Raw genomic sequence first — 55225 nt, forward strand, 5'->3', positions numbered from 1 at the left:
CGGCTGGATCGGCTGGCAGTCCAACCCCTGGCTCGGACTGCTGTGCGGCATCGGCTTCGGTGTCCTCGGCGGCCTGGTGCACGCGGTCGCGACCATCACCTTCGGCGTCGACCACATCGTCTCCGGTGTCGCGGTCAACCTGCTCGCGCTGGGCACCACCCAGTACCTCGCCAAGATCTTCTTCTCGGAGGGCGCGGCGGCCGACGCGGGCGGCAACCCCAAGCAGTCACCGCCGGTGGACTCGCTGCCCACCATCGACGTGCCCGGTCTCTCGGACGGCCTGAAGTCCCTGGAGAACCACCACTGGTTCCTGGTCTCCGACATCGCGGGCATCCTCGGCGGCCTGGTCACCGACCTGTCCGTGGTGACGCTCTTCGCCATCCTGCTCTTCGTCGGCAGCTGGTGGCTGCTGTGGCGCACCGCGTTCGGCCTCCGGCTGCGCTCCTGCGGTGAGAACCCGACCGCCGCGGAGTCCCTCGGCGTCAACGTCTACACCTACAAGTACGCGGCGGTGGCCGTCTCCGGCGGCCTGGCCGGCCTCGGCGGCGCCTTCCTCGCGCTGGTCACCTCGCACACCTACCTGGAGAACCAGACCGGCGGGCGTGGCTACATCGGCCTCGCGGCCATGATCTTCGGCAACTGGCGCCCCGGCGGACTCGCCATGGGCGCGGGCCTGTTCGGCTACTCCGACGCGCTGCAGCTGCGCAACGGCGGCGAGACCGTCCACGCGCTGCTGCTCCTGCTGGTCGTGCTCCTCGTGGGGCTGGCCGGCTGGAAGCTGTACCGCAAGGCGCACTGGCAGGCCGGGATCAGCCTCTTCGTCGGCGCGCTCGTCCTGCTGTGGTACCTGTTCACCGACGAGGTGCCGAGCGACTTCGTGGGCGCCACCCCGTACGTGGTCACGCTGCTGGTGCTGTCGCTGTCGGCGCAGCGCCTGCGCATGCCCAAGGCGGACGGAATGCGGTACCGGAAGGGACAGGGCAAGTGACCGACGTCGACTGGGACCAGCTGCGTGCGGACGCCCGGTCCGCCATGGCGCGGGCCTACGCCCCGTACTCCGGCTACCCGGTCGGCGTGGCGGCCCTGGTCGACGACGGGCGTACGGTCACCGGCTGCAACGTCGAGAACGCCTCGTACGGTCTCGGCCTGTGCGCCGAGTGCGGGCTGGTCTCCCAGCTGCAGAACACGGGCGGCGGTCGCCTCACGCACTTCACCTGTGTGGACGGCCGGGGCGAGGTCCTGGTCCCGTGCGGCCGGTGCCGCCAACTGCTGTACGAGTTCGGCGGGCCCGGCCTGCTGCTGGAGACCCCGGCGGGCGTACTGCCGCTCTCCGAGATGCTGCCGCAGGCCTTCGGGCCGGACCATCTCGCCAAGTAACTCCCGTGCGGCCCCTCTGAGTTGCATCTCAGGGGGGCCGCGCACGTGAACGTCCGGAAGGAAAGCCATGACGCTGTTGTCGATGGATGTCATCTCGGTCATCCGCACCAAGCGGGACCGCGGTGAGCTCAGCGACGAGCAGATCGACTGGGTCATAGACGCGTACACCCGCGGGGTGGTCGCCGACGAGCAGATGTCCGCGCTCGCGATGGCCATCCTGCTCAACGGCATGAACCGCCGGGAGATCGCCCGCTGGACGGCCGCGATGATCGCCTCCGGTGAGCGCATGGACTTCTCGTCCCTGTCCCGTCCGACGGCCGACAAGCACTCCACGGGCGGCGTCGGCGACAAGATCACGCTGCCGCTGGCGCCCCTCGTCGCCGCGTGCGGCGCGGCGGTCCCGCAGCTGTCGGGCCGCGGCCTCGGCCACACCGGCGGCACCCTCGACAAGCTGGAGTCGATCCCGGGCTGGCGGGCACTGCTCTCCAACGAGGAGATGCTGTCCGTGCTGCACGGCTCGGGCGCGGTGATCTGCGCGGCCGGTGACGGTCTGGCCCCGGCGGACAAGAAGCTGTACGCGCTGCGGGACGTCACGGGAACGGTCGAGGCGATCCCCCTCATCGCCTCGTCGATCATGTCGAAGAAGATCGCCGAGGGGACGGGTTCGCTGGTCCTGGACGTGAAGGTCGGCACCGGCGCCTTCATGAAGACCATCGAGGACGCCCGCGAGCTGGCCTCGACGATGGTGGGCCTGGGCACCGACCACGGCGTGAAGACGGTCGCCCTGCTCACCGACATGTCGACCCCGCTCGGCCTCACCGCCGGCAACGCGCTGGAGGTCCGCGAGTCCGTGGAGGTCCTGGCGGGCGGCGGCCCGTCGGACGTGGTCGAGCTGACGCTGGCCCTGGCCCGCGAGATGCTGGACGCGGCCGGCCTGAAGGACGCCGACCCGGCGAAGGCCCTGGCCGACGGCTCCGCGATGGACGTGTGGCGCCGCATGATCGCGGCCCAGGGCGGCGACCCGGACGCGGAGCTGCCGGTGGCACGCGAACAGCACGTCATCAAGGCGGGTGCCTCCGGCGTCCTGACCCGCCTGGACGCCTACGGCATCGGCGTCGCCGCCTGGCGCCTGGGCGCGGGACGCGCCCGCAAGGAGGACGCGGTGCAGGCGGGCGCGGGCGTGGAACTCCACGCCAAGCCCGGCGACACGGTGACCGAGGGCCAGCCCCTGCTGACCCTGCACACCGACACCCCCGAGCGCTTCGAGTACGCCCTCCAGGCGGTCGAGGGTTCCTACGACGTCGCGGCCCCGGGGACGGCGTTCACGGCGTCGCCGGTGGTGCTGGAACGTATCGCCTGAGCTGCGGTTTCCTCGTACAGGTGAACGGGATCGGTGGACCGCCGCCGGTCCCGTTCGCCGTGGTGGGCTCTCCCCGCGCCCTTCGGCCTCGTCATCGACACCAGCGAGTTCCCCGGGAACTGACTCACCCGAGCAGCGTCGCCACCACCACCAGCACCGGCACCGCCAGCACCGTCGACACCAGGATCGAGTCCCGGGCCAACCGCTCGCCCACGCCGTAACGCGACGCGTACGTGTACAGGTTCTGCGCGGCCGGGAGGGCCGACGTCACCACGACGTCCAGGAGCAGGGCCCCGTGCAGACCGAACACCCCCGCCGCCAGCGCCCAGGCCACCGCCGGCTGGCCCACCGACTTCAACGCGACCGACAGCAGCACGAGGTGCCGGTCGGGGCCCCGGCCCGGCATCGTGCTCCCGCACAGGGAGATGCCGAAGGCGAGCAGGACCGCCGGGACGGACATGTTGCCGATCAGGGTCACCGGGTCCATGACGGCCGCCGGCACGCGCAGGCCGGACGCCGAGACCGCGACCCCGGCCAGCGAGCCCAGCGCGATCGGGTTGCGCAGAGGGGTGAGCAGCCGTTGCCACAGGGGACCCTCCTCGCCGTCCATGCCCGACAGGTCCAGGATCGTCAGGGCGACCGGGGTGACCAGCAGCAGCTGGAACAGCAGCACCGGCGCCACCAGTGAGGCGTCGCCCAGGACGTACACGGCGATCGGGATGCCGAGGTTGCCCGAGTTGACGTAACTGGAGCACAGCGCGCCGATCGTGGTGCGGCCCACACCCCAGCCGCGTACGACACCCGCCGCGACGAACAGCCCCGCCGCCGCTGCCGTGCTCAGCGCGGTCACCAGCAGCCGGCTGGAGAAGATCACCGACAGGTCGGCACGGGCGAGCGTGGTGAACAGCAGGGCCGGGGACGCCACATGGAAGGCCAGCTTGCTCAGTACCTCGCGGCCGTGCTCACCGAGGTGGCCGCCGCGCCCGATGACATAGCCGACGCCGATCACCACCGCGATGACCGCGAACCCGGTCAGCACCCCCTGCACGGGACCTCCGCGACCGGGAGGAGAGCGTGCGGTATCCAGGGCGGTGCTGATGTGTGGGACATACAGCTAACCATCCGGGGAAGGAGAGCCGCAGGTCAATGTGATCTCGGTCGGTGGGCAGCCCACTGCCGCGGCCGGGGTCGCGGGCCGCGATGAGTTACGCCCGCCTGCCCGGTCTACCGATCGTGGACGCCATGACACCCGCTGTACTCACGCTGGTCGGCCCCGTCGCCCGAGACGAGGTGACCGGCCTGTGCGACGACGTGCGCAGGCTGCTGGACACCACCGGCGCCCGGACGGTGGTGTGCGATGTCGCGGGGCTGGGACCACCGGGGCTGGGCGCCGTCGACCTGCTGGCCCGCCTGGATCTCACCGCCAGACGGGCCGGGGGCCGGATCCGGCTGCGCGACCCCACCCCCGCCCTACACGCTCTGCTCGACCTGGTCGGCCTCCGCTTCGAGGTGGAGGGGCAGCCCGAACAGCGGGAACCAGCGCTGGGTGTCGAGGAAGCAGTGGAACCCGGTGATCCGGCCGTCTGAGATCTCGAGGACCTGGACCGCCCACGGGGCGAAGCCGCCCTGGTCCGGGTCCGGCTTGTACTGGGCGAACCCGGGCAGGCCGTTGACCTGGACCGGCAGCAGGCGGGAGCCCGCGCAGGCCGCGCCGAGCGTCGTCATGAAGCCCGTGATGTCGTCGTGGCCGGTGAGCCACAGGTCGAACGGCGGCATCGTCATGATGGCGTCCTCGTGCAGCAGGGCCGTCAGCGCCGTCATGTCGTAGCCCTCGAACGCCGCCACATAGCGGTCCAGGAGCTTTTGCTGTTCCTCGTCCAGCGGGTCGGACACGGCCGCGTCGGCGCCGTGCTGCTCCCGTTCGGCGAGTGTCGCGCGGGCCCGCTGCAGCGCGCTGTTGACCGACGCGACGGACGTACCGAGCAGCTCCGCGACCTCGCTCGCCTTCCAGGCCAGCACCTCGCGCAGGATCAGCACCGCGCGCTGCTTGGGCGGCAGCTGCTGCAGGGCCGCCATGAAGGCGAGCCGCACGGACTCCTTGGCGACGGCCCGCTCCGCCGGGTCCTCGGTCGTCGGCAGCACCCGCCCGTCCGGCATGGGCTCCAGCCAGGTGTGGTCCGGGCGCGGGGAGAGGGCGGCCTGCGCGAGGGGCGTGGACTCCGTGAGGTCCATCGGCCGGGCGCGCTTGTTGCCGGCGGTCAACATGTCCAGGCAGACGTTGGTCGCGATGCGGTACAGCCACGAGCGGAGGCTGGAGCGGCCCTCGAACTTCTCGTAGCTGCGCCACGCCCGGACCATGGTGTCCTGCACCGCGTCCTCGGCCTCGAAGGAGGAGCCGAGCATGCGATAGCAGTACCCGGTCAGCTCGGTCCGGTGCTTCTCCAGTCTGACGTCGAGGTCCGTCGCCGTTGTGCCGCCCATCGTCCACCCACCCCTGTGGCCGTTCCATGCCGGGCGCCGCTTTGCGCCCAGCACTTGGAAGCTACCGCAGGGGTCTGACAACGGCCTGGCGAGTGGGGAAACGTGCAGGTCAGGGCCAAGTCGCGCGAGGGTCGGTGCCAGGGGAACGGGGACCCTACGCCGCCACCGGCTCCCGCCGCGCGGCGACCCGCGCCGCCCGGGTACCGAACACCGTGATCGTGACGACGCCCAGCACCGCCAGCAGACCGACGGTCACCGTCCCGGACCAGCCGCCCGCGTGGAAGGCCATGGCGCCCACCGAGCTGCCCACGCTGGAGCCGATGTAGTACGCCGACTGGTAGAGCGCCGACGCCTGCGCCCGCCCCCGGGTCGCGGTCTTGCTGACCGCCGAGGACGCGGCCGCGTGCCCCGCGAAGAAACCACCGGTGATCAGGACCAGGCCGACCAGGACCAGGGGGAGGGAGTCGGCCAGGGACAGCAGCAGACCTGTCGCCGTCGTACCGCCCGCCGCGTACAGCGCGCCCCGGCGGCCCAGGCGGCCCACCAGCCGGCCGGACGTCGACGCGGACACCGTGCCCACCAGGTAGACCAGGAAGATCGAGCCGACGATGCCCTGGGGGAGGCCGAAGGGCGCCTCGGTCAGGCGGTAGCCGATGACCGTGTACACGCCGCCGAACACCGTCATGAACAGCGCGCCGATCGCGTACAGGCGACGCAGCAGCGGGTTGGCCAGGTGGTCGCGGACCGTGCGGGCCAGCACCCGGGGCCGCAGTGAGCCCGTCGCGAAGTGCTTCGGCGCGGGCAGCAACGCCCGGAAGGCCACCGCGCAGGCCACGGCGATCGCACCGATCACCCCGACCGCGACCCGCCAGCCCCACTCCTGCGCGACCCAGCCGGTGATGACCCGGCCGCTCATCCCGCCGACGCTGTTGCCGGCGACGAACAGTCCGATCGCGGTGACCAGCGCCTTCGGTGTGACCTCCTCCGCGAGGTAGGCCGTCGCGGAGGCGGGCAGACCGGCCAGCGCCGCACCCTGCACGGCCCGCAGCACGACCAGCGCGGTCAGCGACGGCGCGAAGGGCACGAGCAGCCCGACGGTCACCGCGACCGCGAGCGAGGCCGTCATCACCGTACGGCGTCCGAAACGCTCCGACAGGGCGCTCATCGGCAGGACGAACAGCGCCAGCCCGCCGGTCGCGGCCGCCACGGTCCAGCTAGCCTCGCTGGCCGCCACCCCGAACTCGCCGGAGATCAGCGGCAGCAGCGCCTGAGTGGAGTAGAGGAGGGCGAACGTCGCGACACCGGCGAGGAAGAGGGCGAAGCTCATCCGGCGGTAGCCGGGGCCGCCCGGGGCCATCCGGGAGTCGACGACAGGAGCAGAGGGTGCGGCGGCCACGACGGTGGACGCCCCGGTACTGGCGGGAGACATGCTTCGAAACTACGGACGCTCCCGGTCATCCGTCCAATGCATGGAATCGTCATAATCGTTCCCATGGAGCATCAGCAGAGGTCACAGGGTCGCCTGTCACCGTCCAGTGACACAGAAGACACGGCGGACATGTCGAGGCTGCTCGCCCCCCGCCTCGCCCACTTCGCCGGTGTCGCCCGTACCGAACACGTCACCCGGGCCGCCCAGGAGATGCAGGTCCCTCAGTCGACCCTGTCCCGGGCCATGGTCCGGCTCGAGCAGGATCTGGGCGTCGACCTGTTCGCCCGTCACGGCCGCACCGTGTCCCTCACCCCGGCCGGCCGCACCTTCCTCACCTCCGTCGAGCGCGCCCTCGCCGAGATCGAGCGCGCCGCCGAGGAGGTCCGCGCCGACGCCGACCCGGCCACCGGCAAGGTCGCCTTCGGCTTCCTGCACACCATGGGCGCCGAGACCGTGCCGGGTCTCCTGCACGCCTTCCGCGCCGATCACCCGCGCGTCCGCTTCAGCCTCGTCCAGAACTACGGCGAGGCGATGATCGAGCGCCTGCGCGCGGGCGAACTGGACCTCTGTCTGACCTCCCCGGTCCCGGACGCCCCCGACCTGGTCGCCCGCCGGCTCGACGAACAGAAACTCCGCCTGGTCGTCCCGGCCGACCACCGCCTCGCCGCCCGCCGCCGGATCCGCCTCGCCGAGGCCGCCGAGGAAATGTTCGTCACCCTGGAACCTGGCTACGGCCTGCGCCGCATCACCGACGACCTGTGTCAGGAAGCCGGGTTCCGGCCCCGTGTGGCCTTCGAGGGCGAGGAGGCGGAAACCCTGCGGGGGCTGGTGGCGGCCGGTCTGGGCGTGGCCCTGCTGCCGCCCCCGGCCTTCCCGCGCCCCGGCGTCGTCGAGCTGACGGTCACCGCCCCGCGAGCGGTCCGCGAGATCGGCGTGGCGTGGCTCGACGGCCACCCGGACACACCCCCGGTGGCCGCCTTCAAGAGGTTCCTGCTCTCCCGACGCGGCAACCTGCTGCCGACCTGAGGGGGCGCGGGCCGCCGCCCCCCCTTGCGAACACGCCTGAGGCCTACCGCCTGCCGCGCCCGAATCCGGAGGCCAGCGGCATCCGCAACCCCAGCGGCGGCGGTGCGGCCAACGCGTCCCGCACCGGTCGCGACAACGCCCGCCCGAACAACGCCCCCATCACGAAGTCCGCGGCCAGCGCGTGCACTTCGTCCCGGTGCTGGTGCAACCCGTGTCCGTCGGAGTGCACTTCGAAGCGGCACACCTCCCGGTTCGCCTTCTTCGCCCGCTCCGCCAGCCGGAACGACAACTCCGGATCGGTGCGCTCGTCATTCGTGCCGTGCACGATCAGCACCCGCCGCCCGGCCAGCTGCCGCACCGGTTCGGGGGACGCGGCCACGTCCTCCTCCGGCAGCCAAGGGGCCAGTGCCACCACGGAGTTGACGGCCTCGTGCCCGGCCGCGTGCAGCGCCGCCCGGCCACCCATGTCGACCCCGGCGAGGCACACCGGGACATCGCCGTACCGTCGTACGGCCTCCTCGGTCGCCCAGGTCGCGTCCTGCGCCAGATGTGCCGCGCTGCCGTTCCAGCCGCGGTAGCGGTAGTGGACCACATGGGTCGCCAGCCCCGCGGCGCGGCCCGCGCCGGCGAGACGGCGGCCCAGGACGCGTACGGACGCGGCCGCCCACACCGGAGAGGGTCTGCGATGGGAGACCTCATCGCCTCCGGGGAGCAGCAGCACCACTCCACTCACCGCTGTCGGCTCCGGCCCCAGCGTCCGCCCCAGCCGGGGCGGGCGAACCGGTGTCGCTTGCTGTCCCATGACAGAACAGTGTCAGAAGCGCGGGTGTACGACACTGGTCCGTGCGGTCACCGTTACGTATCGACGAATTCGTAAACCAGACGATCTACGCGCGTAGGAGTTAGAGTGCGGAAATGACGAGCCAGACTGCCCGGATGGGGACCACCCCGAGCTCGGACCAGATCCGCCGAGCGCCCAAGGTGCTGCTGCACGACCACCTCGACGGCGGGCTGCGCCCCGGCACCGTCGTCGACCTCGCGCGGGACAGCGGGTACCCGCACCTCCCGGAGACCGACCCGGACAAGCTCGGCGTCTGGTTCCGCGAGGCCGCCGACTCCGGTTCCCTGGAGCGGTACTTGGAGACCTTCTCGCACACCGTCGGCGTGATGCAGACCCGTCAGGCGCTGGTCCGGGTCGCCGCCGAGTGCGCCGAGGACCTCGCCGAGGACGGGGTGGTGTACGCCGAGGTGCGCTACGCCCCCGAGCAGCACCTGGACGGCGGGCTCAGCCTCGAAGAGGTCGTCGAGGCCGTCAACGAGGGCTTCCGGGAAGGGGAGCGGCTCGCTCGCGCGAACGGCCACCGGATCCGGGTCGGCGCCCTGCTCACGGCGATGCGGCACGCGGCCCGCGCCCTGGAGATCGCCGAACTCGCCAACCGGTACCGCGACCTGGGCGTCGTCGGCTTCGACATCGCGGGCGCGGAGGCGGGGTACCCGCCCACCCGGCACCTCGACGCCTTCGAGTACCTCAAGCGCGAGAACAACCACTTCACCATCCACGCCGGAGAGGCCTTCGGGCTGCCGTCCATCTGGCAGGCCCTCCAGTGGTGCGGTGCCGACCGGCTCGGCCACGGCGTGCGGATCATCGACGACATCCAGGTCCACGAGGACGGCACGGTGAAGCTGGGCCGGCTGGCCTCGTACGTACGGGACAAGCGGATCCCGCTGGAGCTGTGCCCCAGCTCCAACCTCCAGACGGGCGCCGCGGCCTCCTACGCCGAGCACCCGATCGGGCTGCTGCGCCGGCTGCACTTCCGCGCCACCGTGAACACCGACAATCGCCTGATGTCCGGCACCAGCATGAGCCAGGAATTCGAGCACCTTGTCGAGGTGTTCGGCTACACACTCGATGACGTGCAATGGTTCTCCGTCAATGCGATGAAATCAAGTTTCATTCCTTTCGATGAACGACTCGCCATGATCAATGACGTCATCAAGCCCGGATATGCCGAGCTGAAGTCCGAATGGCTGTTCCAGCAGACCGCTTCCACCAGCGACTCCGTGGACACGGAGGGCTGATTCAACGAAAACGGAGGCGCGGAACCCGGACGGGCATTCGCCATTCGCCCGCGTTTCGATGTTTGCGGTGGGTACCTCGACATGTTTACGGTCATGGACGCTGACCTCCCCGCAACTCCATTTCGAGGATGCATTTCATGAAGCAGTCTGCTGTCAAGATCCTCGGTGTCGCCGCTCTCGGTGCCGCCTTCGCCGCCACCGCCGCGGGCGCCGCGAGCGCCGCGCCGGTCGCCCAGGACGCCACCCAGGCGCTGAACGGCGTCTCCCGGACGCTGCCGGCGGAGAACGTCGCCCACCAGCTGCCGGCCGCCGGTGAGGTGCTGGGCCAGGCGCAGTCGACGCTCCCCGCGGCGAAGCCGGTCACCCAGAAGGCGCTCGCCGACGACCCCACCGACCAGCTCACCTCCCTGGTCGGCGGTCTGACCTCCGGCAAGGGCCTGCCCGTCAAGGGCGGCCTGCCCGTCAAGGGCGGCCTGCCCGGCGTCCCGCTGGGCTGAGCAGCACCGCACACGAACGCGCCGGTGGGGCGCACCCTCGGACGGGGTGCGCCCCACCGGCGTATCCGCGTACGCGCGGTCACCAGGCCGTGCTGGTGGTCCTGTCCTCGGACGGGAAGAGGATCCACAGTGCGATGTAGAGCAGGAACTGCGGGCCCGGCAGCAGGCAGGAGAGTACGAAGATGACGCGCATCGTCGTCGCGGAGGTGCCGAAGCGCCGTGCCAGCGCGGCACACACTCCGCCGATCATGCGGCCGTTGGTGGGGCGGGCGAGGCGGGACATTGCGGCTCCTTCGTGAGCGTCTGTCGGAGGCTGTCCGGGTGACCGCCTCGTCTGACTTCAAAGCTACGCAGACGAAGGGGACGAAACATCGCTCTACGGTGCGATCCCGACCCTGGGAATCGTCGGGGTCAGACCCTGAGGGGGGTCCTCCTGCGGGACGGAGCGCGGGTGGGCGCGCTCGTCCCTGCGACGGAGCCGGGAGCGGGCCGCCGGCACCAGGAGCGCGTGCGCGAGAGCCACGCCCGCCGTGTTCAGGAGCAGCGAGTCGATGTCCACGCGCTGCCCGGGCACCCCGGTCTGCAGCAGCTCGATGCCCAGCGAGATCAGGGCGCCGGCAGCGGTCGTACGCAGCAGGGAGGCGAGCGGCGAGACGGTGATCCTGCCGTTGACCAGCGGGAACAGCACTCCCAGCGGGGCCAGTAGCCCGAGCCCGCCCAGGATGCGCCGGGTCGCCTCCTGCCAGCCCAGGGCCAGATCGGAGCGGATGCTGGCCAGCGGATGCAGATTGGCGGGCATCACCCAGGGGACATCCAGTGGACGCAGCGTGAGCCAGGCGACGAACGCGAGGTGTGCGACAAGGACGACACCCCCTGCCACACGGACGTTGATCGCGGCGCTGCCGCCGATGGAGCCTTCACGCTGCACGCATCCCAAGACGCGGCCTCCGGCACGATCGGTTCCGGGATACCCACGGGTACGTGGATGAGGCATGCGCCACAACCCCGTGACCCGGGACGCGCCCGCGTCAGCCTCCGGCCACCTCGCTCGACGGCGGCTCCGTGCTGCCGGGGCGGGAGCGGACCTTGTCCGTGCACTCGTAGCGGCGCAGCGGCTCGGAGGCCGGGCCGCCGAGGACGACCGAGCCGTCTCCCTCCGCCGCGGCCGAGTCGGAGAACGTGCAGACCACCTGGGCGAGGGCGTACGAGGTGAGGTCCCCGGGCCGGGTGCTCAGCCGGAGCGCGTCCGCCGGGTCCCGGGGCCCCGGGCCCCGCACCGTCATACCGCCGCGTACGTCGGTGGTGTACCCGGCCTCCTTCTCCGCGGCCGAGGGGGTCGCCGCGAGCTCGTCCAGCAGCCCCTGCGCCACCAGCACCCGGCGCTCGGTGTCCGCCGTACCGTCCGGGACGCGCACGGTCCGGTCGACCGCCACCAGCGACGAACCGCACAGCAGGAACGCCTGCACCGGCAGCCCGCGCGAGGCCTGCGTCGAGAGGTCCGGCTCGGAGAGCGAACACCGCACCCGGGACGGCGCGGGCCCGAACTCGGTCGGCACCTCGGTGGCCCGGATCCCGCACCCGGTGAGCAGCGCGGCCAGCACCGGGAGCGCCAGCACTCGGCCCACGCTCGTCAGGCGTACGTTCATCAGGCGTCCCCCTCGGCCTTCCCGCCGTCCCCGTCCTCGGCGTCGTCGGCGTCCTCGGTGAGCGGCGACGAGTCCTGCGGCAGCCGCAGCGTGAACACCGCGCCGCCCTCCGCGGAGTTGGCCGCGGTGATCTCACCGCCGTGGATGTGGGCGTTCTCCAGGGCGATCGACAGGCCCAGGCCGCTGCCCTCGGAGCGTGGCCGGGAGGCGCTCGCCTTGTAGAAACGGTCGAAGACGTGCGGCAGGACGTCCTCGGGGATGCCGGGCCCGTGGTCCCGGACCTCGATGACCACCGCGTCGGCGGTGTTCCGTACCGCGACCCGCACCGGCGAACCCCCGTGCTTGAGCGCGTTGCCGATGAGGTTGGCCATGATCACGTCCAGGCGGCGCGGGTCGAGCCGGGCGTGGATGCCGCGCTCGGCGTCCAGATCCACCGCGTCCAGCCAGGCCCTTGCGTCGATGCAGGCGGTGAGCTGGTCGACGACGTCCACGTCGTCCACCACCAGCCGCGCGGTGCCCGCGTCGAAGCGGGTGACCTCCATGAGGTTCTCGACGAGGTCGTTCAGCCGCCGCGTCTCGCTCACGACGAGCCGTACCGCGGGCTCGATCATCGGATCGACGCTGCCGGACCCCATCTCCAGCTCGTCCTCCAGCACCTCCGTCACGGCGGTGATGGCGGTCAGCGGCGTCCGCAGTTCATGGGACATGTCGGCCACGAACCGGCGGGAGGCGTCGTCACGCGCGGCCATCTCGGCCACCCGTTTCTCCAGCGCCTCGGCGGCGTTGTTGAACGTCCGGGAGAGATCGGCGAGTTCGTCCGTCCCCGACACCCGCAGCCGGGTGTCCAGCCTGCCCTCGCCGAGCCGGCGCGCGGCCACCCCGAGCCGCTGCACCGGCTTCAGCACGGTCGTCGCCGCGGCCTGCGCGAGCAGCGCGGAGCCGACCAGGCCGAGCCCGGTGGCGATCCCGAGCGACCAGGCCAGCGAGTTGAGGTCCTTCGCCTCCGGCTCCAGCGACTTGAGCATGTAGCCGGTCGGCCCGCCACCGATCACCTTCGTGCCGGCCACCAGACAGGGCGACCCGTGGATGGTCACCCGCTGCCAGTAGAGGTGGTACGGGTACTTGTTGGCGGCGGTGACCGGCTGCCGCCTGCTCACCGCCGCGCGCAGCGACGACGGCACGTCCTGCACCGTGAAGCCGTTCAGGGCACCGGAGTTGCCGTACACCGTCTTGCCGCTCGCGTCCTCGGCGACCAGCACCACACTGAAACGCTGGCTGCTGTTGGCCATCTGGCCCGCGGTGTGCTGCAGCTCGTCCTGTGAGGGGTTCGCGGGCAGCGCGCCCGCCCGGTTCTGCATCTCCTGCTCGAAGTCGCGCAGCACCGCGTCCTGGGTGCGGGTGAGCACCGCCTCCCGGTTGAGCCAGTACGCGATCCCGGACGCGGACACCGCGGCGGTCAGCGCCACCAGAGCGAACACGACCACGAGCCGCAGCCGCAGACTGGTGAGCCGCAGCCGCGACCACACTCCCTTGCGATCCGCGGTCCAACCGCGGATCCCCCCGTGCGCTTGGGTCACTGAGGACTGTCCAGCCGGTAGCCGACACCACGGACCGTACGGATCAGCGTCGGCGAGGACGGCACGTCCTCGACCTTGGCGCGCAGCCGCTGCACACAGGCGTCCACCAGCCGCGAGTCGCCCAGATAGTCGTGCTCCCACACCAGCCGCAGCAACTGCTGCCGGGACAGTGCCTGGCCCGGCCGCCGGCTCAGTTCGAGCAGCAGCCGCAGCTCGGTCGGGGTGAGCTGGAGGTCCTCGCCGTTCTTCGTCACGGTCATCGCCGCGCGGTCGATCACCAGCGAACCGAACGACGCCGCGTCGTTCGCCTCCCGCTCCCCGCGCCGCAGCACGGCCCGGATCCGGGCGTCCAGCACCCGCCCCTGCACCGGCTTGACCACATAGTCGTCGGCACCGGACTCCAGCCCGACGACCACGTCGATGTCGTCGCTGCGCGCGGTCAGCAGGATGATCGGCAGCTGGTCCGTGCGCCGGATGCGCCGGCACACCTCGAACCCGTCGATGCCCGGCAGCATCACATCCAGCACGATCAGGTCGGGCCGCTGCTCCCGCAGCAGCTTCAGGCCGTCCTCGCCGGTGGCAGCGGTGGCAACCCGGTGGCCCTGGCGCGTCAGGGACAGCTCCAGGGCCGTACGGATGGCGTCGTCGTCCTCGATCAGCAACAGGGAAGGCACGAGGCTCATTCTGGCCCATGGCGGGGTGGGGCTGCGACACCTGTCCCCGCACCGGCCGCCACCCGTATCCCTGCGTGCCCGTAGCGCTCCGGTCTGTGCGGATCCTGGGTGACACCTGGGAGCGACATCCGAGCAGGGCCCCTGTGACAGCTCTGTGACAGTCGGCGGACACGGCCATGAAGTGACCCCGGCAAGCTTCTCGGCACAGGCAAGGAAGCACGGCGAACACCGGAAGTCCACGACGGGGGGCGCGAGATGAACACGCTGTACGGCAACAGCACCAGCGCGGTGATCACGCGTCTGCACGACGTGAACGGGGGCCGGGGTTCGGAGAAGGCCGGTGCCGACGGGGGTCCCTCCCGCTCGAACGGGTTCGAGCGAGGGGGCGGGCGGAGTTTCGCCCGCGGCACCGGGCGTCAGCACACCACCTACATGTCGGTGGTTGACGCCCGCACGGGGGAAGCTCACGGGGGAGCCGCGTACGGGGAGGACTCGGGGGAGCGTCGTTCGCTGTCGGAGGTGGAGTTCACCGCCTACGTCCAGGAGCGCCGCGCCTCCCTGTACGCAACCGCCTACCACCTGACCGGTGACCGCTTCGAGGCCGAGGACCTGCTGCAGAGCGCGCTGTTCTCGACGTACCGGGCGTGGGACCGGATCAGTGACAAGGCGGCGGTCGGCGGATATCTCCGCCGCACCATGACCAACCTGCACATCAGCGCGTGGCGCCGCCGCAAGCTGAACGAGTACCCGACCGAGGAACTGCCGGAGACGCCCGGCGACACGGACGCGATGCGCGGCACCGAACTGCGCGCGGTCCTGTGGCAGGCGCTCGCCCGGCTCCCCGAACTCCAGCGCACGATGCTGGTCCTTCGTTACTACGAGGGCCGCACCGACCCGGAGATCGCGGAGATCCTCGACATCAGTGTCGGCACGGTGAAGTCCAGCATCTGGCGGTCGCTCCGCCGGCTGCGCGAGGACGAGGTCCTCAGCTTCGGCCGTGACGAGGAGAACGCCTTCGGGGAGCTCGTCGCCTGAGGGTTCGGGGGGAGCAAGTAACGGGGGAGCGGTAACAACGGGGGAGCGGTAACTGGGGGACCAACGGGGGAAGCACGGGGGTGCATCAGGAGCGGGGCTGGAGGGCCGGGGGGTCCGTCCAGTCCCGCTTTCCTGTCTCAGCCCGCCGCAGTGGCCGCCGGGCGGCGGCCGACCGCGGCGGCGGCGAGGCGGCCGAGGGCCTCGTCCCGGTCGCAGGCGTACGCGCCCAGTGCCGTCTGGCGGGCCACGATGGAGCGTTCGGCGCGCATCAGCCGCCAGCCGCGGCGCAGCAGGAACGGCACCGACTTGCGGCCCTCCCTCAGGTCCCGCAGGAAGCGCCGGCGGAAGGTCTTCACCGGGCCGCGGTTCAGGCACAACGCGTCGGCCAGCACGCCGAGTTCCCGGCAGCGCGTGATGATCTCGGCGGCGAAGATGCCCTCCGCTATGAACAGCGGGGTCCGCCCCACATCGACGGACTCCTCGCCGGTGCGGGCGCTCAGCGAGATGTCGTAGAGCGGGACCTTGGTACGGCCGGTGCGGCACAGGTCCAGGATCGCGGCGATCGCGGCGTCCGAGTCCCACGAGTCCGGGTGGTCCCAGTCGATGTCGGAGCTTCCGCTCACCAGGGGCAGCGTCGGGTCGTCGCCCTCTTTGTAGAAGTCGTCGAGACGCAGCACGGGAAGCCCGGAGCGGGCGCCGACCAGGGACTTGCCCGAGCCCGAGGGGCCGCAGAGCAGCACGACACGGGCGGATGACGGGGGAAGGATGCTCACGGGACACCAGTTTGACGCATCCCGTACGCCCTGCCGACCCCGCGGGCCGGCTTTGAAGCGCGCGTCACACATCAACTACCCTTCGTGGTGACCTAGTTACCCTGTGCTCCAGAAGGTGGCAGAACCGATGGCTCGACACGCGTCCTCGCAGAATCCGACCGCCCGGCGCGCCCTGGCCGCCCTCGCGACCGCGGGTGTGGCCCTGGGGGCGGGCGCGGCGACGGCGTCCGCGGCCACCGACATCACCCACTCCGAGCCCGCCTCGCTCGGTCACACCGACCCGCAGGCCGGCCTCCAGCCCCCCACCGGCACGGTCGGCCACGTCACCGGCCCGGTCGCCGGCCTCAAGCCCAACCCGCTCGCCGGCACCGGCGTCGACCCGCTCGACAACGGCGTGGGCACCCAGGTCGCCGACTTCAAGCCGCTCAGCTCGCGGGCGCTGACCGGGCCGGTGGCGCAGGCGGAGTCGGTCGACAGGCTGCCGGTGGCGGGGCAGGCGGTGGGGCTGCTGGGTCGCTGAGGAACGGGCGCACGGCGAAGAGCCGCTCCTTCCCCCTGACAGTGGGAAGGAGCGGCTGTTCGGCCGTGTCGGGTCTCAGTACGCCGAGCCGGACGCGCCCAGCGAACCCGTCGGGTGCCAGACCGTCTTGGTCTCCAGGAACGCCGTCATGCGGTCGATGCCGGGGGTCGCCGACCAGTCGGCATTGTCCACAGCGTGTGGACGCAGGACGCGCTTCAGGTTGTCGGCGGCCGCGATCTCCAGTTCCTTCGCCAGGCCGTCGTCGGCGGCGGCGCCCGCCAGGTCGATCGCGTTGACGTCCTGGTGCGCGGCCAGGGGCGCCGCGATCTCCGCCGTACGGCCGGAGAGGACGTTGACGACGCCGCCGGGCAGGTCGGAGGTGGCCAGTACCTCGCCCAGGGAGAGGGCGGGGAGCGGGGACCTCTCGGAAGCCACCACGACCGCGGTGTTGCCCGTCGCGATCACCGGGGCGACGACCGAGACCAGGCCGAGGAACGACGACTCCTGCGGGGCCAGGACGGCGACCACGCCCGTCGGCTCGGGGGACGACAGGTTGAAGTACGGGCCCGCCACCGGGTTGCCGCCGCCCACCACCTGGGCGATCTTGTCGGTCCAGCCCGCGTACCAGACCCAGCGGTCGATCGTCGCGTCCACCTGCTCGGCGGCCTTCGACTTCGACAGGCCCTCCGCGTCGGCCACCTCGTGGACGAACTGCGCCCTGCGGCCCTCCAGCATCTCCGCGACGCGGTAGAGGACCTGGCCCCTGTTGTACGCGGTCGCGCCGGACCAGCCCCCGAAGGCCTTGCGGGCGGCCACGACCGCGTCGCGGGCGTCCTTGCGGGAGGAGAGCGGCGCGTTCGCCAGCCACTTGCCCTTTGCGTCGGTCACCTCGTACACCCGGCCGCTCTCGGAACGCGGGAACTTCCCGCCGACGTACAGCTTGTAGGTCTTGAAGACGCTCAGACGCCGCGCGGCGGAGCCGCTGATCGATACGTGCTCAGACATCGAGGTACGCCTCCAGGCCGTGGCGACCGCCCTCGCGGCCGAAGCCCGACTCCTTGTAACCGCCGAACGGCGACGTCGGGTCGAACTTGTTGAACGTGTTGGACCAGATCACGCCCGCGCGGAGCTTGCTCGCCACCGCCAGGATGCGCGAGCCCTTCTCCGACCAGATGCCCGCCGACAGGCCGTACGGGGTGTTGTTGGCCTTGGCGACGGCCTCGTCCGGGGTACGGAAGGTGAGGACGGACAGCACCGGGCCGAAGATCTCGTCACGGGCGACGGTGTGCGCCTGGGTGACGTTCGTGAACAGGGTCGGGGCGAACCAGTAACCGGAGGAGGGGAGTTCACAGGCCGGCGACCAGCGCTCGGCGCCCTCCGCCTCGCCCTGCTCGACCAGCGTGGTGATCCGGGACAGCTGCTCCGCGGAGTTGATCGCGCCGATGTCGGTGTTCTTGTCCAGCGGGTCGCCCAGGCGCAGCGTGGACAGGCGGCGCTTGAGGGAGTCGAGGAGCTCGTCCTGGATGGACTCCTGGACCAGCAGCCGGCTGCCCGCGCAGCAGACCTGGCCCTGGTTGAAGAAGATGCCGTTCACGATGCCCTCGACGGCCTGGTCGATCGGCGCGTCGTCGAAGACGATGTTGGCGCCCTTGCCGCCGAGTTCGAGCGTGAGCTTCTTGCGGGTGCCCGCGACGGTGCGCGCGATCTGCTTGCCGACGGCGGTGGAGCCGGTGAAGGCGACCTTGTCGACGCCCGGGTGCGCGACCAGCGCGGCGCCCGTGTCGCCGTATCCCGGAAGGATGTTGACGACGCCCTTCGGGAGGCCGGCCTGGCGGCAGATGTCCGCGAAGAAGAGAGCGGACAGAGGGGTCGTCTCGGCGGGCTTCAGCACCACCGTGTTGCCGGTCGCGAGCGCCGGGGCGATCTTCCACGCCAGCATCAGGAGGGGGAAGTTCCAGGGGATGACCTGGCCCGCGACGCCGAGGGGCCGGGGGTTCGCGCCGAAGCCGGCGTGGTCGAGCTTGTCGGCCCAGCCCGCGTAGTAGAAGAAGTGCGCGGCGACCAGGGGGAGGTCGGCGTCGCGGGTCTCCTTGATGGGCTTGCCGTTGTCGAGGGTCTCCAGGACGGCGAGCTCGCGGCTGCGTTCCTGGATGATCCGGGCGATACGGAACAGGTACTTGGCCCGCTCGGAACCCGGCAGCGCCGACCACTTCTCGAAGGCCTTGCGGGCCGCCTCGACCGCGCGGTCGACGTCCTCGGCGCCCGCCTGGGCGACCTCGGCGAGGACCTCCTCGCTGGCGGGGCTGACCGTCTTGAAGACCTTGCCGTCTGCGGCCTCGGTGAACTCGCCGTTGATGAACAGGCCGTAGGAGGGCGCGATGTCGACGATCGCGCGGGACTCCGGCGCCGGGGCGTACTCGAACGCGGATGACCGCTTGCTCGTGGTGTCCGTGGTCTTGTCCGTGGTCATGGTGATCAGTCCACCGTCACGTAGTCGGGGCCGGAGTAGCGGCCGGTGGCCAGCTTCTGGCGCTGCATCAGCAGGTCGTTGAGGAGCGAGGAGGCGCCGAAGCGGAACCAGTGGTTGTCCAGCCAGTCGTCGCCCACGGTCTCGTTGACCAGGACGAGGAACTTGATCGCGTCCTTGGAGGTGCGGATCCCGCCGGCCGGCTTCACGCCCACCTGTACCCCAGTCTGCGCCCGGAAGTCGCGGACGGCCTCCAGCATGAGCAGGGTGTTCGCGGGGGTGGCGTTCACCGCGACCTTGCCGGTCGAGGTCTTGATGAAGTCCGCCCCGGCCAGCATGCCGAGCCAGCTCGCGCGGCGGATGTTGTCGTACGTCGACAGCTCGCCCGTCTCGAAGATGACCTTGAGGCGGGCGTCCGTCCCGCAGGCCTCCCGCACGGCGACGATCTGGTCGTACACCGTCAGGTAGTCGCCCGCGAGGAACGCGCCGCGGTCGATGACCATGTCGATCTCGTCGGCACCCGCCGCGACGGCCTCCCGGACGTCCGCGAGCTTCACGGCGATCGGGACGCGGCCCGCCGGGAAGGCGGTGGCCACCGAGGCGACCTTGACGCCGGAGCCGGCGACCGCCGCCTTGGCGGTGGCCACCATGTCGGGGTAGACGCAGACGGCCGCGACCGCGGGGGCCGTCCGGTCGGTCGGGTCGGGGCGGACCGCCTTGGCGCCGAGCGCCCGGACCTTGCCCGGGGTGTCCGCGCCTTCCAGCGTCGTCAGGTCGACCATCGAGATGGCGAGGTCGATGGCGTACGCCTTCGCGGTCGTCTTGATGGAACGGGTACCGAGCGAGGAGGCGCGCGCCTCCAGTCCGACCGCGTCGACGCCGGGCAGCCCATGGAGGAAGCGGCGCAGCGTGCTGTCGGACGCGGTGACGTCTGAGAGAGCGTGAGGTGCAGCAGTGGGCATGGTCACCAGACGAGCATATCTACGCGCGTAGCGGCTGTACAGCCGGGCGGGTGCACTCATCAGGTCGTCGGGGTGGGGTGTGGGGGGTGGGGTGTGGGTGGGTGGGGGCGGCTGCTTGTGGTGCGGGGGTTGGCAGGGCTTTGAGTGCGTCGGGCAGAATCGGGGCCATGACGACTCCGGACCCGCAGACATCGCCGAAGTACGAGGACCGGGTGCACCGGTCCGGCGGGGGCATCGCCGGTGGTGTCCTGCTGCTCGGCATCGCCTGCTGGCTCGGGATCGACGCGATCGTCGCCGGGGAGGGCAGCACACCCTGGCGGGCGCTCGCCGCCCTGCTGCTCGTGGTGCCGCTGATCATCGCCTTCACGCTGCGGCCCGCCGTCTACGTGGGTGACGACCGGCTGCGTGTCCGCAACCCGTTCCGGATCATCGTGCTCCCCTGGGGGCAGATCGAGGCGCTGCGCTCCGGCTACTCGAACGAGGTCTTCGTCAAGACCGGCGGCAAGTTCCAGCTGTGGGCGGTTCCCGTCTCGCTGCGGGCCCGCAACAAGGCGGCGCGGCGGGAGGCCCGGCGGACCGCGCAGGACGGCGGGCCGATGGGAACCGGGGGCGGCGGCCGGCTCGGCGGTGCTCTCGGCGGTGGGCTCGGTGGATCGCGTGGCTTGTCCGGGGGGCGCGGGGCGGGGTCGGACGGGCCCGTGCGGGCGGAGAGCGACCAGGTCATGGACGACCTGCGCGAGCTGCTGGAGCAGCGGGCGACGGTTCGGTCGGCGCAGGGTGAGGTGACCGTGCGGTGGGCCTACGAGGTCATGGGGCCGGCGGTGGCGGGGGCCGTGCTGCTGGTGATTCTGGTCGTGGTCGGCTGAGGCGGGGCGGGCGCGGGAGTTTGGTGGGGTGCCGCTAAGCACCCCGGGCACTCAGATGCCTGCCGCTGCGGACAGGTCTCGCTTGATCGTTGTCAGGAGGTCCGTCGCCCTTGCGTGGGCGGCGGGGAGGTCGGCGTGCGTCCCTACCGGGACGACCACCTCCAGGTAGCACTTCAGCTTCGGTTCCGTACCGCTGGGGCGGACGATCACCCGGGCGCCGTCGAGGATGTAGCGCAGGCCGTCGGTGGGCGGAAGTCGGTCGGTGCCCCGGGTGAGGTCGTCGGTGCGGGTGATCGGCAGGCCCGCCAGCTCCGTCGGGGGATGCTCGCGCAGGCGCCCCATCGCGTCGGCGATGAGGGAGAGGTCGTCGACGCGGACCGAGAGCTGGTCGGTGGCGTGCAGGCCGTGCTCGACCGCGATGTCGTCCAGGAGGTCGAGGAGGGTGCGGCCCTGCTCCTTGAGGACGGAGGCGAGCTCCGTGATCAGCAGGGCGGCCGTGATGCCGTCCTTGTCCCGTACGCCGTCGGGGTCCACGCAGTATCCGAGGGCCTCCTCGTAGCCGTACCGCAGGCCCTCCACGCGGGCGATCCACTTGAAGCCGGTGAGGGTCTCCTCGTAGGGGAGGCCCGCCTTCTGCGCGATCCGGCCCAGCAGGGAGGAGGACACGATGGACTCGGCGAAGGTGCCCTGGACTCCGCGGTGGACCAGGTGGGTGGCGAGCAGGGCGCCCACCTCGTCGCCTCGGAGCATGCGCCAGGTGTCGCTCTTGACGGCCACGGCGCAGCGGTCCGCGTCCGGGTCGTTGGCGATGATCAGGTCCGGGTCGGTCTCGCGGGCCTTCGCGAAGGCGAGGTCCATGGCGCCGGGCTCTTCCGGGTTGGGGAAGGCGACGGTGGGGAAGTCCGGGTCCGGATCGGCCTGTTCGGTGACGAGGTCGGGGGTCGGGAAGCCGGCGCGGGCGAAGGCGGCGAGGAGGGTATCCCTGCCTACGCCGTGCATCGCTGTGTACACCGTGCGGGCGGTGCGGGGGGAGTCGGCGGCCAGGACGGCGTCCGTGCGGGTGAGGTAGGCGTCGAGGACGGCGTCGTCGAGGGTGTCCCAGCCGGAGGTGGGGCGGGGGACCGTGGTGAGCGTGGTGACGGCGGCGATCTGGGCGGCGATCTCGGCGTCGGCCGGGGGGACGATCTGGGAGCCGTCGCCGAGGTAGACCTTGTAGCCGTTGTCGCGGGGCGGGTTGTGGCTGGCGGTGACCTCCACGCCGGCGACCGCGCCGAGGTGCCTTATGGCGAAGGCGAGGACGGGGGTCGGGAGGGGGCGGGGGAGTACTGCCGCGCGGAGGCCGGCGCCGGTCATGACGGCGGCGGTGTCCTGGGCGAAGTCCGCGGACTTGTGGCGGGCGTCGTAGCCGATGACGACGAGGCCGCCGGTGTGGCCCTTGGCGTTGAGGTACGCGGCGAGGCCGGCGGCGGCTCGGATGACGACCGAGCGGTTCATCCGCATCGGGCCCGCGCCGAGTTCGCCGCGTAGGCCCGCGGTGCCGAACTGGAGGGTGCCGGAGAAGCGTGCGGTGAGCTCTGTGACGTCCTCGGTGTCGATGAGCTTGGCGAGTTCGTCACGGGTTTCCGTGTCGGGGTCCTCGGCCAGCCATGCCTTGGCTCGTGCGATGAGATCGTCGTGCGGCACGTTCGGTCAACCTCTCGTTGTCGGTCGTACGGGGGGCATGCGGCGCCTGTGCGGGGTTGGGGGGGGGTGCGTGTGGCGCCTGCGGTTTGGGGGTGGGTCGGGGGGGGGGGGGGGGGGGGGGGGGGGGGGGGGGGGGGGGGGGGCGGGGGTGGGGGGGGGGGGGGGGGGGGGGGGGGGGCGCGGGGGTGTCCGTCCTCGGAACGTCGCGGAATCGGTTTGTTGGGGGGTGGGCGGTGTTGACGCGACAACCGCTGCGGGCGGACACCCCCGACCCGTCCCCTTCTCGCCGTGCGCGGGTGCGGACGCCCACGGACCGTCCCCTTCTCGCCGTGCGCGGGTGCGGGTCCCATCCTCTTTGTGTCGTACGCGGGGCCCGGCCCGTTGGGGGGGGCCTACAGGCGGTTCAGTAGCTGGGCCAGTAGGGAACCCATGCGGGTGGCGCTGTCTCGGCCGGCCTGGAGGACCTCCTCGTGGTTGAGGGGTTCGCCTGTCATGCCTGCGGCGAGGTTGGTCACCAGGGAGATGCCCAGTACCTCGGCACCTGCCTCGCGTGCGGCGATGGCCTCCAGGACCGTCGACATGCCGACCAGGTCCGCGCCGATGACGCGGGCCATGCGGATCTCGGCCGGGGTCTCGTAGTGCGGGCCGGGGAACTGGGCGTAGACGCCCTCCTCCAGTGTCGGGTCGACCTCCTTGCACAGGGCGCGCAGGCGGGGGGAGTAGAGGTCGGTGAGGTCGACGAAGTTGGCGCCGACGATGGGGCTGGTGGCCGTCAGGTTGATGTGGTCGCTGATCAGGACGGGCTGGCCGGGGCGCATGCCCTCGCGGAGGCCGCCGCAGCCGTTGGTCAGGATGATCGTCTTGCTGCCGGCGGCGACGGCGGTGCGGACGCCGTGCGCCACGGCGGCCACGCCCCTGCCCTCGTAGAAGTGCGTACGGCCCAGGAAGACCAGGGCGCGCTTGTCGCCGATCGTGTACGAGCGGATCTTGCCTCCGTGGCCCTCCACCGCCGGCGGCGGGAACCCAGGCAGCTCGGTGACCGGGAACTCGGCATCGGGAGCACCGAGGGCGTCCACGGCCGGTGCCCAGCCGGAGCCCATCACGAGGGTGACGTCGTGGGTCTCGGCGCCGGTCAGTGCGCGCAGGTGCGCGGCGGCGGCGTCGGCGGCGGCGTGCGGGTCGCCCTGGATGTCGTCCGGAAGAAGAGATGCGTTCACGCGCCTGAGGGTAGCCGGTCTGGGCCTACGCGCGTAGATGACTGAGGTCGTCAGGGGGCGATCGTTGCCTTGTCGTTTCCGATTTCAGCGGGGTCCGGCGGTCAGCAGGGGCGCTTGCGGAGCTCCATGACGTAGTCGTGGGGGGCTCCCGCCGACTCGGCGGCGTCGGCGATCTCACCGAGGTAGCGGGCCGAGGGCAGGCCGCCCTCGTAGCCGTTGAGGACGTAGACCCAGGCGGGTTCCTCGCCCTCCAGGGTGTGCACGCGCATCCGCATCCGGCGGTAGATGTCCAGGCCCACGCCCTCCCAGCGGTCCATGGAGTCCTCGTCGAGGGGCGCGAGGTCGTACAGCGCGACGAAGACCTGGGCGCCGGGGGCCTCCACGATCGTCGCCAGCGCCCCCTCCCAGCCCATGTGTTCGCCGCCGAAGGTCAGCCGCCAGTCGTTCAGCCAGCCCGTCGCGCGCAGGGGGGAGTGCGGGGCACGGCGCGTCATGAGCCGCGCGTCGAGGTTGCTGGCGTACGCGGCGTAGAGCGACATGGGTCGAGGGTACGGCAGGTGGGCTCGGGCGCCTCAGCCGTCTCATACGTTGCGGTGCTCATCATGGGGTGCGGTTCCTCGGGGGCCCCGGGGCGGTGGCGTGGTGGGGCGTGCGGGACAATGGGGCATGTGACTCGGATCGTGATCATCGGTGGCGGACCCGGCGGATACGAAGCGGCCCTGGTGGCCGCTCAGCTCGGCGCGGAGGTGACCGTCGTCGACTGCGACGGCCTGGGCGGGGCGTCGGTCCTCACGGACTGCGTGCCGTCGAAGACCCTGATCGCCACGGCCGAGGTGATGACCACCTTCGACTCGTCGTACGAGGAACTGGGGATCATCGTCGCCGACGACACCCCGCCCATGGAGCAGGCCGCTCGGGTGGTGGGGGTCGATCTGGGGAAGGTCAACCGGCGTGTGAAGCGGCTCGCGCTGGCCCAGTCGCACGACATCACCGCGTCCGTGACCCGGGCCGGCGCCCGGGTGCTGCGGGGGCGCGGACGGCTGGAGGGCATGCAGGCCCTCGACGGGTCGCGCAAGGTGATCGTGCGGGCCGCCGACGGGAGCGAGGAGACGCTCACCGCGGACGCGGTGCTGGTCGCCACCGGCGGGCACCCCCGTGAGCTGCCCGACGCCCAGCCCGACGGCGAGCGGATCCTGAACTGGACCCAGGTGTACGACCTGACCGAGCTGCCCGAGGAGCTCATAGTGGTCGGCTCCGGTGTCACCGGTGCCGAGTTCGCCGGTGCCTACCAGGCGCTGGGGTCGAAGGTCACGCTGGTGTCGTCGCGGGACCGTGTGCTCCCGGGGGAGGACCCGGACGCCGCGGCCGTGCTGGAGGACGTCTTCCGGCGCCGGGGCATGAACGTCATGGCGCGCTCCCGGGCCCAGTCCGCGAAGCGGGTGGGGGACCGGGTCGAGGTCACCCTGGCGGACGGCCGGGTCATCAGCGGCTCGCACTGCCTGATGGCCGTCGGCGCCATTCCGAACAGTGCCGGGATGGGGCTGGAGGAGGCCGGGGTCAGGCTGCGGGAGTCCGGTCACATCTGGACCGACAAGGTCTCCCGGACCACTGCTCCGGGAGTGTACGCGGCCGGTGACGTGACCGGGGTGTTCGCGCTCGCCTCGGTGGCGGCCATGCAGGGGCGTATCGCCATGTACCACTTCCTGGGCGACGCGGTGGCCCCGCTGAACCTGAAGACCGTCTCGTCCAACGTCTTCACCGACCCGGAGATCGCCACCGTCGGCTACAGCCAGGCCGACGTCGACGGCGGGAAGATCGACGCCCGGGTCGTGAAGCTGCCGCTGCTGCGCAACCCGCGGGCGAAGATGCAGGGCATCCGGGACGGCTTCGTCAAGATCTTCTGCCGTCCCGGGACCGGGATCGTGGTGGGCGGTGTCGTCGTGGCGCCCCGCGCCTCGGAACTGATCCACCCCATCTCGCTCGCGGTCGACAACAATCTGACCGTCGAGCAGATCGCGAACGCCTTCACTGTCTATCCCTCCCTTTCGGGCTCGATCGCCGAGGTCGCCCGGCAGTTGCACACCCGTAAGGCGGACGACGGAGGCTGACGGCCGAAAGCGTTTCCTCGCTGGTCACAGCGAGTTGTCGAGCATGCGTGCGGCATAGGCGGGTGGAATGGGCCCTATACCACTTGCCGTCCTGCTGTACGAACAACTTCGGTTATCCGGCGCAAACTGCTGAAACCAGACGGTCGTTGGGGTTACTGTCAGTTTCGTGTTCGCTGCAGAACGTCGCCAATTGATCCTCGAAATGGTGCGAGCGAACGGGGCCGTGTCGCTCCGTGAACTCGCCCGCGTCGTCCAGACCTCCGAAGTGACCGTACGGCGGGACGTGCGCGCACTGGAGGCAGAAGGACTCCTCGACCGCCGGCATGGCGGTGCGGTATTGCCGGGCGGGTTCACGCGGGAGTCCGGCTTTCCGCAGAAATCTCATCTCGCGACCGCCGAGAAGACGGCCATCGCCGATCTCGCCGCGAGCTTCGTCGAAGAGGGCGAGGCCATCGTGGTCGGGGCGGGTACCACCACGCAGGAGCTGGCCCGCCGGCTCGCACGGGTGCCCGGGCTGACCGTCGTCACCAACTCACTGCTGGTGGCCCAGGCGCTGGCCCATGCCAACCGGGTGGAAGTCGTGATGACCGGCGGCACCCTGCGTGGCTCCAACTACGCCCTCGTCGGCAGCGGTGCCGAGCAGTCCCTGCAGGGGCTCAGAGTCTCCCGGGCCTTCCTGTCCGGGAGCGGGCTGACCGCCGAGCGTGGGCTGTCCACGTCCAACATGCTGTCGGCGTCCGTGGACCGGGCGCTGGTGCAGGCCGCCGCCGAGGTCGTCGTCCTCGCCGACCACACCAAGCTCGGCACCGACACCATGTTCCAGACCGTGCCGACCGATTTCATCACCCGCCTCGTCACGGACGAACCGCCCGCCCACGACGACCGTGCGGCCACCGAACTCCAGGCCCTCGCCGACCAGGGGGTGCAGATCGCCGTGGCCGGGGCGTCGGAGAACCCGGGGGGTGACCAGGCCCCGGCGCGCCGCGGGCAGCGTCGGGACGTGCCCGTCCCGGGCCCGCGCCGAGGTCAGGTTCCCGGCGGCGGACCGGGGTTGCGTACGGCCGGCACGGCCACGGCCCTCGGAGAGCAGGCCGCCGGCGCGGAACGGGCTCGGGTCGCGGACCTCCGCCGCCGCTGACGGGGCGGCCGCACACGAACGCGCCCGGCGGACTGAGGAAGTCAGTCCGCCGGGCGCGTCGATACAGCCGGGGTCAGTCCTTGATCTCGCAGATGGGCGCGCCGGACGTGAGGGACGCGCCGACGTCCGCGGACAGGCCCTTGATGGTGCCTGACTTGTGGGCGTTGAGGGGCTGTTCCATCTTCATCGCTTCGAGGACGACGATCAGGTCGCCTTCCTTGACCTCCTGGCCCTCCTCGACGGCGACCTTGACGATGGTGCCCTGCATCGGGGAGGCGAGGGTGTCGCCGGAGGCTGCGGGGCCGGACTTCTTGGCCGCGCGGCGCTTGGGCTTGGCGCCGGCGGCGAGGCCGGTGCGGGCCAGCGACATGCCGAGCGAGACCGGCAGGGAGACCTCGAGGCGCTTGCCGCCGACTTCGACGACGACCGTCTCGCGGCCCGGCTCCTCGTCCGTGTCCGCGTCGGCGGGAGCGGCGAAGGGCTTGATCTCGTTGACGAACTCGGTCTCGATCCAGCGGGTGTGGACCGTGAACGGGTCAGTCGAGCCGGTCAGTTCGGGGGCGAACGCCGGGTCCTTGACGACCGCGCGGTGGAACGGGATGGCGGTGGCCATGCCCTCGACCTGGAACTCCTCCAGGGCGCGCGCGGCACGCTGGAGGGCCTGCGCGCGGGTGGCGCCGGTGACGACCAGCTTGGCGAGCAGGGAGTCCCAGGCGGGGCCGATGACCGAGCCGGACTCGACACCCGCGTCCAGGCGCACGCCCGGGCCGGAGGGCGCCGCGAACGTGGTGACCGTGCCGGGGGCCGGGAGGAAGCCGCGGCCGGGGTCCTCGCCGTTGATGCGGAACTCGAAGGAGTGGCCGCGCAGCTCGGGATCGCCGTAGCCCAGCTCCTCGCCGTCCGCGATACGGAACATCTCGCGGACCAGGTCGATGCCGGCGACTTCCTCGGTGACCGGGTGCTCCACCTGGAGGCGGGTGTTGACCTCCAGGAAGGAGATCGTGCCGTCGAGGCCGACCAGGAACTCGACGGTGCCGGCGCCGACGTAGCCGGCCTCCTTCAGGATCGCCTTCGAGGAGGAGTACAGCTCGGCGACCTGAGCCTCGGAGAGGAACGGCGCCGGGGCCTCCTCGACCAGCTTCTGGTGGCGACGCTGGAGGGAGCAGTCACGGGTGGAGACGACGACCACGTTGCCGTGCTGGTCGGCCAGGCACTGGGTCTCCACGTGCCGGGGCTTGTCCAGGTACCGCTCGACGAAGCACTCGCCCCGGCCGAAGGCGGCGACCGCCTCGCGGACGGCGGAGTCGTAGAGCTCGGGGACTTCCTCGAGGGTGCGGGCGACCTTCAGGCCGCGTCCGCCACCGCCGAAGGCGGCCTTGATCGCGATGGGCAGGCCGTGCTCCTGGGCGAAGGCGACGACCTCCTCGGAACCGGACACCGGGTCGGGCGTGCCGGCGACCAGGGGCGCGCCGGCCCGCTGGGCGATGTGCCGGGCGGCGACCTTGTCACCGAGGTCACGGATGGCCTGCGGCGGCGGGCCGATCCAGATCAGGTCCGCGTCCAGGACCGCCTGCGCGAACTCGGCGTTCTCCGAGAGGAAGCCGTATCCGGGGTGGATGGCGTCGGCGCCGGACTCGCGCGCGGCATTCAGCACCTTCTCGATGTCGAGGTAACTGGTCGCGGGAGTGTCACCGCCCAGAGCGAACGCCTCATCCGCGGCGCGGACATGCAGAGCGTCCCGGTCCGGGTCGGCGTATACGGCCACGCTCGCGATACCGGCATCCCGGCAGGCCCGGGCCACGCGGACAGCGATTTCGCCACGGTTGGCGATGAGCACCTTGCGCACGATTGAGGCTCCCTCCTTGAAACAAGCCGAGTTTAGGGACTGCCGACACGACACTTCGACCCGTCCCCTTTGGTGAGCTTGCCCACACGGAGCGTTATACGAGGCTTGCTCGACCGACGAAATCCCTTGTCACACCTTGGTACGCGGGACTCCTCCCGGAAACCCTAGCCCTCCCATGTGGTCAAGGTCTCTGTGGTGGCGTGCTGCGGCCCACTACGTTTCTTTGTCGAGTCCCTACGAATGGCCCAATGATTCTTTGCCCGCCGACGGACTCTTGTCCCCACGTTTACCGGTTAGTAGCGTTCATGATGTCTCGAACGTACTTCAGGCCACAGCAGCCGTGCTCGGGTCGCAGTCGAAGGTGGGTGGACCGGTGGTGGTGCGCAGGCCGGTGGCGTGGGTCGTGGCGGTCGTGCTCTTCGTGGAGGCGCTCGGTGTCGCCGCGTTGAACTGGTTTCTCGGGATCGTCGTCGACCGCCAGGACATGTCCCTGGCCGGTCTCGACCCCGACGCGATGTCCACGTCGTCGAAGATCGGCGGGATCGTCTTCGGTCTCTACTTCGCCTTCTGCGGCCTGGTCGCGCTGCTGGTGGCCCTGCGCGACCGTGCGCCCGCCGGCCTCGGACGCGTCCTGCTGATCAGCGTGGCGGTGGTGCACGGGCTGCTCGGCGCGTTCGCGTGGGGGCTGATGGGCTGGCCCGAGTTCCTGTTCATGGTCCTGATGCTGGGCCTGGTCGTGCTGCTGCTGATGACGTACGACAGCCCCGGCGCGCCCGCCGACACGCAGCCCGCCGGTGGTACCCCGAACGGGTCCAAGGGCGACGGGGGTTCCCCGATCACCCCGCCCCCGGCGCCCAGCACGTCCTGAGGGCGTCCCCCACCCGCCCCGCGGCGCCGGTCACTTCTCCGGCGGTGTCCACAGCTGCGTGATCCCGACGCCCAGTTCGGCCAGCAGCCGGCGGACGAGCGGCAGGCTGAGGCCGATCACGTTGCCGTGGTCGCCCTCGATACCGTCGATGAACGGGGCCGAGCGGCCGTCCAGGGTGAACGCCCCGGCGACGTACAGCGGTTCGCCCGAGGCGACGTACGCGGCGACCTCGTCGTCGGTCGGCTCGCCGAAGCGGACCACGGTGGAGGCGGTGGCGGAGACATACCGGCCGGTGCTGGTGTCGTAGACGCAGTGGCCGGTCTGGAGGGTCCCGGCGCGTCCGCGCATCGCCTTCCAGCGGGCGGTGGCCTCCTCGGCGTCCGCCGGTTTGCCGAGCGCCTGACCGTCCAGGTCGAGCACCGAGTCGCAGCCGATCACCAGGGCGCCCCGTACCTCGGGCTTCGCCGCGACCACGGAGGCCTTCGCCTCGGCCAGGGCGAGCGCCAGCTCGGCGGGGGTCGGCGCGGTGACGGCGTCCTCGTCGACACCGCTGACGATCACCTCGGGGTCGAGTCCGGCCTGACGCAGCAGTCCGAGCCGGGCGGGGGACTGGGAGGCGAGCACGAGTCGGCGGCGTGGCTGAGCATTCATGCGGTCAGCGTATCGGCGGCCCGGCGCGCCGGGCCGGGATCTCAGCGCAGTCCGATGACGATCATCGCCAGCACCATGGCGAGTGCCACGAGAACGCCCAGCCGACGGAGCATGGCCTGCGTGTCACGCAGTTCCTCGGGCGGTTCGTTCTCGGGGTCGGACCACAGCATGGTTACCAGCGTGCGGTGCTCGCTCGCCGGGCGCCTGAGTACGCGTACTCAAGTTGGTGCCCGCGGTCGTGGTGATGCGGCCGCGGGCCGGTGGGGCCGTGCGCCGGTCACGGCCGCAACACGCCCTGGCTCAGCCCGGCCAGTAGGTACGGGCCCAGGACGTCGTCCCCGGCTGAGGCAGGCGGTGGGACGCGATCCTGGCCGGGTCCGACCAGGAGTCCCGGTCCCGCGCCGCGCGCGGCGGCACCGAGGCCGCGGCCGCGGCGCGGGCTCGGACCACCGCCAGGGCGGCGGCCAGCTCCTCGGGGGTCGGGTTGCCCCGTACGACCTTGATGTTCATGACGGCTCCCTGTCGTCCTAGAGGGGGATGTTGCCGTGCTTCTTGGGCGGCAGCGACTCGCGCTTGGTACGCAGCTGACGCAGACCCCGTACGACGTGCCGGCGGGTGTCCGACGGCATGATGACGGCGTCGACGTAACCGCGCTCGGCCGCGATGTAGGGGTTGAGGAGGGCGTCCTCGTACTCCTGGATGAGCCGGGCCCGGGTCGCCTCCAGCTCGCCCGCGGCCGTCGCCTCGGCGATCGTGCGGCGGTGCAGGATGTTGACCGAGCCCTGGGCGCCCATCACGGCGATCTGGGCGGTGGGCCAGGCGACGTTGAGGTCGGCGCCCAGGTGCTTGGAGCCCATGACGTCGTAGGCGCCGCCGAAGGCCTTGCGGGTGATGACCGTGATGAGCGGGACGGTGGCCTCGGCGTAGGCGTAGATGAGCTTGGCGCCGCGCCGGATGATGCCGTCGTGCTCCTGGTCGACACCGGGCAGGAAGCCGGGCACGTCCACGAAGGTGATCACCGGGATGTTGAAGGCGTCGCAGGTCCGCACGAAGCGGGCCGCCTTCTCGCTGGCCTTGATGTCGAGGCAGCCCGCGAACTGCATCGGCTGGTTGGCGACGATGCCGACCGGGTGGCCCTCGACCCGCCCGTACCCGGTGATGATGTTCGGCGCGTACAGCGCCTGGGTCTCGAAGAACTCGGTGTCGTCCAGGACGTGCTCGATCACCGTGTGCATGTCGTACGGCTGGTTCGCGCTGTCCGGGACGATCGTGTCCAGTTCGCGGTCCTCGTCGGTGACGGTGAGGTCCGCCTCCTCCGGGAAGGCCGGGGCCTCGGAGAGGTTGTTGGACGGCAGGTACGACAGCAGCTGCTTGATGTACTCGACGGCGTCCTTCTCGTCCCCGGCCATGTGGTGGGCCACGCCGGAGGTGGAGTTGTGGGTACGGGCGCCGCCGAGCTCCTCCATCCCGACGTCCTCGCCGGTGACCGTCTTGATGACGTCCGGGCCGGTGATGAACATGTGCGAGGTCTGGTCGACCATGACCGTGAAGTCGGTGATCGCGGGCGAGTAGACCGCGCCGCCCGCGCACGGGCCGACGACCAGGCTGATCTGCGGGATCACCCCGGAGGCGTGGGTGTTGCGGCGGAAGATCTCGCCGTACGCGCCGAGCGAGGCCACGCCCTCCTGGATGCGGGCACCGCCGGAGTCGTTGATGCCGATGACGGGACAGCCGGTCTTCAGCGCGAAGTCCATCACCTTGACGATCTTCTGGCCGTAGACCTCGCCGAGCGCGCCGCCGAAGACGGTGAAGTCCTGGGAGAACACGGCGACCGGACGGCCGTCGACGGTGCCGTACCCGGTGACGACGCCGTCCCCGTACGGGCGGTTGGCGTCCAGGCCGAAGTTGGTGGAGCGGTGCCGGGCGAACTCGTCGAGTTCGACGAACGATCCCTCGTCGAGCAGCAGGTCGATCCGCTCGCGAGCGGTCAACTTGCCCTTGGCGTGCTGTTTCTCGACGGCGCGTGCGGAGCCGGCGTGCGTCGCTTCCTCGATACGGCGCTGGAGATCCGCGAGCTTGCCCGCGGTGGTGTGGATGTCGATCCCTGGGATCTCTTGACGCTCTGCCGGCTCGGACATCGGGATGGCGCTCCCTGCCTGCTCAAAAGGGGGGACGGTTACTCATCCGTAGAGTAGTGGGGTGCCCCTCGTTCGGCAGTGCGGCGTTTCCCACACCTAGGGTGGGTTGCATGACGCCGCGAGATGGTTCTGACGCGAACGACAGCCGGTGGGCGGACCTGGACCGGCCGCCCCTCAATGGTGCCGCGCTGCGGCGCGGGCTGGTGCGGGAGGGCGGGCTGTGGTCGTCGGTGGACGTGGTGGAGCGGACCGGCTCCACCAACTCCGACCTGGTGGCCCGCGCGGCGGCGGGCGAGGCGAGCGAGGGCGCGGTCCTGGTCGCGGAGGAGCAGTCGGCCGGGCGGGGCCGCCTGGACCGGCAGTGGACGGCGCCGGCCCGCTCGGGCCTGTTCTTCTCCGTGCTGCTGAGGCCGAGCGAGGTGCCGGTGCCCCGCTGGGGCTGGCTGCCGCTGCTGACCGGGGTGGCGGTGGCGACCGGGCTGGCGCGGGCGGCCGGGGTGGACACGTCCCTGAAATGGCCCAACGACCTGCTGGTCACCGTGGGCGGTGAGGAACGCAAGGCCGGTGGGATCCTCGCGGAGCGGGCCGCGGACGACGGCGTCGTCGTCGGCGTCGGCATCAACGTGACCCTGCGCGCGGAGGAACTGCCGGTGCCGCAGGCCGGGTCCCTGGTGCTGGCGGACGCGGTGAGCACGGACCGGGATCCACTGCTGCGGGGCGTGCTCCGTTCCCTGGAGCAGTGGTACGGGAAGTGGCGGGAGGCGGGCGGGGACCCGGGCCTCAGCGGCTTGCAGGAGGCCTACGTGGCGGGCTGCGCGACGCTCGGCCGGACGGTACGGGCCCAGCTGCCGGGGGACCGGTCGATCGTGGGCGAGGCGGTCGCGGTCGACGGGGACGGCAGACTCGTGATCGCGACCGGGGAGGGCGTGCAGCAGCCGGTGGGGGCGGGAGACATCGTGCACCTGCGGCCGGCGTAAGGCCCACTAGGGACATACGGCCCGACCGGCCAGGTACCGGACGGCCGGTTGAACCGTCATCCAACCTGACGGAGTGAGCTGCGGCACACCTACCGTAAAGTGAAGGCCGGTCGATACCTGACCGTGGCAGATCGGAAGGGCAACAGGCGTGACCGTCGACGACACGGGCTCCGGCGCGGACGCGGACGGCCCGGTGGACCCTCCCCCGCACGCGAATTCGTTCGAGCGGGGAGACCCCGACGCCCCCGACCCCGGCGGAAACCCGCTCGCCCTGCGCCTCGAACATCTGATTCTCGGCGCCGAGCGGCGCTACACCCCCTTCCAGGCGGCCCGCAGCGCGGGTGTCTCCATGGAGCTGGCCTCGCGTTTCTGGCGGGCGATGGGCTTCGCCGACATTGGCCAGGCCAAGGCGCTCACCGAGGCGGACGTGCTGGCGCTGCGCCGGCTCGCGGGTCTCGTCGAGGCCGGACTGCTGAGCGAGGCGATGGCCGTGCAGGTGGCCAGGTCCACCGGCCAGACCACGGCCCGGCTCGCCGAGTGGCAGATGGACTCCTTCCTGGAGGGGCTGACCGAGCCGCCCGAGCCGGGGATGACGCGCACCGAGGTGACGTACCCCATCGTCGAGCTGCTCCTGCCCGAGCTGGAGGAGTTCCTCGTCTACGTCTGGCGCCGCCAGCTCGCCGCCTCGGCCGGCCGGGTCGTCCAGGCCGCCGACGACGAGGAGATGGTCGACCGGCGTCTCGCCGTCGGCTTCGCCGACCTCGTCGGGTTCACGCGGCTGACCCGGCGGATGGAGGAGGAGGAACTCGGCGAACTCGTCGAGGCCTTCGAGACCACCGCCGCCGACCTGGTCGCGGCGAACGGCGGACGGCTCATCAAGACGCTCGGCGACGAGGTGCTGTACGCCGCCGACGACGCGGGCGTGGCCGCCGAGATCGCGCTGCGCCTGATCGAGACCATGGCGAACGACGAGACCATGCCCGAGCTGCGGGTCGGCATCGCCTTCGGCACCGTGACCACCCGAATGGGCGATGTCTTCGGTACGACGGTGAACCTCGCCTCCCGGTTGACGTCGATAGCTCCGCGTGACGCCGTCCTCGTCGACAGCGCCCTCGCGGAGGAGCTGATCCGTACCGCCGAGGCCCCGGCCTCGGAGGCGGAGGCGGCCGAGGCCGCGGCGACCGCCGAGAAGGAGGGCGAGGAGCCGCCGACGTACCGCTTCGCGCTGCAGCCGATGTGGCAGCGGCCGGTGCGAGGGCTCGGGGTGGTCGAGCCGTGGCTGCTCACGCGCCGGGACGGGACGACGCCCTGAGCGGGCGGGGACGCCGCTAGACGCCGCCTGACCGCGCGCTTCAGCGGTCTGCGGGGGCTGTGGGGTCTGCGGGGCCTGTGGGGCCGGCTCAGTGGTTCAGCGGGTCGACGCACACGCCGATGATCGGCATGCACAGGCCCGGCCGGTGGGGATGCCCCTGGCCGGGCTGCCGGGGCTCCGGGGTCGGCGCGGCCGGGGTGTGGCTCGGGCGCGGGGCCGGGGTCGGTTTCAGGGACGGGGTCCGGGCCGGTCGTGGGGTGGTGGTGTCGGCGGGGGCCGACCACCGGGGAGTGTCGGCGGGTGCGGGGGATCCGGGCGGGTTCGGGGCGTCCGGGATGCCGGTGGTGTCCGGGACGGTCGTGGTGCCCGGCGCGGGGGTCGGTGGTGCGGTGGTCGTGGACGACGTGGGCGCCAGGCGCACGGTCCGTAACGGGGTGGCGCTCGCCCCGCCCAGGACGGCGGTCGCCGACGGACTGGCCTCGGGGACGGTCGCGGCGGTCGTGGTCGCCCGGTCCGTGCCGGTGGCGGCGGCCGGGCTGTCCGGGCGGGGTTCGGCCTCCGCGGTGCCGAGACTGGCGACCCCCGACTCGGGCGTCATCCGTACGAGACCCAGCACACCGGCGGCCAACGCCATGCCTCCCGCGGCAAGCAGCACCTTGCGGGGGCGGGGCCTGCGGTGACGGCCCCGAGGCGCCCAGAGCCGGGGTCCGGGGCCGGTACCTGTACCCGTTGCGGTGGGGGTGTGGTCGTCGGTGCCGTACGGCTCGGGAGGCCCGGTGGCGGCCTGTGGCGCGGTCGCCGCACGTGGCGCGGTGGTCCTTCTCGGCTCGGCCGGCCGGTACGTCGTCGTCATCGCGTTCCCTCCCCATGCGCTCGCGCCCCCGGTGCGCAGTGGCGGACGCACGTTATGCGCTCGTGTGGGCGGTGCGGTGGGGGTTGGGAGGGATGTTCACTCGAACGGGGTGTCGGGCGTGGTCGCGGGAACCTGCCGCCGCGCCCACTCTTTCCCCCGGGGGGCCGGGCTGCGATGATCGGGGCAGGTGATGTTAACCGTCGTTAACCGGGAGGGTGTCATGGGCGAGGAACGGTTCGGGGAGTTCGTGCTGGTGCGGCGGCACGAGCAGGGGCATGTCGCGGAGCTGGCCCTGGACCGGCCCAAGGCCATGAACGCGGTCTCGACCGGGATGGCCAGGTCTCTCACGGCGGCCTGTACGGCGCTGGCCGAGGACCGGGACGTGCGTGTGGTCGTGCTGAGCTCGACCCATGAGCGGGCGTTCTGCGTCGGCGCCGACCTGAAGGAGCGCAACTCCTTCTCCGACGCCGACCTGGTGCGGCAGCGACCGGTGACCCGGGGCGCGTACACCGGCGTGCTCCAGCTGCCGGTGCCGGTGATCGCGGCGGTGCACGGGTTCGCGCTGGGCGGCGGCTTCGAGATGGCCCTGGCGTGCGACCTGATCGTGGCGGACCGTACGGCCGTGGTGGGGCTGCCGGAGGTGTCGGTCGGGGTCATTCCGGGCGGCGGCGGCACCCAGCTGCTGCCGCGGCGGGTGGGGGCGGCCCGGGCGGCCGAGCTGATCTTCACGGCCAGGCGGGTGGAGGCCGCGGAGGCGCACGCGTTGGGGCTGGTGGACCAGCTGGTGGAGACGGGGCGGGACCGCGAGGAAGCGCTGGCGACGGCGGCGCGGATCGCGGCGAACTCCCCGGTGGGGCTGCGGGCGGCGAAGCGGGCGCTGCGGCTGGGGCACGGGCTGGATCTTCGGGCGGGCCTGGAGGTGGAGGACGCGGCTTGGCGGTCGGTGGCGTTCTCGGGGGACCGGGCCGAGGGCGTGGCGGCGTTCAACGAGAAGCGCAAGCCGGAATGGCCGGGGGAGTGACGGGCGGCCGCCCCCGCCTCGACGAGAGGCGGGGCCGCGGGGGCCGGGGGAGTGGTGGTCCGCCCCGCGGTGCCCGCCGGGCCCCGCTCACCCCACCGCCGCGTCAACTGTCCTGTTCGTCCCGAACCTCCTTAGCCTGGAGTGATGGGTGAGGACAGTCGGCTCGCGGGTGTCGTCGCGCTGGCGCAGGGCATGGCCGCGGCGCACACCTCGCGGGAGGTGTGGCGGGCCGCCGCGAACGGCGGGCGCCGCGCGCTCGGCGGGAGTTTCGCCGCGCTGTCGGTGTGGGAGCGGGAGCTCGGACGGCTGCGGGTGCTGGTGAACGTCGGGGAGCGGGCCGCGGGGGAGGAGGAGTTCCCGGAGACCGAGGCCTACCCGGTGCATCAGTTCGCCGAGATCACCGAGTTCCTGCACGAGCGGTGGGCGGGGGGCGGTGAGCCCCACGCCTGGGTGGAGACCGCGCAGGGGCCCGCCGCCGGGCGCCGGCCCGGTTACGTCCATCAGCGCGTCGCCGCCCTGCGCCACCGGGGGCGCGGCTGCTGCGTCGTGGCGCCGATCGTGCTGCACGGGCTGGCGTGGGGCGAGCTGTATGTGGCCCGCCCGGTCGGCGCTCCCGTCTTCGACCGCGGCGACGCGGACTTCGCCACCGTCCTGGCCGCCGTCGTCGCCGCGGGCATCGCCCAGACCGAGCGGCTGGAGGAGGTGCGGCGGCTGGCGTTCACCGACGCCCTCACCGGCCTCGCCAACCGGCGCGCGGTCGACGTCCGGCTGGAGGAGGTGGTGGAGCGGCACCGTACGGAAGGGATCGTCGTCAGTCTCGTCGTCTGTGATCTGAACGGGCTCAAGCGCGTCAACGACACTCGCGGGCACGCCGTCGGGGACCGGCTCCTCGAACGCTTCGGGTCCGTGCTGTCGCTGTGCGGCGCCATGCTGCCCGGGGCCCTCGCCGCGCGCCTGGGCGGGGACGAGTTCTGTCTGCTCGCGGTCGGGTCGCCCGCCGACGAGGTGGTCATGGCCGCCAGGGAACTCTGCCGCCGGGCCGCCGAGTTGGAGCTGGGCGAGGGGGTGTCCTGCGGAGTCGCGTCCACCGAGGACCCCATCGGGCCCGTGCTGTCCGCCCGCCGGCTGTTCAGGCTCGCCGACGCCGCCCAGTACCGGGCCAAGGCGGACCGGGCCACCCGGCCGGTGGTCGCCGGGCGCGGGGGTGCCGACGATCCGGTCGTACGGCTGGCCGACCAGCCCGCCGCCGAACGGACCGTCGAACGCCGCCGGTTCCGGGGGCGGCCCTGACGCGGCTGTCTCGGGGTCCGTGGGCGTGGGTGTGGTCTGCGGGTGTGACGTATTGGTAAGGGGTGAACCCCGCCCCCACTGGTGACATCCTGGAATTCACTGCGTACGCTCCTGAATATGGATATGCACACTGTGGTGGTGGGGACGTCCGGGGTCACCGCGTCCGACGTTCTCGCCGTGGCGCGAGCCGATGCCCGGATCGAGCTCTCCGAGGAGGCGGTCCTGGCCCTCGCCGCCGCTCGCGGGATCGTGGACCAGCTCGCGGCCAAGCCCGACCCCGTCTACGGCGTGAGCACCGGCTTCGGCGCGCTGGCGACCCGGCACATCAGCCGGGACCTGCGGGCCCAGCTGCAGCGCAACATCGTCCGCTCGCACGCCGCCGGGATGGGGCCGCGGGTCGAGCGCGAGGTCGTGCGCGCCCTGATGTTCCTGCGGCTGAAAACCGTCTGCTCCGGACACACCGGCGTCCGCCCCGAGGTCGCCCAGACCATGGCCGACGTCCTCAACGCCGGCATCACCCCGGTCGTCCACGAGTACGGCTCCCTCGGCTGCTCCGGCGACCTGGCCCCGCTGTCCCACTGCGCCCTGACCCTGCTGGGCGAGGGGGACGCCGAGGGCCCGGACGGTGTCGTGCGCCCCGCCGGTGAGCTGCTCGCCGAGCACGGCATCGCCCCCGTCGAACTGCGCGAGAAGGAGGGCCTCGCCCTCCTCAACGGCACCGACGGCATGCTCGGCATGCTGGTCATGGCCCTCGCGGACCTGGACACGCTCTACAAGTCCGCCGACATCACCGCGGCGCTGTCGCTGGAGGCCCTGCTCGGCACCGACAAGGTCCTCGCCCCCGAGCTGCACGCCATCCGCCCGCACCCCGGACAGGCCGCCGCCGCCGCCAACATGCTGGCCGTACTGGAGGGTTCGGAGCTCACCGGCCACCACCAGGACGACGCCCCCCGCGTCCAGGACGCCTACTCCGTGCGCTGCGCCCCGCAGGTCGCCGGCGCCGGACGGGACACCCTGGCCCACGCCCGCCTGGTCGCCGAGCGCGAGCTGGCGTCGGCGGTGGACAACCCGGTGGTGCTGCCCGACGGCCGGGTGGAGTCCAACGGCAACTTCCATGGCGCCCCGGTGGCCTACGTCCTCGACTTCCTCGCCATCGCGGCCGCCGACCTCGCCTCCATCGCCGAGCGCCGTACCGACCGGCTGCTCGACAAGAACCGCAGCCACGGTCTGCCGCCGTTCCTCGCCGACGACCCGGGTGTGGACTCCGGGCTGATGATCGCCCAGTACACGCAGGCCGCGCTGGTCAGCGAGCTGAAGCGGCTGGCCGTACCGGCGTCGGCGGACTCCATCCCGTCCTCCGCGATGCAGGAGGACCACGTCTCCATGGGCTGGTCGGCCGCCCGCAAGCTGCGCACCGCCGTCGACAACCTCACCCGGGTCGTCGCCGTGGAGCTGTACGCCGCCACCCGCGCCGTGGAGCTGCGCGACGGACTGGCCCCGGCGCCCGCCTCCCGGGCGGTCATCGACGCCGTACGGAAGGCGGGGGTGCGAGGTGCCGGCCCCGACCGGTTCCTGGCGCCCGACCTGGCCGCGGTCGACGCCTTCGTGCGGGACGGGCTGCTGGTCGCGGCGGCGGAGACGGTCACCGGACCGCTGCGGTAGGCGGGAGGGCGACAGGACGTGCGGGGCCCCGTCGGACCTGCGACGGGGCCCCGGCGGGTCACGCGAGCTTGGCCGCCTGGGCCTTCACGATCGCGGCGGGGACGCTGTACTTCGTCTGCTTGCCGCCGCCCAGAGCGGCCAGGTTGATCGAGTAGTACGTGGCGATGGTGGAGCCGTGGCGCACGACCTGCGCGTGCACGGTCGGCTCGCCGCCGCCCTCGGTCGCGCCGGTCACCGCGAACGCCATCGACTCGCCACTGGTCGCGGCGGACTTCTCCGTGCTGACCTTGGTGAACTTCTCGGTGTCCTGGCCCTTTGCCGACGCGGTGAAGCCGCCCGTGCAGCCGGCGACGGCATCGCCGAGGGCCCTCATGGTCCGCTCGGCGCCGTCACCTTCGTAGGAGGAGAGGGAGACGATGGTCATCGTGGCGCCCAGCGCGTCCTCGAGCGGGTCGGTGGATTCCGCTTCCGGCTTGCTCGTGATCACCTGGGCCGCGGGGCTGGCCATCCGGCTGACGAACGCGCTCTCCTCACCCGGCGCGAACCCGGTGAGTACGTACGCGATCGGCTCGCACCGGGCGTCCGCCACCGTCACCTCGTCCTTGGACTCGGCGAACCGGCCCCCGGTGTCGGCGGAGTCGACGTCGTAGCCTTCGAGGTCGGCCTTCGTGACGATCAGCTTCTTCAGTTCGGCCGAGGTGAGCGTCTTCGCGGTCTCCGCGGTCTTCGCGGGCGAGGAGGAGGGCTTGTTCGAGCTCTCGGACGCGTCCGAGTCGTCCGAACCCCCGCCGCAACCGGTGATGAGGGCGATGGACAGCGCGCACACGGCCGCTGTGGCGCCTAAGCGCGCCCTCGATGATCTCTTCATGGGCGGACTATGAAGGCCTCGTCAAGAACACGTCAAGCCACTGTCAAAGGTCGAGACGTTCCCGACGTACCGAATACACCACGAACCCGGCGCCCAGGGCGAGGGAGGCCGTGCCCCCGATGACGTAGGGCGTGGTGTCGAAGCTGCCGGTGTCGGCGAGCCGGGCGCCCTCGACGGTTGTCGACGAGGCCTCGGTGGCCGCTCGCGCCTGGGTGGTGACCTGGGAGCTCGGGGTGGCCGAGGGCTCCGTTCTGGCCGGGAGGTCGTCTGTCGCGTTGGCGGACGGGACGAACCAGAGGGCACCCAGCAGGGTCCCCGCGGCGGTGGCGGTCAGCAACGGACGGCGAACGGATGACACGGAATATCGATCCCCTTGTGGTGCTGGCGAATTGGCCGTGTGGAGCGATGTTAGTGAAATTCGCGGGTCACGGGAAAGTCACGGGAGGATTGAGTCGTACTCTCCGGGCATGAGCACTGCAGAGACATCACGGTTTGTACGCCTTCAGGTGGAACTTGTCCTCGAGGTCGGTGACGCGGGCGCCGTCACCGGGGCCGCGCTGGGACGGATCTCGGCCGACCCGGACTTGCCGGCCGAGGAGCGGGCGCACGCCGAGAGCGCTGTGACGGAAGACACCGCGGAGGCCCTCGCCTACCTCGTGGACCCGTTCGACCTGGTCAAGGAGGTGCCGGGGGTGGAACTCGCGCAGGCCTCCTGGTCCAGCGAGGAGATCGACTACGACCCGGATTCGCCGGACTGGGACCTCGACGAGGATGATGGCGACGAGGACGAAGAGGCGACAGGCTGAGCGCGCTTGGGGAAACATGGCCCCGGGCGGCAACCGCCGCCCGGGGTTTTCTCGTCTCACGGGGCGCACGGACCGACACCCGCACCAGATGTCACGGCAGACGTGGTGTGCCCCACACCTGGGAGGAATGTGGAACGGGACGAACCGGTCGTAGCGTTGAAGTTTGATTGACGGGGACTCTCGGGGTTCAGGGGATTCGGCAGCGATGGAGAAGCGTGTGATGACGGACAGCAAGCGGCGCAGGGGCCTGACGATGGCGTCCGCACTGCTCGGCGGAGTGCTCGTGCTCTCGGCGTGTTCCGGTGGCGGCGACGACGCCTCGGGAAGCGACGGCGGCAGCGACAGTTCGCAGTCCAAGGTCGATGAGGCGGCGGCCAAGAAGACCTCCGAGGCCCAGATCACCATCACGCCCAAGGACGGCTCGGACAACGCGTCCATCAACAACTCCGCCGCCGTCAAGGTGAGCAAGGGCACGCTCACCGACGTGGCGATGACGACCTCCGAGGGCACTGCGGTCAGCGGCCAGATATCTGCGGACAAGACCAGCTGGAAGCCCAGTGTCCAGCTGGAGCGGTCCACCACCTACAAGCTGACGGCGGAGGCGAAGGACTCCGACGGGCGCGTCGCCCACGAGAACGCCTCCTTCACCACGGTGTCCCCGAAGAACAGCTTCATCGGCACCTTCACCCCGGACGACGGCTCCACCGTCGGTGTCGGTATGCCCGTGTCGATCAACTTCGACAAGGCGATCACCAACAAGGCGGCCGTCCAGAAGGGCATCACCGTCTCCACCACCAGCGGCCAGGAAGTCGTCTGCCACTGGTTCAACACCCAGCGCATGGACTGCCGGCCCGACGAGTACTGGAAGGAGAACTCCACCGTCACCCTGAAGCTCGCGCTCGACGGTGTCGAGGGCGCCTCCGGTGTCTACGGCGTCCAGCAGAAGACGGTCACCTTCAAGATCGGCCGTAACCAGGTCTCGTACGTCGACGCGAAGACCAAGCAGATGAAGATCACGCACAACGGCGAGACCGTCAAGACCATCCCGATCTCGGCCGGTTCGCCGGACAACAAGACGTACGAAGGCATCATGGTGATGTCGGAGAAGTTCAAGGAGACGCGCATGAACGGCGCGACCGTGGGCTTCACCGACGACGACGGCAAGGGCGAGTACGACATCAAGGACGTGCCGCACGCCATCCGGCTGACGAGCTCCGGCACCTTCCTGCACGGTAACTACTGGGGCGCGAAGTCCATCTTCGGCAGCGTCAACACCAGCCACGGCTGTGTGGGCCTGTCGGACACCAAGGGTGCCAACGACCCGAACACGCCCGCCGCGTGGATGTACAACAACTCGATCCTCGGTGACGTCGTGGTCGTGCAGAACACCGGCGACAAGACCGTCGCCCCGGACAACGGCCTCAACGGCTGGAACATGAGCTGGGCCGACTGGAAGGCCGGTTCGGCGGTCTGACCGACCCGGAGTCCACAGCTTTCCGATGCCGCCCCCAGGGGCGGCATCGGTGTTTCCGGGGCCGCCCCAAGACTTCTCATCCTTCTCTTATGTCCGCCTTATCCAGTCATCACGCGGTGTACCTAGCTTGCGGCCATGTTCTTCACCTACCTCAGGCGCGAGCTGCGCCGCCGGAGAAAAGCGGCCCTTGTCGTCGCCTCCGGACTCGCGCTGGGTATCGCGCTGGTCATCGTGGTCAATTCCGTGTCCTCCGGCATGGGCAAGGCCCAGGACAAAGTTCTCCAGTCCCTCTACGGGCTGGGCACCGACATGACCGTCACCAAGGCGGCCCAGCCGCAGGCCAGTGCCTCGGACCGGCCTCGCTTCCAGTTCGACGCCCAGGACAACGGCTCCGACGCGGAACAGAGCACCGACCGGGTCGTGGTGCAGGGCTTCCAGACGCTCTCCACCGCGACCGTCACCAAGGTCGGCCGGCAGACCGGCGTCTCGGACGCCGTGGGCGGCCTGAGCCTGCAAGTCATCAAGGTCAACGGCCAGTTCACCCGCGGCCAGGTCCAGCAGGGCGAGGGCGGCGACCAACAGGGCGCTCCCGGCGGCCAGGGCGGCGGCACGGGCCAGCCGCAGGGCGAAGTGCAGGGCGGCGGCGCCAACTTCGACGTCGACAACTACTCCGTCTACGGCACCGACGTCACCGAGCCGGCCCTCGGCCCGCTGACCTCCTCCAAAATCACCAGCGGTCGTACGTTCACTTCGTCGGAGACCGACGCCAAGGTCGCCGTCGTCGACTCGGCGTACGCCAAGGAGAAGAAGCTCAAGGTCGGCAGCACGGTCACCATCAAGAGCGTCAAGTACAAGGTCATCGGAGTCGCGACGGCGGACAGCGGTGACTCGGCCGCCAACCTCTACATCCCGCTCACCCAGGCGCAGACGCTCAGCGACTCCAAGAACAAGGTCACCACGGTCTACGTCCGGGCGAGCGACTCGCAGCAGATCGACAGCGTCAAGTCCGCGATCCAGAAGAACGTCTCGGGTACGACGGTGACGACCTCCGCGGACCTCGCGGACACCGTGTCCGGCTCCCTGTCGACCGCGTCCTCCCTCGCCACCAGCGTCGGCAAGTGGCTGTCGATCGCGGTGCTCATCGCCGCGTTCCTGGTGGCCGGGCTGCTGACCTCCTCGGCGGTGTCGCGCCGGGTGCGGGAGTTCGGCACGTTGAAGGCGCTGGGCTGGAAGTCCGGCCGGGTGACCCGGCAGGTCGTCGGTGAGGCGATGGTCAACGGGCTGCTGGGCGGCGCGCTGGGCATCGCGCTGGGCCTGGCGGGAGCGTATGTGGTGACGGCCATCAGCCCCACGTTGCAGGCGCAGTTGGGCGGAGGCGGCGGAGGCGGTACCGGCGGGGGCGGCTTCGGTGGCCCCGGCCGGGCGGCGCAGAAGACCCTCGACGTGGCCCTGACCGCGCCGGTGAACGCCACCACGGTGGTGATCGCGGTGGCCCTGGCGGTCGCGGGCGGCCTGATCGCGGGCGCGTTCGGCGGCTGGCGCGCGTCCCGGCTGCGCCCGGCGGACGCTCTGCGACGCGTCGAGTAGCGGCACTCACCCGCCGAAAGGGCGGGGGCTGTCGAGGTGCGACGCCGCGACCGGCCTTCACCACTCGTCAGTCGTACGGCAGCCCGCGCCACCCCCCGATCCCACCCAGGAGCCATCACCATGTACGAACTCAGAAGCGTCACCAAGCGCTACACCCGGGGCAAGGAGACCGTCGTCGCCCTCGACGGAGTCGACCTCACCATCGCGGACGGCGACCGTCTCGTCATCCAGGGCCCCACCGGCGGCGGCAAGTCCACCCTGCTGCAGATGCTCGGCGGTCTGGACCGGCCGACCTCCGGCGAAGTCGTCCTCGACGGCACCGACATGGCCAGGCTCTCCGAGACCCGCCTGACCAGGGTCCGCAGCGAGAACATCGGCTTCGTCTTCCAGAGCTTCAACCTGATCCCGACGCTGACCGCGCAGGAGAACGTCGAGACCGCCCTCGTACCCCTGGGGGTGAAGGCGAAGGAGCGGCGCGAGAAGGCCGCCGAGGCGCTCAGGTCGGTCGGGCTGGGCGAACGGCTGGGGCATCTGCCCGGCGAGATGTCCGGCGGCCAGCAGCAGCGGGTCGCCATCGCCCGCGCGTTGGTCAAGCAGCCGAAGGTGCTGCTCGCCGACGAACCCACGGGCAACCTCGACGAGTCGATGCGCGACGAGATCATGGACGTACTCGAACGCATGTGGAAGGAGCTCGGGCTGACCTTTGTCATGGTCACGCATGACTCCGCGATCGCCAGGAAGGCCCCCCGCGTGGCCACGATCCGCAAGGGACGGATCACGGTGAAGGAGAACGCCGCTCCCTGAGGGGGATTTCGGACAGGAGCGCTTGTGGTGGCCGAGGACATGCGCTTCCCCGACGATCGTGTAACAGAGCCATCCTGTCGGCTCCCTGTGTATTGAGCCATCTGAACGCCCCCCGGCATACTGCGTGTTCCGGGGGGTGTGCGCACATGGGTGCGAGGTTTCCCCCGCCCGGGTGAATCGGGGAATTCACCCGGATCTTCTGCAAGGGGGAATCTTGCACAGACAAGTGAAAAGAGCGTGCGCGGCCTCGGTCGCCACGGCTGCGGCCATCGCTCTCGCCGCGGGCATGACCAGCCCGGCGTCGGCGGAGCCCGAGCAGCGCGCGACCGGCGCTGCCTCGCTCTCGTCCCACCACCGCATCACCCTCATCACGGGTGACCGTGTCTCCGTCGACTCCAAGGGCCGCGTGGTCGGCCTGGAGCGGGCGAAGGGGCGCGGCCACATACCCGTCCAGATCCGCAAGGCGTTCGGGCACACGCTCGTGATACCGGCCGACGCGGCCCGGCTGATCGCGACCGGCAAGCTCGACCAGCGGCTCTTCGACATCACCGAGCTCAACAAGTCGGCGACCCGTACTTCCCAGAAGAACGGCCTGAAGGTCATCGTCGGCTACCGGGGAGCCGCGACCGCCACCAAGGCCGAGGTGCGGGACGCGGGCACCTTGCGCCGGACCCTGAAGTCCCTGAACGCGGACGCCGTGCAGACGCCGCAGCAGGACACGCCCGAACTGTGGGACGCGGTCACCAACGGCGACAAGACGGCCTCCGGTGTCGCGCACGTCTGGCTCGACGGAGTCCGCAAGGCCTCCCTCGACAAGTCCGTGCCGCAGATCGGCGCCCCCAAGGCGTGGGCGGCCGGTTACGACGGCAAGGGCGTCAAGATCGCCGTCCTGGACACGGGTGTCGACGCGACCCACCCGGACCTGAAGTCCCAGGTGATCGAGTCCAAGAACTTCTCCACGGCCGCCGACGCCAAGGACCACTTCGGCCACGGCACCCATGTCGCGTCCATCGCGGCGGGCACCGGAGCCAAGTCCGGCGGCAAGTACAAGGGTGTCGCGCCCGGCGCGCGGATCCTCAGCGGCAAGGTCCTCGACGACACCGGCTCCGGCGACGACTCCGGCATCCTGGCCGGCATGGAGTGGGCGGCCGCGCAGGGCGCCGACGTCGTCAACCTCAGCCTCGGCGGCGGGGACACGCCGGAGATCGACCCGCTGGAGGCGGAGGTCAACAAGCTGTCCGCCGAGAAGGGGATCCTCTTCGCGATCGCGGCCGGCAACTCCGGCCCCGAATCGGTCGGTTCGCCGGGCAGCGCGGACGCCGCGCTCACCGTCGGCGCGGTCGACGACAAGGACAAGCTGGCCGACTTCTCCTCGACGGGCCCGCGGGTCGGCGACGGCGCGATCAAGCCGGACGTCACCGCGCCGGGCGTGGACATCACGGCCGCGTCCGCCAAGGGCAGCGTGATCGAGCAGGAGGTCGGCGAGAAGCCGGCCGGCTACCTGACCATCTCCGGTACGTCGATGGCGACCCCGCATGTCGCGGGCGCCGCGGCGATCCTCAAGCAGCAGCACCCGGACTGGAAGTACGCCGAACTGAAGGGCGCGCTGACCGCGTCCACCAAGGGCGGCAAGTACACCCCCTTCCAGCAGGGTTCGGGCCGGATCCAGGTCGACAAGGCCATCAAGCAGACCGTGATCGCCGACCCGGTGTCGGTGGGCTTCGGCACGCAGCAGTGGCCGCACACCGACGACAAGCCGGACACCAAGCCGCTGACGTACCGCAACCTCGGCACCAAGGACGTCACGCTCACCCTCGGCGTGACCGCCACCAACCCCAAGGGCCAGGCGGCTCCGGCGGGCTTCTTCAAGCTCGGCGCGACCAAGGTGACCGTCCCGGCGGGCGGCACGGCGTCCGTGAACGTCACCGTCAACACCAAGCTGGGCGGCACGCTCGACGGCGCGTACTCCGCGTACGTGACGGCGACCGGAGACGGCCAGAGCATCCGTACGGCCGCTGCGGTCAACCGTGAGGTGGAGTCGTACGACGTCAAGGTCAAGCACATCGGCCGGGACGGCAAGCCGACGGACAGCTACGACACCGTATTCTTCGCCTACTCGGGCCTCGCCAACGGCCGCAGCTACCAGACCCCGGTGGACGCCTCCGGCACCACCACGCTGCGGCTGCCCAAGGGCACCTACCTGATGGACGCCTGGATCGCGAAGGACTTCGTGGACTTCAAGGGCGGCCTCGACTGGCTGGTCCAGCCGAAGCTGAACCTCACCAAGAACACCTCGGTGACGTTCGACGCCCGCAAGACCAAGTCGGCCGACATCACGGTGCCGGACGCGCAGGCCAAGCAGATCAGCGCGATGGCCGACTACTTCCACGAGCCCTCGGGCGTCGGCATCGCCGTCGGCCTCGACACCTTCGCCAACCTGCGCATGGCCCACCTGGGCGCGGAGGCCACCGGTCTGTCGCAGACCTGGAACGGCCAGTGGACCAAGGGCGCGAACACCGAGTACGACGTGGCCACCACCGCCAAGGTCAAGAAGATCCAGGGTGACAAGGTCCGTCACTTCAAGGCGAGCGAGCTCGCCACGGTGAAGAACAACCTGGGCGCCGCTGCCTCCGGCAAGACCGGAGCGGTCGCCCCCTGGGGGCTGTTCCCCGAGGATGCGGTCATCGGTATGCCGGTGGAGCAGAAGCTGCCGGGGTCGCGCACCGTGCACGTCTCGACCGCCGACAAGATCCAGTGGGGCTTCGACTTCCAGCAGTACGCGGGCAAGGACGCGGACGGCTTCCCGATCACCGACGCGTACTACACGCTGGGCGACCCGCAGACCTTCAAGAAGGCCCAGAAGTACACCAAGACCTTCAACACGGCGGTCTTCGGTCCGACGATCAACGCGGACAACGGGGTCTACCGCGAGGGCAACACCATCTACGGCGCGCTGTCGCTGTTCGCCGACGGGGCCGGGCACGACGGCGCCTCGGTCTTCACCTCGGCGGCCACGTCCCTGTACCGCAACGGCACCAAGGTCGGCACCAACGACGACCCGCTGACCGGCACGGGCTTCACTGTCCCGGCCGGTGACGCCGAGTACAAGCTGACCTCCTCGGTCAAGCGGAGCGTCAAGGTCGCCGCCGCCTCCACCCGGATCGACGCGAGCTGGACCTTCCGCTCGAAGAAGCCGTCCGGCAACGACATCACCAAGCTGCCGGTCTCCACGGCCCGCTTCAACGCCAAGACGGGGCTGGACAGCAGGGTCAAGGCCGGCCAGACGATGACGATCCCGGTCAGCGTCGTCGGCGCGGCCAAGGGCTCCAACCTTAAGTCCCTGGCGGTGTACGTGTCGTACGACTACGGCCAGACCTGGAAGAAGGTCGAGGTCAAGCACGGCAAGATCACCGCGAAGAACCCGGCGGCGGGGAAGGCCATCTCCTTCCACGCCAAGATCGCGGACAAGAAGGGCAACAAGGCGACGATCTCGATCTACAACGCGTACTACGGGAAGTAGATCTCGTACTACGGAAAGTAGCTCGCGGGCTCGTTGAGCGCTGAGCGAAAGGCCCGCCGGAGGTGCAGCCTCCGGCGGGCCTCTCGTGTTTCTGTGGGCGCATGACGACTCAGACGGTCGAGTACATCCGGTACCGCATCCCCGAAGAGCAGTCGGCGGAGTTCCTGTCCGCCTACACCCGCGCCGCGGCCCTGCTGGCGGCGGCGCCCCAATGCGTCGACTACGAACTGGCGCGCTGCGAGGAGGACTTCGAGCACTTCGTCCTGCGCATCACCTGGACCTCCACCGAGGACCACCTCAAGGGTTTCCGCGAGTCCGAACTGTTTGCCGACTTCCTTGCCGAGATCCGCCCGTACATCCCGAACATCCAGGAGATGCGCCACTACACCCCCACCACGGTCCGCGGCACCGGCTCCGCGGTCCCCACCCTCTACGCCTGGGCGGGCGGCCCGGACGCCTTCGCCCGCCTGACCACGGTCTTCTACGACAAGGTCCGGCACGACGAACTCCTCGCGCCGATGTTCGAGGGCCTCGCCCCTGAGCACGCCCAGCATGTGGCCCTGTGGCTCGCCGAGGTCTTCGGCGGCCCGCCCGGCTACTCCGAGACGCAGGGCGGCCACGGCCACATGGTCGCCACACACATGGGCCGGGGCATCACCGAGGCCCAGCGCCGCCGCTGGGTGAACCTGATCCAGGACGCGGCGGACGAGGCGGACCTGCCGACCGACGCCGAGTTCCGCTCCGCCTTCCTGGCCTATGTGGAGTGGGGCACCCGGCTCGCGGTGCACTTCTCCGGCCCGGACGCCAAGCCGCCGGCCGAACAGCCGGTACCGAAGTGGAACTGGGGGGCGGCGCCGCCGTACCAGGGCTGACGCGGACCGCCGGGACCGGGCCGGCACGGTCGCGGCGCCTGGTGACGGGGGCGCCGCGCCCTCAGGCGGACGGTGCCGACGACCCCGTCCCCGCGCGCGTCGCGTCCGCGCCCCAGCTCGCGAGGAGCCGTAGCGCCTCCGCCGACGGGGAGCCCGGCTCGGCGTGGTACGTCACCAGACCCTGCTCCTGGTCGTCGGTCAGGCGGAACGACTCGAAGTTGAGATCGAGGTTTCCGACGAGCGGATGACGCAGTCGCTTGACGCCGTGGCTCTTCTCCTTGACGTCGTGGGTGGCCCACAGCCGCCGGAACTCCTCGCTCTTCACGGAGAGCTCGCCCACCAGCGCGGACAGCCGGGGATCATCCGGATAACGGCCGGCTTCCATGCGCAGCCCGCAGACGATGTCGATCGCCTTCTGCTCGCTGTCCTCGAACAGATCGCGGTACTCGGGCCGCAGGAACACCAGCCGCGCCCAGTTCCGCTCCTGCGGCGGCAGCTCCGCCCAGTCGCCGAACACGGCCGCGGCCATCCGGTTCCAGACCAGGATGTCCGAGTGCCGTCCCACGATGTACGCCGGAACGCCGTCCATCGAGTCAAGCAGCGTCCGCAGCGTCCCCCGGACCTGCTGGGTACGGGCGGCCGGCTTCTTCTTGGACGGCTTCGGCTTCGCCAGATGCGTGAGGTGCGCGTGCTCGGCGTCGGTGAGCCGCAGCGCCCGGGCGATGGCGTCGAGAACCTCCGCCGAAACGTTTTGTCCGTTGCCCTGCTCCAGGCGTGTGTAATACGCCACGGACACGCCGGCCAGCTGCGCCAGCTCCTCCCGGCGCAGCCCCGGCACCCGCCGGTGGCGCCCGAAGTCCGGCAGCCCCACGTCCTGCGGCTTCAGCCGGGCCCGCCGGGTACGCAGGAACTCGCTGAGCTCGGCACGACGGTCCAGCGCCCCGCCGGGCGTCCCGCCCACGGGCTCCGGAACGGGGTCGGGGTGTTTGTCCATGCCTCAAGTATTCCCGGTCGTACGCACACCAGCCTGACCCCGTCAGTAGTAGGACCACTGGACGTACGCAAAGCGGAGGCCTGGGTGAACATCGCGCGATCGGGCACGCTGGACGTCGTGCCCGGCCGGAAAGGCAGCCGGGCACGGACCCCTAGCAAGGAGAGAAACCCGGCATGACCACTGTTGCTGCGTACGCCGTCCCGGCCGCCAAGGCTCCGCTGGAGCGCACCACCATCGAGCGCCGCGCGGTCCGCGAGTTCGATGTACTGATCGACATCAAGTTCGCCGGTATATGTCACTCCGACATCCACCAGGCCAGGGAGGGCTGGGGTGAGGCGATCTTCCCGATGGTCCCGGGCCACGAGATCGCGGGCATCGTGTCCGAGGTCGGCCCCGGTGTGACCAAGTTCAAGGTCGGCGACCGCGTGGGCGTCGGCTGCATGGTCGACTCCTGCGGCGAGTGCGAGAACTGCAAGGCCGGCGTCGAGCAGCACTGCACGCAGGGCAACGTCCCCACGTACAACGGCATCGGCAAGGACGGCGAGCCCACCTACGGCGGCTACTCGGAGAAGGTCGTCGTCGCCGAGAACTTCGTCGTCCGCATTCCCGAGGGCCTGGCCCTCGACGAGGCCGCCCCGCTCCTGTGCGCCGGCATCACCACGTACTCCCCGCTGAAGCAGTGGGGTGCGGGCCCCGGCAAGAAGGTCGCCGTGATCGGCCTGGGCGGCCTCGGCCACATGGGCGTCAAGATCGCGCACGCGCTGGGCGCCGAGGTGACCGTCCTGTCCCAGACCCTGCGCAAGAAGGACGACGGCCTGAAGCTGGGCGCCGACCACTACTACGCGACCAGCGACGAGAACACCTTCAAGGAGCTCGCCGGCTCCTTCGACCTCATCGTCTCCACGGTCTCGGCGCCCCTGGACTTCGGCGCCTACCTGAGCCTGCTCAAGACGGGCGGTGCCCTGGTGAACGTGGGCGCCCCGGAGGAGCCCGTCGCCCTCAACCTGTTCTCCCTCATCGGCGGCAACAAGACCCTCGCCGGTTCGATGATCGGCGGCATCGCCGAGACCCAGGAGATGCTGGACTTCTGCGCCGAGCACGGCATCGGCGCCGAGATCGAGCTGATCGCCGCGTCCGAGATCAACGAGGCGTACGAGCGGGTCCTGGCGAGCGACGTGCGGTACCGCTTCGTGATCGACACGGCGACCATCTGAGCCGTACCCCGACTGATGGGCCCCGGCGGTGTGCCGGGGCCTTCAGCGTGCCGCCCTACGCTGCCGCAGCGCCCCCGACCAGGTGGTCGGCCTCGGCTCGGCCGCGTCATCGTCCGGCGAAACCAGGGGCGGGGATCGTCGGGGCCATGGTGATGTCCTCACCGACCAGTTGCGCGGTCAGGCTGTCGATCAGGGCGCGACGCTCGGACTCACGGCGGGCCCGGGCCTGCGCCAGTTCGTGTTCGACCGCCTCCCGGTCCTCGGCGTTGCGAGCTCGCTCCACGGCCAGCCGGTGCTCCAGACCCGCACGGTGCCGGTCCTCGACCGAGCGTCGCTCCACCTCGTACATGCGCTCCACGCTCTCCAGGTGGCGGTGCAGCAGGCGGTCGTAGCGGGTGACGCCGCCCATCAGCTTCGCCAGGACCGGCAGGGAGTCCAGCACGAGCAGCAGCAGGTGCAGCACGACGCCGAGGAAGCACGGGTAGAAGGCGCTGGTCATGACCGCCCACAGGGCCTCCGCCCGGTCGAGCAGGCCGGTCGCGCGCAGTTCCCGTTCCTTGGCCTCGCGTTTGGCCTGCGCCGCGTCCAGGACCTTGGCCCGGTACTCCTCCGTGGCCGGCTTCACCCCGCTGGTCAGTGTGTCGATCCGGGACCGCAGGCTGGTGGCGGCCGTCCGGTCCTTGTCGACGTTGTTCCCGTCCCGATAGGTCTGGGCGTCCGCGCGGGCGATCCGGCACTGCTGGGTGATGTCCCGGCCGCCGTTGACGTAGATGTAGTTCTTCCGGCTGCACAGCTCGTTGGACGTGGCCTCCAGCTTCGCCTGCTGCTTGTCGACCGCGTCGATGTGCCCGCTCAGCTTCGCCAGCTGCTCCTCGACCGCGGAGATCTGGGTCCGCAGCGTCGCGGGTGAGCCATGGACCCCCAGCTGGGCCTTCGCGCAGTCCGGTCGGTCCTCGGTCGAGGTGCCGTCGGCGGGATTGCAGCGCAGCAGGTTCCGGTAGTAGACCTGCGCCGTCTCCTCCCGCTCCTGGGCCAGGTACTTGTCCATCTCCGGGGCGAACACCTGGAACAGCAGCGGCTCGGCCAGGGCCAGCCCCAGCAGGAGCGACAGCAGGAAGCGGGGCAGCAGGGCACGGCGCCTGTTGCCGGTGACCTTGCCGTGCGTGCCGGAGACCAGCCAGCTGTCGACGAGGAAGACGAACACCGTCCAGATCGTCCCGGTCACCAGCAGCGCCCAGACCGGCGCCCCGCCGAGCAGGGAGTCCAGGGCCAGACACACCGACACCCCGCCCATCAGGGCCGTCGCGAGGACGATCCCGCCGTAGCGGCTGTAGAGGACGCGCTCGGACGGCACCCGGTCCAGGATCGGCTCGTGCACGCCGATCTGCCCCCGCAGCAGACGTCCCGGTCCGCGACGCGGGGGCGCGGCGTCGCGGTCGGTGCTCTCGGCTCCCGCGCCGGCCGGGGGTGTGCGTCGTTCAGTACCCATGCTCTTCCCTGCCCACGTCGCCGATGTCGAAGGTGTCGCTCTCGTCGTCCTCGCCGAACGCGGCGTCGTCCTCGCCGTCCTCCGTGGTCCGGTCCGCGCGGGTGCCGTCGCCCGGCGCGTCCGGCGCGGTCGGCGGCTGCGCCTCGCCGTGCGGCGGTACGGACTCCAGCTGCTTGTCCGGGCTCTGGGCGCCGGGGTCGAGGTTGGCGCCGATGATGCGGTCCAGCAGCGCACGAATGTCCACGGGAGTCATGTCGGTGTAGCCCTCGCGGATGAGCTGCTTGTACAGCTCGTAGTACATCTCCTGCTGCCGATCGCCCCGCGTCCGCTCGTCGCGCTCCCTGCGCAGTGAGTCCTCGCGCTGGTGCTGTTCGCGCCGCAGACGGTCCTCGCGCTCCTCCTGGCCCTTGGTCAGGAGTTCCTCACGCCTGGCGTTCAGCATCCGGGTCTTCTCCTGCCACCTCAGCTCCCAGCGGCGGTCGGCCCGTTCGGTGTCGCGCACCAGGTCCTCACGCCACAGGGTGGACAGCCGCTCCACCAGGGCCCGTTCGGTCTCGTCCCGGCGCTCCGCGGCCTCCCGCGCCTCCCGTTCGGCCACCCCGAGGCGTTCCGCCAGCTGCTCGGCCGTCAGTTCCTTCCGGCGATAGGCCCGCAGCAGGGCCCAGCGCGAGCCCAGCTTCGCCGTCTGACCGGCGTCGAGCTCCTCCTGCTCACGCTCGTACGCGGCCTGCTGTTCTTCGAGTTGGAGCCTGACGTCCAGTTCGCGTCGTTGGAGTTCCTCCTGGTGCTGCTTGTCCAGCAGCTCCAGTTGATTCTGGTACTCGCGTTCCCGCACCTTGCGGTCCTGCTCGACCGCCTGCTCCACCTCGTCCTGCCTGCGGCGACGCTCCAGTTCCTCCAACTTGGCCTGGAATTCGCGCAGTTCGGACGGCGTGAGGACGTCCACGCTGACCAGCTCGGCCGTCATCCCGGGCAGCCGTGGCGGGTGCGTGACGGAGAAGGCGGAGACGCGGGCGGACAGCCACTTGCGCACCTCGGTGACCTGGGCGACGCCGTGGTCCAGGCCCTCCTCGACCAGCCCGGGGCAGGCGTGCAGGTAGGAGGTGAGGGCCGAGACCGCGTCCGCCGGCCCCTCACGCACCAGGGCGACGCTGTCGTCCACCGTGCACCGGAAGCGGACCCGTACGGCGAAGTCGGAGGAGTCGGCGGAGGGCACCGTCACCATGGCCTCGACCGGGACGTTCCTCCGCTTGTCCACGACGGTCACCGAGGTGGCCGAGACCGCCGTGTCCGATCGGAGGTCGAGGCTTCCGTGGTTCTCGACCCACATCTCGCCGACCCGGTACACGGCGACCTGGTGGGTGCCGAGCCGGGGCAGGTCCGACGGCTCACGTCGGGGCGAGCCGATGGCGCGCCACCCGCGGGCGACCGGGGGTTCGAGCGGCCGGCTCGACACGACGGGGTAGGAGGGGTGTGAATCATCGCGCATCGGTACACCTTTCACAGTTCGTCGAGCAGGGCACGGATCGCCTCCGCCGGGCCCTTGCCACGGGTCAGCCGCACCAGGGCGGCACGGAGCGCGTTCCTCTCGGTCTCGGTGTGCGTCTGCGCGCGCAGGCCCTTGCCGAGGGCCCGGCCCGCCTTCACGGTCTCCTTGGTGAGGACCGGCAGCGCCGTGAGGTGTTCGGCGAAGGTCTGCAACGCGATCTGGCGCATCGGCCGGTAGCGGAAGGCGGTGGCCCACAGTTCCAGGAGCGCGTCACCGCGGTCGGGGTGGAGGACGAAGTAGCGCAGGGCGACCGGTCTGCCGGAGGCGTCCCGGATGCAGAGGATCGTCACCACCACCGCGAAGGTCAGCGATTTCAACGGGGTCCGGCCGACCGTCGAGGCGTGCTTGCCCAGCCGGTAGGTCAGCAGCCCCAGGACCCGTGAGGGGTCCTCGTCGTGGTAGACGAGCAGCGCGAAGAACCTGGCCAGTGCCGCCGTCCCCATCCCCTGGCCGTGCTCGGACGCGATCAGGTGCCACAGCCACTTCACGGCGTCGGACGGGAAGCGCACCCCGAG

General features: G+C 71.1%; 53 protein-coding genes (2 of these 53 only partly in view). 25 read left to right on the plus strand and 28 right to left on the minus strand.

What is annotated here, in order from left to right:
- From ACFYRY_RS15670 to ACFYRY_RS15680, 3 genes are all read left to right on the plus strand, one after another.
- Window positions 1-988 carry the 3' portion of an ABC transporter permease gene (locus ACFYRY_RS15670; RefSeq protein ID WP_389144783.1) on the plus strand. The gene continues 299 nt to the left of window position 1, outside the view, so the window shows 988 of its 1287 coding nt (coding positions 300-1287); the start codon falls outside the window, past its left edge; the stop codon is at window positions 986-988.
- On the plus strand, window positions 985-1377 hold the full coding sequence (locus ACFYRY_RS15675; protein ID WP_389144785.1) for a cytidine deaminase: 393 nt from the start codon (window positions 985-987) through the stop codon (window positions 1375-1377). Before ACFYRY_RS15670 ends, ACFYRY_RS15675 begins: the two co-directional genes overlap by 4 nt.
- An 82-nt stretch (window positions 1378-1459) precedes the next feature.
- Window positions 1460-2737 carry a thymidine phosphorylase gene (locus ACFYRY_RS15680; RefSeq protein WP_389146240.1) on the plus strand — a complete coding sequence of 426 codons (1278 nt, stop codon included), beginning with the start codon at window positions 1460-1462 and terminating at the stop codon, window positions 2735-2737.
- A gap of 124 nt (window positions 2738-2861) precedes the next feature.
- Here the strand turns inward: ACFYRY_RS15680 and ACFYRY_RS15685 are convergent, their stop codons facing one another.
- A complete protein-coding gene (locus ACFYRY_RS15685) occupies window positions 2862-3785 on the minus strand; it encodes an AEC family transporter (protein ID WP_389144788.1) in 924 nt (307 codons plus the stop codon).
- A gap of 152 nt (window positions 3786-3937) precedes the next feature.
- Here ACFYRY_RS15685 and ACFYRY_RS15690 point away from each other — a divergent pair, with 152 nt between their 5' ends.
- On the plus strand, window positions 3938-4324 hold the full coding sequence (locus ACFYRY_RS15690) for an STAS domain-containing protein (RefSeq protein WP_389144790.1): 387 nt from the start codon (window positions 3938-3940) through the stop codon (window positions 4322-4324).
- Here the strand turns inward: ACFYRY_RS15690 and ACFYRY_RS15695 are convergent.
- Window positions 4208-5218 (minus strand): sigma-70 family RNA polymerase sigma factor, encoded by a 1011-nt coding sequence (locus ACFYRY_RS15695; protein WP_389144793.1) that lies wholly within the window; start codon window positions 5216-5218, stop codon window positions 4208-4210. The two genes, ACFYRY_RS15690 and ACFYRY_RS15695, sit on opposite strands and share 117 nt — an antisense overlap.
- A 154-nt stretch (window positions 5219-5372) precedes the next feature.
- On the minus strand, window positions 5373-6647 hold the full coding sequence (locus ACFYRY_RS15700; RefSeq protein ID WP_389144796.1) for an MFS transporter: 1275 nt from the start codon (window positions 6645-6647) through the stop codon (window positions 5373-5375).
- Window positions 6648-6710: 63 nt separating this feature from the next.
- Here ACFYRY_RS15700 and ACFYRY_RS15705 point away from each other — a divergent pair, with 63 nt between their 5' ends.
- Window positions 6711-7673, plus strand: a complete 963-nt coding sequence (locus tag ACFYRY_RS15705; RefSeq protein ID WP_389144799.1) for a LysR substrate-binding domain-containing protein — start codon at window positions 6711-6713, stop codon at window positions 7671-7673.
- A gap of 43 nt (window positions 7674-7716) precedes the next feature.
- Here the strand turns inward: ACFYRY_RS15705 and ACFYRY_RS15710 are convergent, their stop codons facing one another.
- Window positions 7717-8475, minus strand: a complete 759-nt coding sequence (locus tag ACFYRY_RS15710; protein ID WP_389144801.1) for a prolyl oligopeptidase family serine peptidase — start codon at window positions 8473-8475, stop codon at window positions 7717-7719.
- Between the two features lie 113 nt (window positions 8476-8588).
- Between ACFYRY_RS15710 and ACFYRY_RS15715 the strand changes: the two genes are divergently transcribed.
- On the plus strand, window positions 8589-9752 hold the full coding sequence (locus ACFYRY_RS15715) for an adenosine deaminase (RefSeq protein WP_389144804.1): 1164 nt from the start codon (window positions 8589-8591) through the stop codon (window positions 9750-9752).
- A 137-nt stretch (window positions 9753-9889) separates the two neighbouring features.
- Window positions 9890-10249 carry an ATP-binding protein gene (locus ACFYRY_RS15720; RefSeq protein WP_389144807.1) on the plus strand — a complete coding sequence of 120 codons (360 nt, stop codon included), beginning with the start codon at window positions 9890-9892 and terminating at the stop codon, window positions 10247-10249.
- A gap of 79 nt (window positions 10250-10328) precedes the next feature.
- Here ACFYRY_RS15720 and ACFYRY_RS15725 read toward each other — a convergent pair whose 3' ends face one another.
- The 5 genes from ACFYRY_RS15725 to afsQ1 all read right to left on the minus strand — a co-directional run bounded on the left by ACFYRY_RS15725 (window position 10329) and on the right by afsQ1 (window position 14146).
- Window positions 10329-10532 carry a PspC domain-containing protein gene (locus ACFYRY_RS15725; RefSeq protein WP_389144810.1) on the minus strand — a complete coding sequence of 68 codons (204 nt, stop codon included), beginning with the start codon at window positions 10530-10532 and terminating at the stop codon, window positions 10329-10331.
- A 93-nt stretch (window positions 10533-10625) separates the two neighbouring features.
- Window positions 10626-11177 (minus strand): VanZ family protein, encoded by a 552-nt coding sequence (locus ACFYRY_RS15730; protein ID WP_389144813.1) that lies wholly within the window; start codon window positions 11175-11177, stop codon window positions 10626-10628.
- A gap of 100 nt (window positions 11178-11277) precedes the next feature.
- Entirely contained in the window at window positions 11278-11895 is a 618-nt protein-coding gene (locus ACFYRY_RS15735) for a hypothetical protein (protein WP_389144816.1), read from the minus strand.
- Window positions 11895-13472 (minus strand): ATP-binding protein, encoded by a 1578-nt coding sequence (locus ACFYRY_RS15740; RefSeq protein WP_389144819.1) that lies wholly within the window; start codon window positions 13470-13472, stop codon window positions 11895-11897. Before ACFYRY_RS15740 ends, ACFYRY_RS15735 begins: the two co-directional genes overlap by 1 nt.
- On the minus strand, window positions 13469-14146 hold the full coding sequence (gene afsQ1, locus ACFYRY_RS15745; RefSeq protein WP_161300939.1) for a two-component system response regulator AfsQ1: 678 nt from the start codon (window positions 14144-14146) through the stop codon (window positions 13469-13471). The genes ACFYRY_RS15740 and afsQ1 overlap by 4 nt, the downstream gene beginning before the upstream one ends.
- A gap of 255 nt (window positions 14147-14401) precedes the next feature.
- On the opposite strand from afsQ1, the gene ACFYRY_RS15750 reads away from it, so the two are divergent.
- Complete coding sequence (locus ACFYRY_RS15750) at window positions 14402-15181, plus strand: SigE family RNA polymerase sigma factor (protein WP_389144823.1); 780 nt, start codon at window positions 14402-14404, stop codon at window positions 15179-15181.
- Between the two features lie 137 nt (window positions 15182-15318).
- Here ACFYRY_RS15750 and ACFYRY_RS15755 read toward each other — a convergent pair whose 3' ends face one another.
- Entirely contained in the window at window positions 15319-15954 is a 636-nt protein-coding gene (locus ACFYRY_RS15755; RefSeq protein WP_389144826.1) for a uridine kinase, read from the minus strand.
- A 127-nt stretch (window positions 15955-16081) separates the two neighbouring features.
- Here ACFYRY_RS15755 and ACFYRY_RS15760 point away from each other — a divergent pair, with 127 nt between their 5' ends.
- Entirely contained in the window at window positions 16082-16474 is a 393-nt protein-coding gene (locus ACFYRY_RS15760; protein WP_389144829.1) for a hypothetical protein, read from the plus strand.
- 75 nt (window positions 16475-16549) lie between these two features.
- Here the strand turns inward: ACFYRY_RS15760 and ACFYRY_RS15765 are convergent, their stop codons facing one another.
- From ACFYRY_RS15765 to deoC, 3 genes are read right to left on the minus strand one after another with little or no spacing between them, the layout of a single operon-like run.
- A complete protein-coding gene (locus ACFYRY_RS15765) occupies window positions 16550-17479 on the minus strand; it encodes an aldehyde dehydrogenase family protein (protein WP_389144831.1) in 930 nt (309 codons plus the stop codon).
- The gene (locus ACFYRY_RS15770) at window positions 17472-18944 is read right to left on the minus strand and encodes an aldehyde dehydrogenase family protein (protein WP_389144833.1); all 1473 of its coding nucleotides are present in this window, start codon (window positions 18942-18944) and stop codon (window positions 17472-17474) included. Before ACFYRY_RS15770 ends, ACFYRY_RS15765 begins: the two co-directional genes overlap by 8 nt.
- A gap of 5 nt (window positions 18945-18949) precedes the next feature.
- Window positions 18950-19903, minus strand: coding sequence for a deoxyribose-phosphate aldolase (gene deoC / locus ACFYRY_RS15775; RefSeq protein WP_389146243.1), 954 nt, complete (start codon window positions 19901-19903; stop codon window positions 18950-18952).
- Between the two features lie 167 nt (window positions 19904-20070).
- Here deoC and ACFYRY_RS15780 point away from each other — a divergent pair, with 167 nt between their 5' ends.
- Entirely contained in the window at window positions 20071-20769 is a 699-nt protein-coding gene (locus ACFYRY_RS15780; protein ID WP_389144835.1) for a PH domain-containing protein, read from the plus strand.
- A 51-nt stretch (window positions 20770-20820) separates the two neighbouring features.
- Here the strand turns inward: ACFYRY_RS15780 and ACFYRY_RS15785 are convergent, their stop codons facing one another.
- The 3 genes from ACFYRY_RS15785 to ACFYRY_RS15795 all read right to left on the minus strand — a co-directional run bounded on the left by ACFYRY_RS15785 (window position 20821) and on the right by ACFYRY_RS15795 (window position 24208).
- Window positions 20821-22452 (minus strand): phospho-sugar mutase, encoded by a 1632-nt coding sequence (locus ACFYRY_RS15785; protein ID WP_389144837.1) that lies wholly within the window; start codon window positions 22450-22452, stop codon window positions 20821-20823.
- A 392-nt stretch (window positions 22453-22844) separates the two neighbouring features.
- Window positions 22845-23669: a purine-nucleoside phosphorylase gene (locus tag ACFYRY_RS15790; protein WP_389144839.1), complete on the minus strand. Its 825-nt coding sequence runs from the start codon at window positions 23667-23669 to the stop codon at window positions 22845-22847.
- A 101-nt stretch (window positions 23670-23770) separates the two neighbouring features.
- Window positions 23771-24208: a gamma-glutamylcyclotransferase gene (locus ACFYRY_RS15795; RefSeq protein ID WP_356770589.1), complete on the minus strand. Its 438-nt coding sequence runs from the start codon at window positions 24206-24208 to the stop codon at window positions 23771-23773.
- A gap of 120 nt (window positions 24209-24328) precedes the next feature.
- Here ACFYRY_RS15795 and ACFYRY_RS15800 point away from each other — a divergent pair, with 120 nt between their 5' ends.
- Together ACFYRY_RS15800 and ACFYRY_RS15805 are read left to right on the plus strand one after the other, a co-directional pair.
- Window positions 24329-25777 carry an NAD(P)H-quinone dehydrogenase gene (locus ACFYRY_RS15800; protein WP_389144843.1) on the plus strand — a complete coding sequence of 483 codons (1449 nt, stop codon included), beginning with the start codon at window positions 24329-24331 and terminating at the stop codon, window positions 25775-25777.
- 166 nt (window positions 25778-25943) lie between these two features.
- A complete protein-coding gene (locus tag ACFYRY_RS15805; RefSeq protein ID WP_389144846.1) occupies window positions 25944-26915 on the plus strand; it encodes a DeoR/GlpR family DNA-binding transcription regulator in 972 nt (323 codons plus the stop codon).
- Between the two features lie 73 nt (window positions 26916-26988).
- On the opposite strand, the gene ACFYRY_RS15810 is transcribed toward ACFYRY_RS15805, so the two are convergent.
- Window positions 26989-28761: an acetyl/propionyl/methylcrotonyl-CoA carboxylase subunit alpha gene (locus ACFYRY_RS15810; protein ID WP_389144849.1), complete on the minus strand. Its 1773-nt coding sequence runs from the start codon at window positions 28759-28761 to the stop codon at window positions 26989-26991.
- Between the two features lie 373 nt (window positions 28762-29134).
- On the opposite strand from ACFYRY_RS15810, the gene ACFYRY_RS15815 reads away from it, so the two are divergent.
- Window positions 29135-29629: a hypothetical protein gene (locus ACFYRY_RS15815; RefSeq protein WP_389144852.1), complete on the plus strand. Its 495-nt coding sequence runs from the start codon at window positions 29135-29137 to the stop codon at window positions 29627-29629.
- Window positions 29630-29659: 30 nt separating this feature from the next.
- Here ACFYRY_RS15815 and ACFYRY_RS15820 read toward each other — a convergent pair whose 3' ends face one another.
- The 4 genes from ACFYRY_RS15820 to ACFYRY_RS15835 form a co-directional block, all read right to left on the minus strand.
- A complete protein-coding gene (locus tag ACFYRY_RS15820) occupies window positions 29660-30280 on the minus strand; it encodes a Maf family protein (protein WP_389144855.1) in 621 nt (206 codons plus the stop codon).
- Between the two features lie 41 nt (window positions 30281-30321).
- On the minus strand, window positions 30322-30450 hold the full coding sequence (gene mmpB / locus ACFYRY_RS15825) for a morphogenic membrane protein MmpB (RefSeq protein WP_389144857.1): 129 nt from the start codon (window positions 30448-30450) through the stop codon (window positions 30322-30324).
- A 130-nt stretch (window positions 30451-30580) separates the two neighbouring features.
- Window positions 30581-30790 carry an acyl-CoA carboxylase epsilon subunit gene (locus ACFYRY_RS15830; protein ID WP_389144859.1) on the minus strand — a complete coding sequence of 70 codons (210 nt, stop codon included), beginning with the start codon at window positions 30788-30790 and terminating at the stop codon, window positions 30581-30583.
- Window positions 30791-30807: 17 nt separating this feature from the next.
- Window positions 30808-32418 (minus strand): acyl-CoA carboxylase subunit beta, encoded by a 1611-nt coding sequence (locus tag ACFYRY_RS15835; protein WP_389144862.1) that lies wholly within the window; start codon window positions 32416-32418, stop codon window positions 30808-30810.
- A gap of 110 nt (window positions 32419-32528) precedes the next feature.
- Between ACFYRY_RS15835 and ACFYRY_RS15840 the strand changes: the two genes are divergently transcribed.
- Both ACFYRY_RS15840 and ACFYRY_RS15845 read left to right on the plus strand, forming a co-directional pair.
- Window positions 32529-33395 carry a biotin--[acetyl-CoA-carboxylase] ligase gene (locus tag ACFYRY_RS15840; RefSeq protein ID WP_389144865.1) on the plus strand — a complete coding sequence of 289 codons (867 nt, stop codon included), beginning with the start codon at window positions 32529-32531 and terminating at the stop codon, window positions 33393-33395.
- Between the two features lie 148 nt (window positions 33396-33543).
- A complete protein-coding gene (locus ACFYRY_RS15845) occupies window positions 33544-34707 on the plus strand; it encodes an adenylate/guanylate cyclase domain-containing protein (RefSeq protein WP_389144868.1) in 1164 nt (387 codons plus the stop codon).
- 88 nt (window positions 34708-34795) lie between these two features.
- Here the strand turns inward: ACFYRY_RS15845 and ACFYRY_RS15850 are convergent, their stop codons facing one another.
- Complete coding sequence (locus ACFYRY_RS15850) at window positions 34796-35560, minus strand: hypothetical protein (RefSeq protein ID WP_389144871.1); 765 nt, start codon at window positions 35558-35560, stop codon at window positions 34796-34798.
- Window positions 35561-35780: 220 nt separating this feature from the next.
- On the opposite strand from ACFYRY_RS15850, the gene ACFYRY_RS15855 reads away from it, so the two are divergent.
- The 3 genes from ACFYRY_RS15855 to hutH all read left to right on the plus strand — a co-directional run bounded on the left by ACFYRY_RS15855 (window position 35781) and on the right by hutH (window position 39533).
- Complete coding sequence (locus ACFYRY_RS15855) at window positions 35781-36581, plus strand: enoyl-CoA hydratase/isomerase family protein (RefSeq protein ID WP_389144874.1); 801 nt, start codon at window positions 35781-35783, stop codon at window positions 36579-36581.
- A gap of 144 nt (window positions 36582-36725) precedes the next feature.
- Entirely contained in the window at window positions 36726-37871 is a 1146-nt protein-coding gene (locus ACFYRY_RS15860) for a diguanylate cyclase domain-containing protein (RefSeq protein WP_389144877.1), read from the plus strand.
- 123 nt (window positions 37872-37994) lie between these two features.
- On the plus strand, window positions 37995-39533 hold the full coding sequence (gene hutH / locus ACFYRY_RS15865; RefSeq protein ID WP_389146246.1) for a histidine ammonia-lyase: 1539 nt from the start codon (window positions 37995-37997) through the stop codon (window positions 39531-39533).
- Window positions 39534-39591: 58 nt separating this feature from the next.
- Here hutH and ACFYRY_RS15870 read toward each other — a convergent pair whose 3' ends face one another.
- On the minus strand, window positions 39592-40401 hold the full coding sequence (locus tag ACFYRY_RS15870) for a hypothetical protein (RefSeq protein ID WP_389144880.1): 810 nt from the start codon (window positions 40399-40401) through the stop codon (window positions 39592-39594).
- Window positions 40402-40444: 43 nt separating this feature from the next.
- On the minus strand, window positions 40445-40759 hold the full coding sequence (locus ACFYRY_RS15875) for an LPXTG cell wall anchor domain-containing protein (RefSeq protein ID WP_389144882.1): 315 nt from the start codon (window positions 40757-40759) through the stop codon (window positions 40445-40447).
- Between the two features lie 109 nt (window positions 40760-40868).
- Here ACFYRY_RS15875 and ACFYRY_RS15880 point away from each other — a divergent pair, with 109 nt between their 5' ends.
- The 6 genes from ACFYRY_RS15880 to ACFYRY_RS15905 all read left to right on the plus strand — a co-directional run bounded on the left by ACFYRY_RS15880 (window position 40869) and on the right by ACFYRY_RS15905 (window position 49464).
- On the plus strand, window positions 40869-41207 hold the full coding sequence (locus ACFYRY_RS15880) for a hypothetical protein (RefSeq protein WP_389144885.1): 339 nt from the start codon (window positions 40869-40871) through the stop codon (window positions 41205-41207).
- Between the two features lie 220 nt (window positions 41208-41427).
- Window positions 41428-42681, plus strand: a complete 1254-nt coding sequence (locus ACFYRY_RS15885) for an Ig-like domain-containing protein (protein ID WP_389144888.1) — start codon at window positions 41428-41430, stop codon at window positions 42679-42681.
- Between the two features lie 135 nt (window positions 42682-42816).
- The gene (locus ACFYRY_RS15890) at window positions 42817-44268 is read left to right on the plus strand and encodes an ABC transporter permease (protein ID WP_389144891.1); all 1452 of its coding nucleotides are present in this window, start codon (window positions 42817-42819) and stop codon (window positions 44266-44268) included.
- 120 nt (window positions 44269-44388) lie between these two features.
- Window positions 44389-45072 carry an ABC transporter ATP-binding protein gene (locus ACFYRY_RS15895; RefSeq protein WP_389144894.1) on the plus strand — a complete coding sequence of 228 codons (684 nt, stop codon included), beginning with the start codon at window positions 44389-44391 and terminating at the stop codon, window positions 45070-45072.
- 286 nt (window positions 45073-45358) lie between these two features.
- Window positions 45359-48592, plus strand: coding sequence for a S8 family serine peptidase (locus tag ACFYRY_RS15900; protein ID WP_389146249.1), 3234 nt, complete (start codon window positions 45359-45361; stop codon window positions 48590-48592).
- Between the two features lie 101 nt (window positions 48593-48693).
- The gene (locus tag ACFYRY_RS15905) at window positions 48694-49464 is read left to right on the plus strand and encodes a group II truncated hemoglobin (protein WP_389144897.1); all 771 of its coding nucleotides are present in this window, start codon (window positions 48694-48696) and stop codon (window positions 49462-49464) included.
- Window positions 49465-49525: 61 nt separating this feature from the next.
- Here ACFYRY_RS15905 and ACFYRY_RS15910 read toward each other — a convergent pair whose 3' ends face one another.
- Complete coding sequence (locus ACFYRY_RS15910) at window positions 49526-50458, minus strand: helix-turn-helix transcriptional regulator (protein ID WP_389144900.1); 933 nt, start codon at window positions 50456-50458, stop codon at window positions 49526-49528.
- Window positions 50459-50631: 173 nt separating this feature from the next.
- On the opposite strand from ACFYRY_RS15910, the gene ACFYRY_RS15915 reads away from it, so the two are divergent.
- On the plus strand, window positions 50632-51672 hold the full coding sequence (locus ACFYRY_RS15915; protein ID WP_389144903.1) for an NAD(P)-dependent alcohol dehydrogenase: 1041 nt from the start codon (window positions 50632-50634) through the stop codon (window positions 51670-51672).
- Between the two features lie 106 nt (window positions 51673-51778).
- On the opposite strand, the gene ACFYRY_RS15920 is transcribed toward ACFYRY_RS15915, so the two are convergent.
- The 3 genes in view from ACFYRY_RS15920 to ACFYRY_RS15930 are tightly spaced (at most 11 nt apart) and all read right to left on the minus strand, a layout consistent with a single transcriptional unit that may run on beyond the window.
- Window positions 51779-53161: a DUF4407 domain-containing protein gene (locus ACFYRY_RS15920; RefSeq protein WP_389144906.1), complete on the minus strand. Its 1383-nt coding sequence runs from the start codon at window positions 53159-53161 to the stop codon at window positions 51779-51781.
- Window positions 53151-54650 (minus strand): hypothetical protein, encoded by a 1500-nt coding sequence (locus tag ACFYRY_RS15925; protein ID WP_389144908.1) that lies wholly within the window; start codon window positions 54648-54650, stop codon window positions 53151-53153. The genes ACFYRY_RS15920 and ACFYRY_RS15925 overlap by 11 nt, the downstream gene beginning before the upstream one ends.
- 11 nt (window positions 54651-54661) lie before the next feature.
- Window positions 54662-55225, minus strand: partial view of a hypothetical protein gene (locus ACFYRY_RS15930; protein ID WP_389144911.1) — the 3' portion only. 1503 nt of this gene lie beyond the right edge of the window; 564 of the gene's 2067 nt are visible here — the last part of the coding sequence; its start codon lies off the right edge, out of view — the gene reads right to left on this strand; it ends in the stop codon at window positions 54662-54664.

It is taken from the genome of Streptomyces sp. NPDC005263 (assembly GCF_042872365.1).
Taxonomy (GTDB): Bacteria; Actinomycetota; Actinomycetes; order Streptomycetales; family Streptomycetaceae; genus Streptomyces.

What these genes read in the sequence shown, in the direction of transcription:
- ACFYRY_RS15710 (WP_389144801.1), bottom strand. Translation starts at nt 8,475, where the DNA reads ATGGGACAGCAAGCGACACCGGTTCGCCCGCCCCGGCTGGGGCGGACG.
- ACFYRY_RS15910 (WP_389144900.1), bottom strand. Translation starts at nt 50,458, where the DNA reads ATGGACAAACACCCCGACCCCGTTCCGGAGCCCGTGGGCGGGACGCCC.
- ACFYRY_RS15700 (WP_389144796.1), bottom strand. Translation starts at nt 6,647, where the DNA reads ATGTCTCCCGCCAGTACCGGGGCGTCCACCGTCGTGGCCGCCGCACCC.
- ACFYRY_RS15705 (WP_389144799.1), top strand. Translation starts at nt 6,711, where the DNA reads ATGGAGCATCAGCAGAGGTCACAGGGTCGCCTGTCACCGTCCAGTGAC.
- ACFYRY_RS15925 (WP_389144908.1), bottom strand. Translation starts at nt 54,650, where the DNA reads ATGCGCGATGATTCACACCCCTCCTACCCCGTCGTGTCGAGCCGGCCG.
- ACFYRY_RS15800 (WP_389144843.1), top strand. Translation starts at nt 24,329, where the DNA reads ATGGGGCATGTGACTCGGATCGTGATCATCGGTGGCGGACCCGGCGGA.
- ACFYRY_RS15680 (WP_389146240.1), top strand. Translation starts at nt 1,460, where the DNA reads ATGGATGTCATCTCGGTCATCCGCACCAAGCGGGACCGCGGTGAGCTC.
- ACFYRY_RS15765 (WP_389144831.1), bottom strand. Translation starts at nt 17,479, where the DNA reads ATGTCTGAGCACGTATCGATCAGCGGCTCCGCCGCGCGGCGTCTGAGC.
- ACFYRY_RS15855 (WP_389144874.1), top strand. Translation starts at nt 35,781, where the DNA reads ATGGGCGAGGAACGGTTCGGGGAGTTCGTGCTGGTGCGGCGGCACGAG.
- ACFYRY_RS15820 (WP_389144855.1), bottom strand. Translation starts at nt 30,280, where the DNA reads ATGAATGCTCAGCCACGCCGCCGACTCGTGCTCGCCTCCCAGTCCCCC.
- ACFYRY_RS15695 (WP_389144793.1), bottom strand. Translation starts at nt 5,218, where the DNA reads ATGGGCGGCACAACGGCGACGGACCTCGACGTCAGACTGGAGAAGCAC.
- ACFYRY_RS15750 (WP_389144823.1), top strand. Translation starts at nt 14,402, where the DNA reads ATGAACACGCTGTACGGCAACAGCACCAGCGCGGTGATCACGCGTCTG.
- deoC (WP_389146243.1), bottom strand. Translation starts at nt 19,903, where the DNA reads ATGCCCACTGCTGCACCTCACGCTCTCTCAGACGTCACCGCGTCCGAC.
- ACFYRY_RS15690 (WP_389144790.1), top strand. Translation starts at nt 3,938, where the DNA reads ATGAGTTACGCCCGCCTGCCCGGTCTACCGATCGTGGACGCCATGACA.
- ACFYRY_RS15900 (WP_389146249.1), top strand. Translation starts at nt 45,359, where the DNA reads ATGACCAGCCCGGCGTCGGCGGAGCCCGAGCAGCGCGCGACCGGCGCT.
- ACFYRY_RS15735 (WP_389144816.1), bottom strand. Translation starts at nt 11,895, where the DNA reads ATGAACGTACGCCTGACGAGCGTGGGCCGAGTGCTGGCGCTCCCGGTG.
- mmpB (WP_389144857.1), bottom strand. Translation starts at nt 30,450, where the DNA reads ATGCTGTGGTCCGACCCCGAGAACGAACCGCCCGAGGAACTGCGTGAC.
- ACFYRY_RS15905 (WP_389144897.1), top strand. Translation starts at nt 48,694, where the DNA reads ATGACGACTCAGACGGTCGAGTACATCCGGTACCGCATCCCCGAAGAG.
- ACFYRY_RS15725 (WP_389144810.1), bottom strand. Translation starts at nt 10,532, where the DNA reads ATGTCCCGCCTCGCCCGCCCCACCAACGGCCGCATGATCGGCGGAGTG.
- ACFYRY_RS15880 (WP_389144885.1), top strand. Translation starts at nt 40,869, where the DNA reads ATGAGCACTGCAGAGACATCACGGTTTGTACGCCTTCAGGTGGAACTT.
- ACFYRY_RS15760 (WP_389144829.1), top strand. Translation starts at nt 16,082, where the DNA reads ATGGCTCGACACGCGTCCTCGCAGAATCCGACCGCCCGGCGCGCCCTG.
- ACFYRY_RS15890 (WP_389144891.1), top strand. Translation starts at nt 42,817, where the DNA reads ATGTTCTTCACCTACCTCAGGCGCGAGCTGCGCCGCCGGAGAAAAGCG.
- ACFYRY_RS15840 (WP_389144865.1), top strand. Translation starts at nt 32,529, where the DNA reads ATGACGCCGCGAGATGGTTCTGACGCGAACGACAGCCGGTGGGCGGAC.
- ACFYRY_RS15830 (WP_389144859.1), bottom strand. Translation starts at nt 30,790, where the DNA reads ATGAACATCAAGGTCGTACGGGGCAACCCGACCCCCGAGGAGCTGGCC.
- ACFYRY_RS15835 (WP_389144862.1), bottom strand. Translation starts at nt 32,418, where the DNA reads ATGTCCGAGCCGGCAGAGCGTCAAGAGATCCCAGGGATCGACATCCAC.
- ACFYRY_RS15870 (WP_389144880.1), bottom strand. Translation starts at nt 40,401, where the DNA reads ATGAAGAGATCATCGAGGGCGCGCTTAGGCGCCACAGCGGCCGTGTGC.
- ACFYRY_RS15780 (WP_389144835.1), top strand. Translation starts at nt 20,071, where the DNA reads ATGACGACTCCGGACCCGCAGACATCGCCGAAGTACGAGGACCGGGTG.
- ACFYRY_RS15795 (WP_356770589.1), bottom strand. Translation starts at nt 24,208, where the DNA reads ATGTCGCTCTACGCCGCGTACGCCAGCAACCTCGACGCGCGGCTCATG.
- ACFYRY_RS15920 (WP_389144906.1), bottom strand. Translation starts at nt 53,161, where the DNA reads ATGGGTACTGAACGACGCACACCCCCGGCCGGCGCGGGAGCCGAGAGC.
- ACFYRY_RS15770 (WP_389144833.1), bottom strand. Translation starts at nt 18,944, where the DNA reads ATGACCACGGACAAGACCACGGACACCACGAGCAAGCGGTCATCCGCG.
- ACFYRY_RS15860 (WP_389144877.1), top strand. Translation starts at nt 36,726, where the DNA reads ATGGGTGAGGACAGTCGGCTCGCGGGTGTCGTCGCGCTGGCGCAGGGC.
- ACFYRY_RS15715 (WP_389144804.1), top strand. Translation starts at nt 8,589, where the DNA reads ATGACGAGCCAGACTGCCCGGATGGGGACCACCCCGAGCTCGGACCAG.
- ACFYRY_RS15720 (WP_389144807.1), top strand. Translation starts at nt 9,890, where the DNA reads ATGAAGCAGTCTGCTGTCAAGATCCTCGGTGTCGCCGCTCTCGGTGCC.
- ACFYRY_RS15850 (WP_389144871.1), bottom strand. Translation starts at nt 35,560, where the DNA reads ATGACGACGACGTACCGGCCGGCCGAGCCGAGAAGGACCACCGCGCCA.
- ACFYRY_RS15895 (WP_389144894.1), top strand. Translation starts at nt 44,389, where the DNA reads ATGTACGAACTCAGAAGCGTCACCAAGCGCTACACCCGGGGCAAGGAG.
- ACFYRY_RS15915 (WP_389144903.1), top strand. Translation starts at nt 50,632, where the DNA reads ATGACCACTGTTGCTGCGTACGCCGTCCCGGCCGCCAAGGCTCCGCTG.
- hutH (WP_389146246.1), top strand. Translation starts at nt 37,995, where the DNA reads ATGCACACTGTGGTGGTGGGGACGTCCGGGGTCACCGCGTCCGACGTT.
- ACFYRY_RS15885 (WP_389144888.1), top strand. Translation starts at nt 41,428, where the DNA reads ATGACGGACAGCAAGCGGCGCAGGGGCCTGACGATGGCGTCCGCACTG.